The sequence below is a fragment of the Zemynaea arenosa genome, from assembly GCF_004614185.1.
Taxonomy (GTDB): domain Bacteria; phylum Pseudomonadota; class Gammaproteobacteria; order Burkholderiales; family Burkholderiaceae_D; genus Telluria; species Telluria arenosa.
In genome coordinates, this window is sequence record NZ_SPVF01000122.1 from 1 (window position 1) to 55,644 (window position 55,644).

Below are 55,644 nucleotides of genomic sequence, written 5' to 3' on the forward strand. Positions count from 1 at the left end.
GGGCCGACGCGGCAGCCCTGCCGGCGCGGGCCCTGGCCACCGGGCTATATGAACTGGCAGTGCTCGATACGCCGCGCGCCGTGCGCACCTTGAGCGCGCGCGACCTGTCGGCCCTGGGCCTGTCGGAAGAAGAAGCCTTCGCGCTCGGCCGCGCCAACACGGCGGCCGCGCTGCCGCCGCTGTCGCAGGTGGCGCAGCCCGCAGGACAGGGGGAGGTCGGCAGTGTCGGCGGCTCGCTGTTCGAAGTGGGGCGCGTGGCCCTGCACGGGCAGTGGTCCGCGCTGGCGGCGGCCCAGCATGGGGAACTGGTGATCGCGATGCCGACCACCGATCTGGTGCTGTACGTGTCCGACACCTCGCCCGATACCATCGAATCGCTGCGCGACCTGGCCGGCACCGTGGCCGCGCAGTCGCCCAACCCGCTGGCCCCGCGCGAGCTGTTGCGCTGGAGCGCCTCCGGCTGGCAAACCGTCGGCCCGTCCCACAACCGCTGATTTCTTCGAGCCGCCCCTGTCACCGCGCATGGGCGTGCACCGCGGCGGCCCGGTCGCCCGTGGGACACGGGACGGCCGCGGCGCCTATTCCGCGCCCGGCCGCGGCGGCAAGGTGCGAATCGCCTCCGCCAGCCGCTCGACCGACACCGGTTTGCCCAGGAAAGCGGCGAACCCTGCCGCGCGCGCATGCTCCACGTCCTGCGGCCGCACCATGCCCGACACGGCGATGGCCGGCAATTGTCCATGCTGGGCCACTGCGTGCACCTGTTCGATGAACGCATAGCCATCCATCCCGGGCATCGCGAGGTCGGAGATCAGCAGATCCATGGGTTCGCGTGCCAGCAGTTCCAGCGCCTGCTGCGGGCCGTCGGCCGTGAACACCGTGGCGCCCTCCATCTCCAGCAGCGAGCGGAACACCCACAGGACGTCATCGGTGTCGTCCACCAGCAGAATGCGCTTGCCCGCGACGGCGGCCCTCAGGTCTTCCCCGACCGCCTCGGCCGGGAGCGGGTCCTGGCCCTCCGTCAGCGGGAGCCACAGCGAGATGCGAGTCCCGTAGCCCGTCCCCGCCGAGTGCGCCTCCACGCGGCCGCCGAGCAGCACCACGATCTGCTTGACCAGGGCCAGGCCGATGCCCAGGCCCGGTTTCAGCTGCGCCAGAGAGGTGGGACCCTGGCCGAACATGTCGAACACGCGGGGGAGATAGTCGGGCGCGATGCCGGTGCCGGTGTCGCAGACATCCAGGCGGGCCATCTCGTTCTCCTGCGCCAGCCGCAGCGTGACGGTGCCGCCGGCGGGCGTGAACTTGATGGCATTGCCGAGCAGGTTCATGAGAATCTGTTCCAGCCGCACCGGATCGGCCCGCACCATCATGCCAGCGCCGGCCGGCAGCACGAGGTCGATCGTCAGGCTGCTGCTGCCCGGGTCCGCGCGCAAGCCGTCGATGATGCTCTCGGCCAGCGGAATCAGCGGGACGGGGGCGATTTCGAGATGCAGCTTGCCCGTGGCAATGCGCGACAGGTCCAGCAGGTCTTCGATCAGGCGGTGCTGCGTGCGCAGCGCGTTGCGGATCGCGTCCAGCGCCTTGGCGGCCAGCGGCGACTGGCGTACGCCTGGTGCACGGTGGAGCAGCTCCAGGTTGATCTGCGCCAGGTTGAGCGGGTGCCGCAATTCGTGCGACACCGTGGCCAGCAATTCCTCCTGGGCCGCGGTGCCCTCCGGGTTCGCCTGGTGCCGGCTGTCCACCGTCGGCCCGTCGCCTGCCGCGCGGTCGCGCGCGATCTTGGCGTAGCCGCTCAGCTCGCCGTTCCGGATCAGGGGATTCGTTACGCCGCTGCAGAACACCCGCGCGCCGTCGCGGCGCAGGTGCCAGCGTTCGTCCTCCGAACGCCCGTCGGCGCGCGCGCGGCGCAGCTCGTCTTCGGGCGCGCCGCTGGCCAGGTCCTCCGGCGTGAAGATGGCGCCGATCGGCCGGCCCACGATGTCCTGTTCGACATAGCCGAAGATGCGCTCGGCGCCCTTGTTCCAGCTGGTCACCTGGCCTTGCAGGTCGAGCGTGATGATGGCGAAGTCGCGCGTGCTGTCGGCCACCAGCCGCATGCGCTCTTCGCTGGCGCGCACGCGCTCTTCGGCTTCGCGGCGGCGCGTGATGTCGAAGAAGGTCATCACCGCGCCTTCGATCTTGTCCTCCGTGGTGCGGTAGGGCAGCAGGCGCACGATGTAGTGGCCGCCGTCGTTGTGGCGGACCTCGCGCTCGACCGGACGCAGGGTGTCGAAGGCGGTCTCCACATCCTCGGCCAGCTGGTCGTAGTCCAGGCGGTGGGTGATGTCCAGCAGCGACCGTCCGATGTCGCCCGGGATCATGCTGAAAATGTCGGTGGCGCGCGGGGTGAAGCGCTTGATGCGCATGGCACTGTCGACGAACACGGTGGCGATGTCGGTCGAGGCGATCAGGTTGTTCAGGTCGTCGTTGGCCTTGCCCGTCTCCTCGACCTTGACCTTCAGTTCGTAGTTGACCGTGACCAGTTCCTCGTTCACCGACTGCAGCTCTTCCTTGCTGGTTTCCAGCTCTTCGGTGGCCGAGCGCAGCTCCTCGTTGATCGCCTGCAGCTCCTCGTTGGACGCGCGCAGTTCCTCGGTCGAGACCTCGGCCTGTTCGATGGTTTCCTGCAACTGGTCCTTGGTGCGCAGCAGTTCGGCTTCCAGCAGAGTGACCGCCGAATCCTGCCCATCGACGTAGGACCGGGTCGAGTCGGGCGGCGTGCGGTTGGGCTGCTCTTCGAAGCTGATCAGGTAGTAATCCTGCTCAGTCTTGTCCTCGCGGAAGCGGCGGACCCGCACCTGGACCAGCACATCGACGTCGGCGCGGGTCAGGTGCACGCTGCGCGAATCGACGTTATTGCCACTTTGCTGGCACTGGTAGAGCGCGGCGCGCAGTTCGATCCGCAGTTCGGGGATCACCAGCGTCAGCACGTTGCGCGAGGGTTCGCCGCCGGGCATGCGCAGGAAGCGCGCCGCCTGTTCCGACATGTACACGACGCTGGAGTCGCGGTCGACCACCACGCTGGGGGCTGCGGTCATGACCAGGCCCCGTTCGTGCAGCTCGGCGTAGCTGGCCGGCCGCGGTGTGGCGACGGGCAGGGGAGGCTGGTCGGCCACGCGCGGCATGCGGACCGGCGCGACAGGCGGGCTGAAGCGCATCAGGCGGCTCAGCGGGCGAGCCCGGTAAATTCGGTGCTTCTTGTCCAGCGGCGTGAAGAAACTGCCGGCCGCTTCCGCGGATTCCGAGCCGCCCAGGAACAGGATGCCGCCCGGACGCAGGGCGAAGTGGAACATCTCCAGGACGCGCAGTTGGACATCCCGGTTCAGGTAGATCAGCAGATTGCGGCAGCTGATCAGGTCCAGCTTGGAAAAAGGCGGATCGCGCAGGATGTTGTGCGTCGCGAACAGGATGCGGTCGCGCACTGCCTTGCGGATGCGGTAGCGCTGGTCCTCGCGGGTGAAGAACTGGCGCAGGCGGGAAGGCGGCACGTCGGCCACGATCGAGGCCGGGTAGAGCCCGGCGCGCGCAGTGGCGATTGCCTGCTCGTCGATGTCCGAGGCGAACACCTGGACCGAGGGGGGATCGGACAGTGTTCCGGCAAAATCGGCCAGCAGCATCGCGACCGAATACGCTTCCTCCCCGGTGGCGCAGGCCGCCGACCAGGCGCGCACTTCGTCGCCGCGGGCCTTGTCGCGAAACAGCTCGGGGATGTAGTCGCGCTCCAGGGCGTCGAAACTCTCGCGGTCGCGGAAGAAGTTGGTCACGCCGATCAGCATGTCGTTCAGCAGCGCCTGGTGCTCGCCCGGGTCCTGCAGCAGCAGATCCCGGTATTGCGGCAGGCTGGACAGGCCGCGCACCTGCAGGCGCCGTTCGATCCGGCGCAGCACCGTGGCGCGCTTGTAATGCCGGAAGTCGTGGCCGGTGGAGGCGGCCAGCATGCCCAGGATGTTCTGAAGCGCGTCCTCGGCTTCCAGCGCCGCACTGGCCGGGGGATGGGCCAGCGGCAGGACCTCGCCGTCGCCCAGCGCGGGCAGTTCGATGCGGCGGGCGTTCTCCGCCAGCTCCAGCAGCTTTTGCGGAATGTCCATGGCGGGCAGGACGAAGTCGACCATGCCGGTGCCGATCGCGGCGCTCGGCATGCCGTCGTATTCGGCGTCGCTGGGGGCCTGGACCACGGTCACGCCGCCTTGCTCCTTGATGCGGGCCAGCCCCACCGCACCATCGGCGCCGGTCCCGGACAGGACCACGGCGATCGCCCGTTCGCGGTGCACGTCCGCCAGCGTCCGGAAGAACACATCGATGGCCACGTGCTGCCCGCGTGGGCGGTCCATCGGCGCGATGTGCAGGTAGTTGTCATTCATCGACAGCTGCACGTTGGGCGCAATGATGTACACATGGCCGCGCTCGATCGGCGTGCTGGCGCTGACCTGCTCGACCGGCATGCGCGTATAGCGCTGCAGGACCGCGTCCGCCGTACTCTGGTGCTTGGGCGACAGATGCAGGATGATGACGATGGCGAGGTCGTCGCGGGCGGGCATGTTCTCGAACAGCCGTATGAGGGCCGGTAGTCCGCCAGCCGAGGCGCCGATGCCGACCACCGGAAAATCCAGGCTGCTGCGGATCAGTGCGGGTTCATTCAGCGGGAGCGACGGCGTGGGAGGGAGGGTCATGGCGACTCTTGTCTGGACTGAAAGATCATTTTAGTGCATAGACCATGGACGAGAACGGACAAATTCTCGGGGGGATAAGCGAAATCGATTGCGTGCACAAGCCTGCAGCCTGTCCAGCGACACGCCCGTTTGCAGGCCGATTCGTGCAGTTCATCGCAATCCGCTCGGCGGGAGGGCGGCGCGCCGGTACAGTGCTGACATCGGCCGCCATGGTGCGGTGGTCCCCAACTCTGGTACTGTATCGCCAGTTTCGTTTCAGGAGTGTGCATGAACAAGTTCTTCCAGTATGGCTTCGGCCTGATGGCCTTCGTGGCGGTGCAGGGCGGCGCGGTCGCGGCCGACCCGGTGGTGACGGAATCCCGCCCGGTCGATGCCCGGGTGCAGCGGGTGCACCTGGACGGCGTGGTGAGCCTGCAGCTGCGCCAAGGCGCCACCCCCAGCCTGACGCTGAACGGGGAGCGGCGCTACCTCGATAAAACCTCCGTCAGCCAGAGTGGCGACACGCTGACGATCGAAACCAATTTCAGCGAGCACGGGCATATCAATGCCAAGACCATCCGCGCCGAGCTGGTCCTGCCGCAGTTGCGCGAAGTGGTGTCCGACACGGTCGGATCGACCGAAGTGCGCGGATTCTCCGGGGACGAGTTGGTGGTCGGCCTGGAAGGCGCGGGTTCGGTCAAGGTCAACTGCAATTACAAGGTGGTCAACGCCAACCTCGGCGGGGTGGGCAGCATGAACATCGCTGGCGGTGACGGCACCGGGATCAACCTGGACCTGCACGGGGCCGGCTCCGTCAACCTGGCCGGGCGCGGCAAGTGGCTGAAAGCGAACCTGAACGGCCTGGGCAGCATCGATGCCCAGCAGTTCGAGGTGGACAGCGTCGATGTCGACCTGTCCGGCCTGGGCAACGCCACGGTGCACGCCAGGCAAAGCGCCAGCCTGAGCCTGTCCGGCCTGGGTTCGGTGACTGTGTACGGCAAGCCGCTGAACCGCAAGGTCAGCGTGGACGGATTGGGCAAGGTCAGCTGGAAGTAACCCCCCCCACACGCACGCGGCAGGACCGCGGGAACGAAGAAGAAAACGTAGAACGACGTTCACAACGAGACATGAGAAAACTATTGATTGCGATTGCGGTCGCATTCAGCTTGCAGTCGGGCGCGCACGCCGGGCTGGCCGAGGGGGCCAGTGCCTACAACGCGAAGAACTACGCGCTCGCGCTGAAGGAGATCGCGCCGCTGGCCCAGGCCGGCAATGCTGACGCCCAGCACTTGCTGGGCTTGATGTATTACATGGGGCGCGGCGTCAAGCGCGACTACAAGCAGGCCTTTGAATGGCACCGCAAGGCGGCGCTGCAGGGCAAGGCCGATGCCGAGTACGTCATCGCGGCCATGTACTACCAGGGCAACGCGGTGCCGCAGGATCACCGGCAGGCGGTGTACTGGTTCCGCAAGGCGGCCGAGCAGGGCCATGCGCAGGCCCAGCACGCGCTGGGGCTGATGTACAAGTACCACCAGGCTGGCGTGCCGCAGGACTATGTGCTGGCCTACATGCTGTGGAACCTGTCGGCGGCGGGCGGCAACATGAACGCCGTCGAGCAGCGCGCCGCGCTCAGCAAGCAGATGACACAGGAGCAGATCGAGGAAGGGCAGGCCCTGTCCTCGGCCTGGAAGCCGGGCACGCCGCTGCCGACGGCGTCCCGCACGGGCGCCAGCGGCTGACGCGCGCCGGCGCCCCCCAGAACATTGGCCGGGGCAGCGGCTGGCTCAGCGCAGCTGGGAGCGCGCCGTCGGGGTCAGCATCAGCACCTCCGGCGGGCGCTGCAGCTGCTTGCGCAGGCGGGCGAACAGCTCGCCGCGCCAGCGGGTATCTTCGCCCAGCTGCGCGCGGTAGCTGTCATACGCGGCCCGGTTCGCAAAGCGCGCGAACCACACATACACATTCACATCCTCCCGCACCGGCAGGCGCTCGAAGGTGTTGCGGCTCTTGTCGGTCACCAGCCGGGCCAGCACCTGTGCGCCATGGCGCTCGAACAGCGGCATCAGCTCGCGGTCGAAGAATTCGGTGAACTCCGCCGCCACGGGCTGGGCGAAGGAATACACCTGCGCCACCACGAAGCTGTCCGGCGCTGCCGTCGCGCCTGGCGGTGCGCGGCGCGCCGGATCGTAGGCGAATCCCGATCCCGGCGCGGCCGGGTGCAGCAGCAGCACGTCGTCGTTGTCGTACAGCGTGGCATTGGCCGCATTGCGGTTGGCCTGCCAGACCGGGCTGCCCAGGTAGAAGTCCGTCAGCGCCTTCCTGCGCGCTTCCATGTCGCTGAAGCCGCGCACCCAGGTGAAGTGGTCCGGCTCGTTCAGGTCGCGGAACTGGGCGATCACGCGGATGCCCAGCGCCTCCTGCGATTCAATAAAGCGGTCCTCGAACAGCCGCACCAGCGTGTCGCGCGTGCCGGGATAGGTCACGTACCGGCGCAGTTCCACGATGGCGCAACAGTTGGCGGAGGCAGGCGGTGCCGCGGAGGTGGACGCGGAGGCCGATGCGGCCAGCGCTTGCGGGGCGGCGCCAAGGCCTGCCGCAAGAGCGAGGGCAGGGAAGGCGAAACGGATGATGCTCATATGGTCTCCTGGGTGACGGTGCAAGTGGTGTGCCCGGAGACTATAAGCGGGGGTTTGGCCCACGCAGTAGAGCCACCGCACAGTGTTTGCTGGGGCCACTGGCGGCTGCGGTACGCGCTGCCGCGCGCCTCCGTCAGCGCGCTGGTGGCCGCCGGCTCGCCGGTGGCGCCGGCGTGGCGGACAACGCGATTCGAGCCGTTCGGTACAATCCCCGCCAGGCCAACCAACATCAAGAACACCATGCGCGCCATTGAAATCACCGCCCCAGGCGGGCCGGAGGTCCTGCAGCCTTGCGCCCGGACGATCCCGATCATCAAGGAGGGCGAAGTCCTCATCAAGGTGCAGGCCGCCGGGATCAACCGGCCGGACGTCTTGCAGCGCAAGGGCCTGTACCCGGTCCCGCCGGGTGCGTCGGATCTGCCGGGGCTGGAGGTGGCGGGCGAGATCGTCGACGGCGACCTCGATGGCAGCGAGTTCCAGAAAGGCGACCTGGTCTGCGCGCTGGTGCAGGGTGGCGGCTATGCGGAGTACTGCGCGGCGCCGCTGGCGCAGTGCCTGCCGGTGCCGGTCGGAATGCCGGTGCTGGAAGCCGCGGCGCTGCCGGAAACCTTCTTCACCGTCTGGACCAATGTGTTCGACCGCGCCCGCCTGGCCCCGGGCGAGACCCTGCTGGTGCAGGGCGGCACCTCCGGCATCGGCGTTACCGCGATCCAGATCGCGGCCGCCCTGGGCCACCGCGTGTTCGCCACCGCGGGCAGCGACGACAAGGCCCGCGCCTGCGAGCAGCTGGGCGCCGAGCGCGGCATCAACTACCGGACCGAGGACTTCACCTCGGTGGTCAAGCAGCTGACCGAAGGGAAGGGCGTGGACGTGGTGCTGGACATGGTCTCCGGCGACTACCTGCAGCGCGAGCTCGACTGCCTGGCCGACGACGGCCGCATCGCCACCATCGCCACCCTTGGCGGCAGCAAAGCCACCATCGACATGGGCCAGGTGCTGCGCCGCCGACTGGCCATCAGCGGCTCGACCCTGCGCCCGCGTCCGGTCGCGTTCAAGGCGGCCATCGCCGCCAGCCTGCGGGCGCAGGTGTGGCCGCTGATCGAAGCCGGCCGCATCCGCCCTGTGATCCACCAGGTGTTCCCGCTGGAGGAGGCCGCCGCCGCGCACGCGCTGATGGAATCGAGCACCCACATCGGGAAAATTGTGTTGCAGATTTAGTCGGCCAAGCCAATTTCTTGCACGAATCGCAACGCCTTGTTTGACCCTCGCGATGCGGCGCGGGTACAATGCCGGGTTATTTGCTCTCGCAAAGCCTGCTCATGCGCCGAAAACTCGTCGTTGGTAACTGGAAGATGAATGGCAGCCTGGCCTCGAACGCCTCGCTGCTGTCTGGCATCGTGGCCGGTTACGATGGCAGCGGCGCCGAGGCGGCGGTGTGTCCGCCGGCTCCTTACCTGGCCCAGTGCCAGCAGGCGCTGCAAGGCAGTGCGGTCAGCTGGGGCGCGCAGGATGTGTCGCGCCACCTGTCCGGCGCCTTCACCGGCGAGATCTCGGCGACGATGCTGAAGGACTTCGGCTGCCGCTGGGTCATCCTCGGCCACTGCGAGCGCCGCGGCAACCACGGCGAATCGAACCAGCTCGTGGCGGACAAGACCGTCGCCGCCCTGAACGCCGGCCTGACCCCGATCGTGTGCGTCGGCGAATCGCTGGCCCAGCGCGAAGCAGGCCAGACCGACGCCCATTGCAGCGCCCAGCTCGGCGCCGTGCTCGATGCCCTGGAGCCGGAGCAGCTGGAACACATCGTGGTCGCCTACGAGCCGATCTGGGCGATCGGTACCGGCGTCACCGCGACCCCGGAGATGGCCCAGGCCGTGCACGCCCGCCTGCGCATGCAGCTGAAGGAAAAGCATGCCCAGCACGGCGCCCAGGTGCGCATCCTGTACGGCGGCAGCATGAAGCCGGACAATGCCGCCGAGCTGATGGCCCAGCCGGACATCGACGGCGGCCTGATCGGTGGCGCATCGCTGAAGGCGCCCGACTTCCTGGCGATTATCGCCGCCGGCGCATAAAGACGGCCGCGCGCGCTTGAGATTCTGATTTTCGACTTTATTTTCACCCTCACTTTCGAACTGGAATTGCAATGAACATGGTGTTCAATCTGATCGTCCTGCTGCAGGTTATTTCGGCGCTGGCCATTATCGGCCTGGTGCTGCTGCAGCACGGCAAAGGCGCTGACATGGGCGCGGCCTTCGGCTCGGGCGCATCGGGCAGCCTGTTCGGCGCCTCCGGCTCGTCCAACTTCCTGTCCAAGTCGACGGCGGTGGCGGCGGTGGTGTTCTTTGCCTGCACCCTGGCCCTGTCGTACATGGGCACCCAGCAGCGCACCGTGGCCCCGACCGGCGGCGGTCTGATGGAGCAGCAGAAGAGCCAGCAGATCCCGGCGGCCCCGGCCGCACCGGCTCCGGCTCAGGGCCAGATCCCGGCCGCCCCGGCGGGCACCCCGAACGGCCCGGTGGTCGGCACCGTGGTCCCGGCGCAGACCGCGGCCACCCCGCCGGCCGGCGTGACCACCGCCCCTGCCCCGGCGCAGCAGGGCAATACGATCCCGAAATAAGCGGGGCACGGCAGCGGCCGATTCGGTCCCGAATCCGGCCGTTGTTGGGAATGTCAATGTTTCATCGAATATTGACGCAAGCGCAGCAAAAAAAGCCGTAAAAAGACTGCGATAACCTTGAGCGGGCACAAATTCTGCATTGGCAAAGTATGCTCCTCAGGTTAAAATAGCGGTCTCTTAGCCGACGTGGTGAAATTGGTAGACACGCTATCTTGAGGGGGTAGTGGCGCAAGCTGTGCGAGTTCGAGTCTCGCCGTCGGCACCAGAAATTCAAGGGCCAGCAAGGGCAGTGCCTGAGCTGGCTTTTTTACGAGGATCAGCCGTTCGATCCTGGTGGTAGGCCACAAGCCAGGTTTGCGCGGTTGGCGCTGCTCCATGCGGCGCATGTTTTAACCGACCAACCTGGGCTCATCACCGTGAACCTCGAGAATTACTTCCCCGTTCTGCTTTTCATCCTCGTCGGCCTCGGCGTCGGCGTCCTGCCCCAGGTCCTGGGTTTCATCCTGGCCCCGCACAAGCCGGACTCCCAAAAGCTGTCCCCGTACGAGTGCGGCTTCGAAGCGTTCGAAGACGCGCGCATGAAGTTCGACGTGCGCTACTACCTCGTCGCCATCCTGTTTATTTTGTTTGACCTCGAAACGGCATTCTTCTTCCCATGGGGCGTCTCCATGCGTGAGCTGGGCTGGTCCGCTTACGTGACCATGATGGTGTTCATCGCCGAATTCGTGGTCGGTTTTTGGTACATCTGGAAGAAAGGTGCCCTTGATTGGGAATGAGCCATGTCTATTGAAGGCGTTTTGAACGAAGGTTTCATCACCACCACAGCCGACAAGCTGATCAACTGGGCCCGCACCGGATCGCTGCATCCGATGACCTTTGGCCTGGCCTGCTGCGCGGTCGAGATGATGCACGCGGGCGCGGCCCGCTACGACCTGGAGCGCTTTGGCTTCATGTTCCGTCCGTCCCCGCGCCAGTCCGACGTGATGATCGTGGCCGGCACCCTCTGCAACAAGATGGCGCCCGCACTGCGCAAGGTCTACGACCAGATGCCGGAACCGCGCTGGGTGATCTCGATGGGCTCCTGCGCCAACGGCGGCGGCTACTACCACTACTCGTACTCGGTGGTGCGCGGCTGCGACCGCATCGTGCCGGTCGACGTCTACGTGCCGGGCTGCCCGCCGACCGCGGAAGCGCTCCTGTACGGCATCCTGCAGCTGCAAAGCAAGATCAAGCGCACCTCCACCATCGCCCGCTAAGCACCATGACGACCGCGAAAATTCAACAACTGCAAAGCTCGCTCGCATCCGTGCTGGGCGAGCGCGCCGCCGTCACCGTGGCGCTGGGCGAAGTCACCATCGTGGTGAAGGCCGCCGACTACCTGGCCGTGATGCAAACCCTGCGCGACGACCCGGCCCTCAAGTTCGAGGAACTGATCGACCTGTGCGGCGTGGACTACCAGAGCTACGGCGAAGGCACCTATGACGGCCCGCGTTTCGCCGCCGTCTCGCACCTGCTGTCCGTGACCCACAACTGGCGCCTGCGCGTGCGCGTGTTCGCGCCGGACGACGACATGCCGGTGATCGCCTCGGTGGTGCCCATCTGGCGCGCCGCCAACTGGTACGAGCGCGAAGCGTTCGACCTGTACGGCATCCTGTTCGAAGGCCACAACGACCTGCGCCGCATCTTGACCGACTACGGCTTCATCGGCCACCCGTTCCGCAAGGACTTCCCGATCTCCGGCTACGTCGAAATGCGCTACGACCCCGAGCAGAAGCGCGTGATCTACCAACCCGTGACGATCGAACCGCGCGAGATCATCCCGCGCGTGATCCGCGAAGAAAACTACGGGACGAAATAATGGCTGAGATTAAGAACTACACCCTGAACTTTGGCCCGCAGCACCCGGCCGCGCACGGCGTGCTGCGCCTGGTGCTGGAGCTGGACGGCGAAGTCGTGCAGCGGGCCGACCCGCACATCGGCCTGCTGCACCGCGCGACCGAGAAGCTGGCCGAGACCCGCACCTACCTGCAGTCCGTCCCGTACATGGACCGTCTCGACTACGTGTCGATGATGGCCAACGAGCACGCCTACGTGATGGCGATCGAGAAGCTGCTGGACATCCAGGTGCCCGAGCGCGCGCTGTGGATCCGCACCATGTTCGACGAGATCACGCGCCTGCTGAACCACCTGATGTGGATGGGCGCGCACGCGCTGGACATCGGCGCCATGGGCCCGTTCCTGTACGCCTTCCGCGACCGCGAGGATCTGTTCGACGTGTACGAGGCGGTGTCGGGCGCGCGCATGCACGCGGCCTACTACCGCCCGGGCGGCGTCTACCGCGACCTGCCGGACGCGATGCCGCAGTACAAGGCCTCGCTGATCCGCAACGAGAAGGAACTGGCCAAGCGCAACGAAGACCGCCAGGGCTCGGTGCTGGACTTCATCGGCGACTTCACCAAGCGCTTCGACGGCTACGTGGACGAGTACGAGACCCTGCTGACCGACAACCGCATCTGGAAGCAGCGCACCGTCGGCATCGGCGTGGTGTCGCCGGAAGATGCGCTGGCGATGGGCTTCACCGGCGCCATGCTGCGCGGCTCGGGCATCGCCTGGGACCTGCGCAAGAAGCAGCCGTACGCGGCCTACGACAAGGTGGAGTTCGACATCCCGGTCGGCGTCAACGGCGACTCGTATGACCGCTACCTGGTCCGCATCGAAGAGATGCGCCAGTCCAACCGCATCATCAAGCAGTGCGTGGCCTGGCTGCAGGCAAACCCGGGCCCGGTGATGACCAGCAACCGCAAGGTCGCCCCGCCGTCGCGCGTGGACATGAAGACCAACATGGAATCGCTGATCCACCACTTCAAGCTGTTCACCGAAGGCTTCCACGTCCCGCCGGGCGAGGCGTACAGCGCGGTCGAGCACCCGAAGGGCGAGTTCGGCATCTACATCGTGTCCGATGGCGCCAACAAGCCCTACCGCCTGAAGATCCGCGCCCCCGGCTTCGCGCACCTGCAGAGCCTGGACGAGATGGCCCGCGGCCACATGATCGCCGACGTGGTCACCATCATCGGCACCCAGGACATCGTGTTCGGCGAGATCGACCGTTAAAAGGTTTAGTACAAGGCACATCATGCTGTTATCTGAAGACGCATACAAGAAAATCGACCGCGAGCTGGCCAAGTACCCGGCCGACCAGCGCCAGTCGGCCGTGATGGCCGCGCTGGCCATCGCCCAGGACGAGAAGGGCTGGCTGGCGCCGGAAACGATGGAAGACATCGCCAACTACATCGGCATGCCGCCGATCGCCGTCCAGGAAGTGGCCACGTTCTACAACATGTACAACGTCAAGCCGGTCGGCAAGCACAAGATCTCGGTCTGCACCAACCTGCCGTGCGCCCTGTCCGGCGGCGAGCGCGTGGGCGACTACCTCAAGCGCAAGCTGAACGTGGACTACCGCGGCACCACCGAAGACGGCCAGTTCACCCTGGTCGAAGGCGAATGCATGGGTGCGTGCGGCGACGCGCCGGTCCTGCTCGTCAATAACAAGCGCATGTGCTCGTTCATGACCGAACAGAAGCTGGACGCGCTGGTGGAGGAACTCAAGAAATGACCAGTCTGCACGACCGTCACATCAAACCCCTGATCCTGGCTGGCCTGACCGGCGACAACTGGCACCTCCAGGATTACATCAACCGCGGCGGCTATTCGGCCCTGCGCCGCATCCTGGAAGAGAAGATTCCGCCCGAGCAGATCATCGCCGAGCTGAAGACCTCGTCCCTGCGCGGCCGCGGCGGCGCCGGCTTCCCGACCGGTCTCAAATGGTCGTTCATGCCGCGCCAGTACCCGGGCCAGAAATACCTCGTCTGCAACACCGACGAAGGCGAGCCGGGCACCTTCAAGGACCGCGACATCATCCGCTACAACCCGCACGCGCTGATCGAAGGCATGGCCATCGGCGCCTACGCGATGGGCATCACCGTCGGCTACAACTACATCCACGGCGAGATCTTCGCGGACTACCTGCGCTTTGAAGAGGCGCTGGAAGAGGCGCGCGCCGGCGGCTGGCTGGGCGACAACATCCTCGGTTCGGGCTTCTCGTTCCAGCTGCACGCCCACCACGGCTACGGCGCCTACATCTGCGGCGAAGAAACCGCGCTGCTGGAATCGCTGGAAGGCAAGAAGGGCCAGCCGCGCTTCAAGCCGCCGTTCCCGGCCTCGTTCGGCCTGTACGGCAAGCCGACCACCATCAACAACACCGAGACCTTCGCGGCGGTGCCGTTCGTCCTCAACATGGGCGGCGAAGCCTACGCGGCGCTCGGCAAGCCGAACAACGGCGGCACCAAGATCTTCTCGATCTCGGGCGACGTCGAGCGTCCGGGCAACTACGAAGTCCCGCTGGGCACCCCGTTCGCCAAGCTGATGGAGCTAGCCGGCGGCATGCGCGGCGGTAAGAAGATCAAGGCCGTGATCCCGGGCGGCTCGTCGGCACCGGTGGTGCGCGGCGAAGTCATGATGGACACCGACCTGGATTACGACTCGATCGCCAAGGCCGGCTCCATGCTCGGTTCCGGCGCCGTGATCGTCATGGACGAGACCCGCTGCATGGTCAAGTCGCTGCTGCGCCTCTCGTACTTCTACTACGAAGAGTCGTGCGGCCAGTGCACCCCGTGCCGCGAAGGCACCGGCTGGCTGTACCGCATGGTCCACCGCATCGAGCACGGCCAGGGCCGTCCGGAAGACCTCGACGTCCTGAACTCGGTCGCCGGCAACATCAAGGGCCGCACCATCTGCGCACTGGGCGACGCTGCCGCCATGCCGGTGGAAGCCATGATCAAGAACTTCCGCGACGAATTCGCCTATCACATCGAGCACAAGCACTGCCTCGTGCCCGCATACATTTAAGAAGCCAGAGAACTCTCATGGTTGAAATTGAAATTGACGGTAAGAAGGTTGAGGTCGCGCCTGGTTCCATGGTGATGGACGCGGCCAACAAGCTTGGTACCTACATCCCGCACTTCTGCTATCACAAGAAGCTGTCGATCGCGGCCAACTGCCGCATGTGCCTGGTGGAAGTCGAGAAGGCACCGAAGCCGCTGCCCGCCTGCGCGACCCCGGTCTCGGCCGGCATGATCGTGAAGACCGCCTCGGACCGCGCGGTCCAGGCGCAGCGCTCGGTGATGGAATTCCTGCTGATTAACCACCCGCTGGATTGCCCGATCTGCGACCAGGCCGGCGAATGCCAGCTGCAGGATCTGGCGGTCGGCTACGGCAACGGCCAGTCGCGCTACGAAGAAGAAAAGCGCGTGGTGGCCCCGAAGGACGCCGGCCCGCTGATCTCGATGGAAGAGATGACCCGCTGCATCCAGTGCACCCGCTGCGTGCGCTTCGGCCAGGAAGTGGCCGGCGTGATGGAGTTTGGCATGCTGGGCCGCGGCGAGCATTCGGAGATCACCACCTTCGTCGGCAAGACTGTCGATTCCGAAGTGTCGGGCAATATGATCGACCTGTGCCCGGTTGGCGCGCTGACCTCGAAGCCGTTCCGCTACACCGCACGCGCCTGGGAACTGGGCCGCCGCAAGTCGGTGTCGCCGCACGATTCGCTCGGCTCGAACCTGATCGTCCAGGTCAAGGGTGGCCACGTGATGCGCGTGCTGCCGCTGGAGAACGAAGACATCAACGAATGCTGGATCTCGGACAAGGACCGCTTCTCGTACGAAGCCCTGTCCACCGACCAGCGCCTGACCCACCCGATGATCAAGCAGGGCGGGGCATGGCAGCAGACCGACTGGCAGACCGCCCTCGAATACGTGGCCCACGGCCTGCGTAACATCCGCCACGAGCATGGCGCGGATTCGATCGCGATCGCCGCCACCGGCCACTCGACCACCGAAGAACTGTACCTCCTGAAGAAGATCGCTTCGGGCGTCGGTTCGGAGAACATCGACTTCCGCCTGCGCCAGACCGACTTTGCGCTGGATGGCACGGTGGTGCCGTCGCTGGGCATGAACATCGCCGAAGTCCCGGGCCTCAAGCGCCTGCTGGTGATCGGCTCCAACCTGCGCAAGGACCATCCGCTGCTGTCGACCCGCGTGCGCGCCGCCGTCAAGGCAGGCTGCAAGCTGACCACCATCGGCTCGACCGCGGACAACCTGCTGATGTCGACCGCTGCCCGTATCGTGGCTGCGCCGTCGGACTGGCTGGCTGCTTTGAGCGAAGTGGTGGCAGGCGTGGCCGCCGCCAAGGGCGTGGCCGCACCGGCTGGTTTTGAAAGCGTGCAGGCATCGGACAAGGCGAAAGCGCTGGCCGCGGCCCTGAACGGCGAGGGTGGGGCGGTCTGGCTGGGTAACGCCGTGACGCACCATCCGCAGTTCGCGCAGATCGCTGCGGCCGCGCAGTGGATCGCCGAGCAGACCGGCGCCAAGTTCGGCTACACCGTGGAAGCCGCGAACACCGTCGGCGGCTACATCGTCGGCGCGACCTCGAACAAGGGCAACCTGTTCGCGCAGCGCGCCGGCGAGCAGAAAAAAGCCTACGTCCTGTTCAACGCCGAGCCGGAACTGGATGCGGCCAATCCGCAGCAGGCCCGCGCCGCGCTGGACGCCGCCGAAATGGTGGTGGTGCTGTCCGCATTCGCGCACGGCGCCGACTACGCCGACGTGATGCTGCCGATCGCTCCGTTCTCGGAGACCTCCGGCACCTTCATCAACTGCGAAGGCCGCGTGCAGTCCTTCAACGGCACCTGCAAGCCGCTGGGCGATGCGCGTCCGGGCTGGAAAGTCCTGCGCGTGCTGGGCAACCTGCTCACGCTCGATGGCTTCAACTACGAGACCTCCGAGCAGATTCGCGATGAAGCCCTCGGCGCCGGCACGGCGTCGGTTCAATCGAAGCTGAACAACATCGGCCGCACCGCGCCACAAGCCGCGTCGTACGCCAATGCGGGTTCGCTGCAGCGCTACGCCGAAGTCCCGATCTACTTCGCGGACGCCATCGCCCGCCGCTCCGAGCCGCTGCTGCGCACCGCCGACGGCCAGCCGCCGGTGGCCGCCATGGCTCCGGCCCTGGCCGAGCACCTGGGCGTGCGGGCCGGCGACGACGTCAAGGTCACGCAGGGCACCGGCTTTGCGATCCTCCCGGCGGCGATCGACGCGGCCCTCCCGGCCAACGTCGTGCGCGTGCCGGCCGCCCACCCGAACGTCTCGACTCTGGGCGACATGTTCGGCGAAGTCCAAGTTGAAAAAGCAGGGGAGAGCAAGTAAATGGCTGCGCCAGAATTCATCAACACCCTGACGACCAACGGGTCGGCGCTGCTGGGGCCCACGCTGTGGGCCTTCGTGTGGACGCTCCTGAAGATCGTGATCGTCGTGCTGCCGCTGATGGGCTGCGTGGCGTACCTGACGCTGTGGGAGCGCCGCCTGCTGGGCTGGATCCAGATCCGCGTGGGCCCGAACCGCGTGGGTCCGAACGGCTTGCTGCAGCCGATCGCCGACGCGCTCAAGTTCATGTTCAAGGAGATCATTCTCCCGGCGCGCTCGGACAAGTTCCTGTTCTTCCTCGGTCCGATCATGACCATCATGCCGGCGCTGGCCGCATGGTGCGTGGTGCCCTTCGGCCCGCAGGCAGCCCTGGCCAACGTCAACGCCGGCCTGCTGCTGCTGATGGCGATCACCTCGATCGAGGTGTATGGCCTGATCATCGCCGGCTGGTCGTCGAACTCCAAGTACTCGCTGATGGGCGCCATGCGCGCGTCCGCGCAAATGGTGTCGTACGAGATCGCGATGGGCTTCTGCCTGGTGATCGTGCTGATGGTCTCGTCCTCGCTGAACTTCAGCGACATCGTCCTCGGCCAGCAGGTCGGCTGGGCCGCGTCGCACGGCCTGAACATCTTCTCGTGGAACTGGCTGCCGCTGCTGCCGGTGTTCGTGGTCTACCTGGTGTCCGGCCTCGCCGAGTGCAACCGCCACCCGTTCGACGTGGTGGAAGGCGAGTCCGAGATCGTCGGTGGTCACATGGTGGAATACTCCGGCATGTCGTACGCGATGTTCTTCCTGGCCGAATACGCCAACATGATCCTGATCGGCGTGCTCGGTTCCGTCATGTTCCTGGGCGGCTGGAGCGCCCCGCTGGCGATCCTCGAATTCGGTGGCGCGTTCGGTGGCTTCTTCTGGCTGTTCCTGAAGGCCTTCCTGATCGTGACCCTGTTCATCTGGACCCGTACCACCTTCCCGCGCTACCGCTATGACCAGATCATGCGCCTGGGCTGGAAAGTGTTCATTCCGCTGACGCTGGTCTACCTGGTGTTTGTCGCCACCTGGATGCAGACCCCGTGGAATATTTGGAAGTAAGAGAGCGCACACAGAATGACTAAGGTAAAAGACTTTTTCCAGAGCTTCATGCTCACGGAGCTGTTCAAGGGCATGGCCCTGACCGGCCGCTACATGTTCGCTCGCAAGATCACGGTGCAGTTCCCGGAAGAGAAAACGCCGCTGTCGCCGCGCTTCCGCGGCCTGCACGCGCTGCGCCGCTACCCCAACGGGGAAGAGCGCTGCATCGCCTGTAAGCTGTGCGAAGCGGTGTGCCCGGCGATGGCGATCACCATCGAGTCCGAGCAGCGTGAAGACGGTTCGCGCCGCACCACGCGCTACGACATCGACCTGACCAAGTGCATCTTCTGCGGCTTCTGCGAAGAGAGCTGCCCGGTCGATTCGATCGTCGAGACCAACACGCTGGAATACCACGGCGAGAAGCGCGGTGACCTGTACTACACCAAGGAGATGCTCCTGGCCGTGGGTGACCGCTACGAACAACAGATCGCCGCCGACCGCGCGGCCGACGCCAAGTACCGCTGACCGAGGCGCCCATGGATTTTCAAACCGTTCTTTTCTACGTGTTCGCCGCAGTGATGGTCCTGGCCTCGCTGCGCGTGGTCACGGCCCGTAACCCGGTGCACGCTGCGCTGTTCCTGGTGCTGGCGTTCTTCAACGCCGCCGGCATCTGGATGCTGCTCAAGGCCGAGTTCCTGGCCATCGTGCTGGTGCTCGTGTATGTGGGCGCCGTGATGGTGCTGTTCCTGTTCGTCGTGATGATGTTGGACATCAACCTCGACAAGCTGCGCGAAGGCTTCTGGAGCTACCTGCCGGTGGCCTCCGTGGTCGGCGCGGTGATCGTCCTGGAAATGGCTGCCGTGCTGTGGAAGTCGTTCCTGTCGTTCGACGGTGCGGCGGCCAATGCGGCCAACGCCGTGAACATCGGCGGCACCAAGGAGCTCGGGCGCCTGATCTACACCCAGTACATCTATGGCTTCGAAGTCGCGGCCGTGATCCTGCTGGTGGCGATCATCGCCGCCGTCGCGCTGACCATGCGCAAGCGCAAGGACACCAAGTTCATCGACCCGGCCGACGCCGTCAAGGTCAAGGCGCGCGACCGCGTGCGCATCGTGAAGATGGACGCCGTCAAGGAAGCCCCTGCAATCGTTGAAGCGGTGACGACCGCCGCACCTAAGGAGGCGCAATGACTCTCTCCCTGGCCCACTACCTGGTTCTGGGCGCCATCCTGTTCGCGATTTCGATCGTCGGCATTTTCCTGAACCGCAAGAACGTCATCATCCTGCTGATGGCCATCGAATTGATGCTGCTGGCAGTGAACCTGAACTTCATCGCCTTCTCGCACTACCTGGGCGACGCGGCGGGGCAGATCTTCGTCTTCTTCATCCTCACCGTGGCCGCCGCTGAATCGGCGATCGGCCTGGCGATCCTGGTGGTCCTGTTCCGCAATCTGGACACGATCAACGTTGAAGACCTGGACAGCCTCAAAGGCTAATCACATCCGACAATAAAACGACTAAGGTTCAACAATGGCGGGATCTCTTAACCCTCATCTTTTGCTCGCGGTACCGCTGGCTCCCCTCGCGGGCTCCGCGATCGCGGGCCTGTTCGGCACCCGGTTCTTCGGTAATGTGATTGGCCGCGGCGTCTCCACCGCAGCCACCATCCTGGGCGTGCTGGTCGCCTTCCTCATCTCGGCCAGCGTCCTGATGGACGTGATGCACGGCGCCACCTTCAACGGCACCATCTACAACTGGATGACCGTGAATGGCCTGAAGCTGGAAGTCGGCTTCCAGGTCGATTCGCTCACGGCGATGATGATGTGCGTGGTGACCTTCGTGTCCCTGATGGTTCACATCTACACCATCGGCTACATGGCGGAGGACGAAGGCTACAACCGCTTCTTCTCCTACATTTCGCTGTTCACGTTCTCGATGCTGATGCTGGTCATGGCCAATAACTTCCTGCAGCTGTTCTTCGGCTGGGAAGCGGTGGGCCTGGTCTCCTACCTGCTGATCGGCTTCTGGTACACCCGCCCGACCGCGATCTTCGCGAACATGAAGGCGTTCCTGGTGAACCGCGTCGGCGACTTCGGCTTTATCCTCGGTATCGGCCTGCTGCTGGCCTACTCGGGTTCGATGAACTACCAGGAGGTGTTCGCCCAGCGCGAGCACCTGGCCACCTTGACCGTGCCGGGCACCGACTGGATGCTGCTGACCGCGGCCTGCATCTGCCTGTTCATCGGCGCGATGGGTAAATCGGCCCAGTTCCCGCTGCACGTCTGGCTGCCGGATTCGATGGAAGGCCCGACCCCGATCTCCGCACTGATCCACGCAGCGACCATGGTCACCGCCGGTATCTTCATGGTGTCGCGCATGTCGCCCCTGTTCGAGCTGTCGGACGTGGCGCTGTCCTTCGTCATGATCATCGGCGCGATCACCGCGCTGTTCATGGGCTTCCTGGGCATCATCCAGAACGACATCAAGCGCGTGGTCGCGTATTCGACCCTGTCGCAGCTGGGCTACATGACCGTGGCGCTGGGCGCCTCGGCCTACTCGGTGGCCGTGTTCCACCTGATGACCCACGCGTTCTTCAAGGCGCTGCTGTTCCTTGGCGCCGGCTCGGTCATCATCGGCATGCACCACGACCAGGACATCCGCAACATGGGCGGCCTGTGGAAGTACATGAAGATCACCTGGATCACCTCCCTGATCGGTTCCCTGGCGCTGATCGGTACCCCGTTCTTCTCGGGCTTCTACTCCAAGGATTCGATCATCGAGGCGGTCTCGCTGTCGCACCTGCCGGGTGCCGGCTTCGCCCACTTCGCGGTGCTGGCGGGCGTGTTCGTGACCGCGTTCTACTCCTTCCGCATGTATTTCCTGGTGTTCCATGGCGAAGAGCGTTTCGGCCAGCCGCACCACCACAGCGAGGGGCATGATTCGGACGCGCACAACGAAGAAGACGTCCATGACGACCACGGCCACGATGAGCACCACCACGGCCTGGCCCCGGGCCAGAAGCCGCACGAGTCGCCGTTCGTGGTCTGGTTCCCGCTGGTGATGCTGGCGATTCCGTCGATCTTCATCGGCTACTTCGGCATCCAGTACATGCTGTACGGTGACTTCTTCAAGGGCGTGATCTTCTTCAGCGAACACCACCCGGCGATGGAAGAACTGGCACACGAGTTCCACAGCGCCGGCGCGATGGGCATGCACGCCTTCACCAGCGCGCCGTTCTGGCTCGCGCTGGCCGGTGTCGCCGCAGCCTACTACTGCTACATGGTCAACCGCGCGGTGCCGCAGTGGTTCTACGACAAGCTGCGTCCGATCCACACCCTGCTGGACAACAAGTACTACATGGACAAGTTCAACCAGACCGTGTTCGCGGGCGGTGCGCGCCTGCTGGGCGGCGGCCTGTGGACGGTCGGCGACCGTGGCCTGATCGACGGGCTGGTGGTCAATGGTTCGGCCAAGCTGGTGGGCTGGTTCTCCTCGCTCACCCGCCTGCTGCAGTCCGGCTATATCTACCACTACGCATTCGTGATGATCCTGGGCGTGCTGTACTTCCTGGTGAAGTACTTCCCGTTCTGGCAATAACCCGACCACGCAAAAAGATTGACAACCATGATGCAGTCAACACTCAATCAAACTCACTACCTCAGCCTCGCGATCTGGCTGCCGATCCTGTTCGGCGCCATCGTGCTGGCCGTAGGCCGCGATTCCAACCGTGGCCTGGTGCGCGTGCTGTCGCTGGTCGGCTCCATCGTCAGCCTGCTGCCGACGATCCCGCTCATCACCCAGTTCGACAAGGCCGCCCACGGCATGCAGTTCGCCGAGAAGGCACCGTGGATCGAGCGCTTCAACATCTTCTACTCGCTCGGCATCGACGGCCTGTCGCTGTGGTTCGTGCCGCTGACGGCCTTCATCACCATCATCGTGGTGATCGCGGCGTGGGAAGTGATCCAGGAACGCGTGGCGCAGTACATGGGCGCCTTCCTGATCCTGTCCGGTCTCATGATCGGGGTGTTCACCGCGATGGACGGCCTGCTGTTCTACTTCTTCTTTGAAGCGACCCTGATCCCGATGTACCTGATCATCGGTATCTGGGGCGGCGACAACCGCATCTACGCCTCCTTCAAGTTCTTCCTCTACACGTTCCTGGGTTCGCTGCTGACGCTGGTCGCCATCATCTACCTGTACAACGTGTCGGGCACCTTCGACATCCTGTCGTGGCACCAGCTGCCGCTGACGATGAAGGAACAGACGCTGATCTTCATCGCCTTCTTCGCCGCCTTCGCGGTCAAGGTGCCGATGTTCCCGGTCCACACCTGGCTGCCGGACGTGCACGTGGAAGCGCCGACCGGTGGTTCCGCCGTGCTGGCCGCGATCATGCTGAAGCTGGGCGCGTATGGCTTCCTGCGATTCTCGCTGCCGATCACCCCGGACGCGTCGCACTCGCTGGCCGGCTTCGTGATTGTGCTGTCGCTGATCGCCGTGATCTACATCGGCCTGGTGGCCCTGGTCCAGAAAGACATGAAAAAGCTGGTCGCCTATTCGTCGATCGCGCACATGGGCTTCGTCACGCTGGGCTTCTTCATGTTCAACACGATCGGTACCCAGGGCGGTATCGTGCAGATGATCTCCCACGGCTTCGTGTCGGGCGCGATGTTCCTCTGCATCGGCGTGCTGTACGACCGCATGCACTCGCGCCAGATCGCCGACTACGGTGGCGTGATCAACGTGATGCCGCGCTTTGCCGCCTTCGTGGTGTTCTTCTCGATGGCCAACTGCGGCCTGCCGGCGACCTCCGGCTTCGTCGGTGAGTTCATGGTGATCCTGGGCGCGGTGCAGTTCAACTTCGTCACCGGCATCCTGGCTGCGACCGCGCTGATCCTCGGCGCCGCCTATTCGCTGTGGATGGTCAAGCGCGTCGTCTTCGGCGCCATCACCAACCCGCACGTGAAGGAACTGACCGACCTGAATGGCCGCGAGTTCTTCATCCTGGGCGTGCTGGCCCTGGCCTCGCTGTACATGGGCCTCTACCCGGCGCCGTTCACCGATACGATGCAAACCTCCGTGGCGGACCTGCTGCAGCATGTCTCCGTCAGCAAGCTGCCACAATAAGAGCTAGATAACGATGAATACCACCAACCTCGTCCCGCTGTACGCCGAGATCTTCCTGACGGTCGCGGCCTCCGCGATCCTGCTGATCGACATGTTCCTGGCGGACGCGAAGCGCAACGTGACCTACGTGCTCTCGCTGCTGACGCTCGTCGGCTGCGCGCTGTTCACCTGGGCCGACTTCAACACCGGTGCCACCACCTACACGTTCTCGAACATGTTCGTGTCGGACCCGATGTCGAACCTGCTCAAGCTGTTCACCTACCTGGCCGTCGGCTTCACCCTGGTGTACTCGCGCCAGTACGTGGGCGACCGCCAGATGACCAACACCCACCTCGGTGGCGAGTTCTACGTGCTCGCGCTGTTCTCGATGCTCGGCCAGATGGTCATGATCTCGGGGAACAGCATGCTGTCCGTCTACCTCGGCCTGGAGCTGATGTCGCTGTCGCTGTACGCGCTGGTGGCCCTGCGCCGCGATCACGCCGTGTCCACCGAAGCGTCGATGAAGTACTTCGTCCTCGGCGCCCTGGCCTCCGGCATGCTCCTGTATGGCATCTCGATGCTGTACGGCGCCACCGGCACCCTGGAGATCACCCAGATCGCCAAGGTGGCCGCATCGGGCACCATCAAGCCGACCATCCTGGTGTTCGGCATCGTGTTCATCGTCGCCGGCCTGGCGTTCAAGCTGGGCGCCGTGCCGTTCCACATGTGGGTGCCGGACGTGTACCAAGGCTCGCCGACCGCGGTGACCCTGCTGCTGGGCGGTGCGCCCAAGCTGGCGACCTTCGCCATCTGCGTGCGCCTGCTGGTGGAAGGCCTGCTCCCGCTGGCCATCGAATGGCAGCAGATGCTGATGGTGCTGGCCGTGCTGTCGCTGGCCATCGGTAACCTGACCGCGATCGCGCAGACCAACATCAAGCGCATGCTGGCTTACTCCACCATCGCGCAGATGGGCTTCATCATCATCGGCCTGCTGGCCGGTGTGTCGGGCACCGCCACCGGTGTCGACACCAGCAACACCGCCTCGGCCTACAGCTCGGCGATGTACTACTCCATCACCTACGTGCTGACCACCCTCGGCACCTTCGGCCTGGTGATGCTGCTGGCGCGTTCGGGCTTCGAAGCGGAGCAGATCTCCGACTTCCGCGGCCTGGCCAAGCGTTCGCCGTGGTACGCGACCGTGATGACGGTGCTGATGTTCTCCCTGGCCGGCGTGCCGCCGATGGTCGGCTTCGCGGCCAAGTTCGCGGTGCTGCAGGCCGTCGTGGCACAGGGCCAAATCTGGCTGTCCGTGGTCGCGGTGATGTTCTCGCTGATCGGCGCCTACTACTACCTGCGCATCGTGAAGACCATGTGGTTCGACGAGCCGGCGGATACCGCCGTCATCGCCGCACCGTTCGACATGCGCCTGGCGCTGACCCTGAACGGCATCTTCGTGGTGGCTGCGGGCATGTTCCCGGCGGCGATGCTGGACGCGTGCCTGCACGCGATGAAACTGACGCTGGCATCCTGATTTGGACACCAATGTCGCGGCCTGGTTGGTGATCGCGGTGGCCATCGCGGCTGCCAACCTGCCGTTCTTCACCGAGGGCGTATTCGGCTTCATTCCCCTGAAGCCCGCGCCCGGCTCCGCTGAGCCGCGCCCCAAGCCGTTCTGGGCGCGCCTGGCCGAGCTGGTTGTTCTATACTTCGTCGTCGGCGGGCTCGCCCGTGTGCTCGAAGGCCAGCTGGGGGACGTGTTCCCGCAGACGTCGGCCAATATGTTCTACCCGATCACGGCCTGCCTGTTCCTCGTACTCGCGTTTCCCGGCTTTGTGCTGCGCTACCTGCGCAAGCACCGCCACTGACACGCACCACGCTGTCGTCGCCGTTGCCTGCGTGGTGCCCTGACCGGAGCCACCATGCAGCAAAAAGCAACCCGTCTGACAGAGACCCGTATCAGCGGTGAAGTCGCCTACGACGGCAAATTCCTCAAGGTCGAACGCGACCTGATTCAACTCCCCGACGGCAAGCAGACCCACCGCGAATTCATTCGCCATCCGGGTGCTGTCGTCATCATTCCCCTCCTTGACGATGGCCGCGTGCTGATGGAGCGCCAGTTCCGCTATCCGAACGCGCAGGAGTTCATTGAATTCCCGGCCGGGAAAATCGATCCGGGCGAGGACTGGCTCGAATGCGCCAAGCGGGAGCTGAAGGAGGAGACCGGGTACACGGCCACCGACTGGCAATTCGTCTGCACCATCCACAATGCGATTGCGTATTCGGACGAGCACCTGGAGCTGTACCTGGCGCGCGGGCTGACCGCAGGCGAGGCCAAGCTCGATGAGGGCGAGTTCCTCGAATGCTTCACCGTGACGGTGCCGGAGCTGCTGGACCTGGTCCGCACCGGCCAGATCACGGACGTCAAGACCATCATCGGCAGCTTCTGGCTGGAGAAGATCGTGGCGGGGCAGTGGGAGCCGCCGCGCTGACCATGCGCGTGGCGCTGCTGCTGTCCGGTGTCTTGCTGGGCGCTCCGGCGCTCGCCCAGGCGCAGCGCACGCCCTTCCAGGCCCGCTGCGAAGACACGTTGCGCAAGACCTCCGTGCAACTGACCTCCAGCACGCCCGGCTACAGCATCGACAACAGCGTGTCCTACCGCGCGCTGACGCAGATGAAAGGCCGCACCGCACGCCGCGCCTGGGTGCTGGGCCTGACGCGGGCCGAGTCGCACGCTGCCATCCGTACCAGCGGCAGCATCCTGGAAGACCGCGCCGCAGCCTACGAGTGCATGACGCCGCAAATCAACGTCGAGCTGTCCTACGTGCCCATCACGGTCTATGTCGGCCGGGAATTCGGCCCCGGCACCTGCGCCTACAACCAGATCCTGCAGCACGAGCTGCGCCATGTGCGTTCCTACCTCGATCACATGGCGGTGGTGGAGCGCACCGTTCGCTCAGCGCTGGAGCAGCGCTTCCGCAGTCAGCCTTTGTACGCGCCACGTGGACAATCGAACGCACTGCTGGGACGCGAAATCGACGCGCGCTGGATCCCTTATATAAAATCCGAACTGGGGAAGGTCGAAGCGCGGCAGGCTGCGATCGATAGCCCTGCGGAATATGCTCGCCTGAGCAGGATTTGCAAAGGTGAGGTACAGTCGATTCTCAAAGCTCACCGAAGTACGCCATGACCCGAAGCACGCCTCGCTATGTTGCACTGATCCCCGCCGCCGGCGTGGGCGCGCGGATGCGTGCGGACGGGCCCAAGCAATACCTGCCGATCGCCGGCAAGCCGATGCTGCGGCACACCGTGGAGGCCTTCCTGTCGAGCGACCGGATTGCGCACACTTATGTGGTGGTCAGTGCGGACGATCCCCTGATCGACTCAGTGGTCCCAAGCGGCGGCGTCACCGTGCTGCGCTGCGGTGGCGCGACGCGCATGGAATCCATCCTCAATGGCCTGCAGGCGCTGCGCGACACGCTGCGCGATGATGACCACGTGCTGGTGCACGATGCCGCGCGGCCTGGGCTGACCGCTGGATTGATCGAGCGGCTGATCGATGCCGTGGGCGACGATCCGGCCGGCGGCCTGCTCGCGCTGAAGGTAGTCGACACCGTCAAGCTGCGCGGTGCCGAGGGTAGCGTGAGCACCGTCCCGCGCGACGGTCTGTGGCTGGCCCAGACCCCGCAAATGTTTCGCTACCGGCTGCTGCGCGACGCGCTGGCCGGCGCACGCGACCCCGCTGCCGTCACCGACGATGCCAGCGCGGTCGAGGCCATGGGCTTTGCGCCCAAGCTGGTGGAAGGACACCCCCGTAACCTGAAGGTGACGCTGCCCGACGACATCCGGATCGCCGAGATGTACCTGGCCGCCACCGACCCGACATCGAACTGAGACACTATGGCACTGGCTTCCTACAATCCCACTCCACCATTCCGCATCGGGATGGGTTATGACTGCCACGCGCTGGTCGAGGGGCGCAAGCTGATCCTCGGCGGCGTGACCATTCCGCACAAGACCGGGCTGCAAGGGCACTCGGACGCGGACGCGCTGCTGCATGCGATCATCGATGCGCTCCTGGGCGCGGCGGCGCTGGGCGACATCGGCAAGCACTTCCCGGATACGGACCCGATGTTTGCGGGCGCCGATTCGCGGACCTTGCTGCGCGAGGTGGCATCGCGCGTGGTGGCCACCGGCTATACCATCGGGAATGTAGACGCGACCATCATCGCCCAGCAGCCCAAGATGGCCCCGCACATCCCGCAGATGGTGTCGCGCATCGCAGAGGACATTGGCGTCTCGCCGCAGCAGGTCAACATCAAGGCCAAGACCAACGAAAAGCTCGGCTGGCTGGGCCGTGAAGAAGGCATCGCCGCCGAAGCCGTCGCTCTCCTGATCCGCGCGGCATAGCGCTGCTCCGCGTCTGCGCGCTGCGCGGGCTAAGATTGCCGGTCGTCTTCAAACGGTCGTACGTTAATGACATGAACCGTCGAGACGATGTGAAGCTCGTACGGCACCCGCACGTGAGGGCCTTAGAAATCCTTCGTATTCCGAGTAATGATGGTGGCGCCTCATTGCGCGGCCGTCGCCTTGATGATCGCGTCGGGCAAATGTATTTCGGGACCTCGCCGATGCCCTACCGCACAGAGGCGCGCGGCGTTGTTCATGATGGATTCAGTGATGGGTACGACCGCGATATCGACTGCCTTCAAAATTTCGCTAAAGCGATCTTCCTGCGCTGAATCGGTCCCCGCGAGCACCTCCATCCACGTCATGGCGCTCATGTATCGCTCATCCCAGTGCGCGAGTTCGGCTAGCGCCTGTTCGTAGCCCTTCAAGACGTCGATCAGGATATTGGTGTCGAAAACTACCGGCGCCATCTGTCTCTCAGCTCGCGCTGGTACTCGACGCCATCCGCAGGGATATCTGTGCGGTGAGCCCAGATCCCGGCAATCTGCCGTAGTGCCGCGACTCGACGGGCCCTTCGTTTTTCAATGGTATCGACATCTGCTGCGGGCTGAGACGAGGGCGTTGTCGTTTCCTCCTCGCTCTTCTTTCTGGCAGCCATGGTGTTCTTCTTCGTGCGGATAGCTGAATCCAGTGTACGCCTTCGGCAGCGCGCTGGGCTTCACTGGACAAAGCGGGTTCGACCGGCAGGCGCTGCAGAAGTTCCCGCTCGGGAAGGTAACAGGAATGATGCAAATCAGATCGACGTGCCGAAGTAGTCCAACCCGTCGCGTGGCCTCGTGCGGCGTGGCGATAGGCTGCAGCATCGCCGCGCTGACCGAGGGGCCCGCCCCGGCGGCGCTGGCTGCGAGGGGAGGGGCTGGGCCTGCAGGCGGGTGCATGTTAATCTTGGCAGCTCGACCGTTCTGGAAGGAGCTCCATGCGTTCCCTGCGCCTTGCATTCCATGCCGCCGCCGCTGCCGCGGCGCTGATGGTGTCCACAGCCAGCGCTTCACCTGCCGACCCTAAGCTCGGCACCGACTACATCGCGCTCGCGCAGCCGCAGCCCGTGCAGGCCAGCGGCAAGCAGGTCGAGGTGCTGGAGTTCTTCATGTACCGCTGCCCGCACTGCGCCAATTTAGAGCCGGAGCTGGAAGCGTGGGCCAAAAAGCAGGGTGACAATATCGTGCTGCGCCGCTTGCACTTCCCGTTCTCGGGGCCGACGGACCCCGGGGCCCATTTGTTCGTGACGCTGGAAGCGATGGGCAAGTCCGAGGCGATGGCGCAGAAGGTCTTCGACGCTATCCACAAGCAGCACATCCGCCTGGACCGGGATGAAGACGTGATCTTCGACTGGGTCGGCAAGAACGGCATCGATGCCGCCGCGTTCAGGGACACCTGGAATTCGTTCGCCGTGGTCACCCGCCTGCGTACCCTGAACCGCCTGATCGATCGCTACAAGGTCGGCTCCGCGCCCACCATCGTCGTCGATGGCAAATACGTGACCGAACCGGCGCGGGTCGGCGACGTGAACCGCATCGCCGACGAGCAGGCAGTCATGAAAGTGATGCCTGCGGTTCTCGACGGGATGGTCGCCCGCGCCAAGGCCGAAAAGAACTGAGCCGACGGCCGAACGGTACGCCGTCCGCCGATGGACACGGGCGGCCGCCCGTAGGAACAGGACGCGCCAGGCGCCGCTTTAAGCGCGGCTGCAGGGCGTCAAAGCGCGGTGCCGAAGCGGTCCAGCACGTGCCGCGCCATGCCGCGGGCGAGTTCTTCTTCACCGTAGAACACCGCGGCGCCCGCGTCATCGGCCAGCAGCTGCGCTTCGTCTTCGCTGTGGGTGCGCAGGACCGTCTCGATCCCGGGATTGAGCAGGCGGGCGGTGTCGATCATCTGCCGCACGTTGAACGCATCCGGCGTCGCGATCACCAGCATCGCCGCGCGCGCCACGTGGGCCTGGATCAGCACCGCCGGATCGGCCGCATCGCCCGCCACCGCCGCAATGCCGCGCGCCCGCAAGCGCTCCACCATCTCGCGCCGCTGTTCCGCCACCACGAATGGAATCTTGCGCTTTTCCAGCGCATCGGCAATGCGCTGCCCCACGCGCCCATACCCGACCAGCACCACCTGTCCTGAGAGATAGTGCGACTCGGTCGTCATCGGCAACGTGGCCAGCGGATCGTCGGTCTGCTCGAACACCGCCCGCAAGGCGCGCTTGGACTGCAGCCAGTCCCGCAGCGGCAGCATGGCGCGGAACATGAAGGAGTTCAGCGCGATCGAAATCATCGAGCCCGCGAGAATCAGGTTACGCGACTCCGGCGTGAGCAGACCCAGGTCGATCCCGAGGCCCACGAGAATGAACGAGAATTCGCCGATCTGCGCCAGCCCCGCCATCACCATCAGCGCCGTATTGAGCGGATAGCGGAACAGCAGAACGATCAACGCCGCCGCCAGCGGGTTCACGAGCACAATCACCACGGTCACCGCCAGCACCTTGAGCGGCTCCTGGATCAGCACATGCGGATCGAACAGCATGCCGACCGAGACGAAGAACAGCACCGCGAATGCTTCCCGCAGCGGCAGCGATTCCTCGGCCGCGCGGTGGCTGAACTCCGACTCGCGCATCACGATCCCCGCGAAGAACGCGCCCAGCGCGAACGACACGCCGAACAGCGCCGAGGACATGTAAGCGATCGACACCGCCGCCGCAATCACGCACAGGGTAAACAGCTCGCGCGTGCCGCTGCGTGCCATATACCAGAGCATTTTGGGGAACAGCCGCCGCCCGACGATGAGCATGAACGCCACGAACGCCGCCACCTTGGCCAGCGTGATCAGGATCGGCACCCACAGGCTGCCGTCGCCGCCCGCCGCTTCCTTGCCGCCGAGTGCTCCGGACAGCGGCGGCAGCAGCACCAGCACGAGGACCGTCACCAGATCCTGCACCACCAGCCAGCCGACCGAGATCTTCCCGTTCATCGACTCCAGCGCATCGCGCGACTCCAGCGCCTTGAGCAGCACCACCGTCGAGGCGATCGACATCGAGAGCCCGAACACGATCGCGCTGCCCGTTGGCCAGCCCCACCACAGCGCCAGGCAAGCGCCCGAGGTGGCCGAGGCCAGCATCTGTAATAAGGCACCGGGCAGGGCGACCTTGCGCACCTCCATCAGGTCATCCAGCGAGAAATGCAGGCCCACGCCGAACATCAGCAGCATCACGCCGATCTCCGCCAGCTCCCCAGCCAGCTTCGCGTCCGCGTGCAGCCCGGGCGTGAAGGGACCGATCAGGATACCAGCGAGCAGATACCCAACGAGGGCCGGGAGTTTGAGGCGCGTGGCGATAAAGCCCAGCACCAGCGCGAGGCCGAGCGAGGTGGCGAGGGTGGTGACGAGAGGAAGGTCGTGGGGCATTGGCGCGGGGTCTCCTTGGCGGACGTGGATAGCCATACTGTACATGCTCAGCACCCTCAGGGCCAGTGCCGCGGCCAGCGGATTTTTGTAAACATGGCTATAATCGCCGTTCATTCACGTGTATATGCACCTATTCCAGCGATGAGCACCGATCAGCCACCCAGCCCGTGCACCTGCTTCCGCCTGCGCAAGCTGGCGCGCACTACTTCGCGCTTCTACGACCAGCACATGGCGCGTGTGGGCCTGAAGACCACGCAGTATTCGCTGCTCAAGAATATCGCCGCCGGGCCGCGCCCCGTGGCCGAGCTGGCGGCGGTGCTGGCCACCGAGCGCACCACGCTCACGCGCAACCTCAAGCCGCTGATCGACGCCGGCTGGGTCACGCTGGAGCCGGGCCGTGATGCGCGCCAGCGCCTGGTCACGATCACCGACTCCGGGCGCGACAAGGTCCGCGAGGCCAGGCGCGCCTGGCGCGGCGCGCAGGATGCCATCGAACAGATTCTCGGCTTTGAGAACGTGCAGGCCCTGCACGCCCAGCTCGACGCCGTCTTTCAACTTTTGAACTCCCACGTCACCGAGGACATGAGCCATGCAAGCAACGACTGACACCTCACCGCGCACCGTATGGCTGCTGATGCTGTGCGCGGCCGCGATCCTGATGATCACCATGGGGGCGCGCCAGACACTGGGCCTGTTTGTGTCGCCGCTGAACACCAGCACGGGTCTTGGCATCGCCTCGATCAGCTTTGCGATGGCGATCGGCCAGTTCATGTGGGGCGCCACGCAGCCGGTGTTCGGCGCCATTGCGGACAAATACGGCTCGGCGCGCGTGCTGGTGTTCGGCGGCGTGCTGCTGTTCCTCGGCATGGTGCTCACGCCTTTCATGAAGTCCGAGTTCGGGCTGGCGATGACGCTCGGCGTGCTGGCGGCTGGCGGCGCGGGTGCCGGGAGCTTTTCGATCCTGATCGGCGGCACCGCTCAGCGCCTGCCGCCGGAGAAGCGCGCCTTTGCGGCGGGCTTCATCAACGCGGGCGGCTCGGCGGGCCAGTTCGTGTTTGCAAATTTGCTGCAGGCGCTGATCAGCAGATGGGGCTGGGTGGTTGCGATGCTCACGATGGCGGTGACCACGCTGCTCACGCTTCCGCTGGCCGCGCCGCTGCGCCGGCGGGTCGCTGCTACCGCGCCGTCGCCGGTTGCGGTTGCCGGGTCGGCCTCTTCCCCCGTTGCAGCACCGGGCGCGTCGTCCTCCACCGGTGCCGCTTCGGCAGTGCGTCCTTCCGCCGCTGCAGTTGCGGCACCTGCGGCAGCCGTGCCGTCGCCAGGACTTGGTGAGCAAGTCCGGCAGGCGCTGCGCGACCCGAGCTATCTTTGCCTGCACGCGGGCTTCTTCACCTGCGGCTTCCACATCGCCTTCCTCGTCACGCACTTGCCGGGCGAGGTGGGGCTGTGCGGTCTGCCCGCCAGCGTCTCCGCGATGGCACTCAGCATCGTGGGCCTCTTCAACATCGCCGGCTCGCTGATCACCGGCTGGCTGTGCAACCGCTACCGCATGAAGTCCGTGCTGGCCGTGATGTACGCCAGCCGCGCGCTGCTCATCGTGCTGTACCTGATGGCGCCCAAGACCGCCATGACCTTCTACATTTTCGCCGCAGGCCTTGGCTTCACCTGGCTGGCGACCGTGCCGCCGACGGCGGGCCTGGTCGGCAAGCTGTTTGGTACGCGCTACTTGGCAACGCTGTTCGGCCTCACGCTGCTGTCGCACCAAATCGGCGGCTTCCTCGGCGCGTGGCTGGGCGGGCTGGCGTTCGAGCGGTTCGGGAACTATCAGAGCATGTGGTACATCGATATCGCCCTCGCCCTGGCGGCGGCGCTGGTCAATCTGCCGATCCGCGAGGCGCACGTGCGCCGCGTCCCGGCCGTGGGAGCACCCGCCTGATGGCGCGCGATATGAGCGTCTACCGCGAGGTCGCCGTGCAGTCGCTGCGCGACCCGCGCAGCGGCCTGCTGGTCCTCCGCCCGATGTCGGGGCAGGGCTTCCCTCCGACGATGAAGGTGTCCTGCGGGCGCCAGCTGGTGCTCGACTACCCCGAGGGCACCTGTTTCCTCGTGCAGGCCAAAATGACGGACCGCCTCGGCGGCGAGCCCTATCTCTACGTCTGGCACGGCGACCCGGTTACCGTGCTGACGAAGACGCAGGCGGAGGCGTTCCTCCAGCAGTACCGCCGCCTGCGGCTCTAGGCGACTTCCCGCTCCAGCCGGTCCAGGAAGTGCAGGACCAACTGCGCGATGCGCGGCGCGTCTTCTTCCAGTGCGAAGTGGCCGGTGTCGAGCAGGTGCAGCTCGGCGCGCGGCAGGTCGCGCTGCCATGCGCGGGCGCCGGCTTCCACGAACAGCGGGTCGCCCCGGCCCCACGCGACCAGCGCGGGCACCTGCGCAGCGCGCAGCCACGCCTGCCACGCCGGGTAGAGCGCCACGTTGCTGTGGTAGTCCCGCAGCAGGCCTTCCTGGATGCGGCGGTTGTCGCCGACGTCCAGGCGGGCCAGATCGTGGGCCCATGCGTCCGGGTTCAGGTGCTGCGGGTCGCGCGCGCCGGTTTCGTACATGAAGCGCACTCCGTCCGGGTTCAGAATCATGTCCAGCAACGGTTGCGCGTCGGCGTCCGTGCGCGCACCGGGTTTTAGCTGCGCGATGTTGTGGCGCAGGATGTCCGAGAGTCCTTCTTCATAAGCATTTGCGTTCTGCACCACCAGGCCGCTCACCCGTTCCGGGTGGCGCAGCGCGAGCCGCATGCCGACCGGTCCACCGAAGTCTTGCAGGTAGAGCGCATACCGCCGCAGGCCGATGGCCTCGACGAAGCCCGCGACGACGTCGGCCAGCGCATCGAAGGTGGCAGGCATTCCGGCAGCGGCCTCGCTGTAGCCGCTGCCCGGATAGTCCGGCGCCACCGCGTGGTAGCGCTCCGCCAGCAGCGGAATCAGGTCGCGGTACATATGCGAGGAAGACGGGAATCCGTGCAGCAGCAGGATCGTCGGAAGGGCCGCATCGCCCGCCTCGCGGTAGAAGATGCTGGCTCCGTTGACGTCCACAGTGCGGTAGCTGGTCGGCATGGCGGTCTCCTCGATCAATAGCCGGCGGTGAAGCGGCGGCGGATGTGCGTGGGTAGGGCGATTTCGTCCAGTGCGGCGACGGCCAGGTCGGCCACGCTGATGTGGCTTTTGCCCTCAGCGTCGATCAGTACATCGTCCGCGCCGAGGCGGAATTGGCCGGTGCGCGGGCCGGGCAGCAGGGCGGCGGACGGCGACAGATAGCTCCAGTCCAGCGTTGTTTCGCCGCGCAGGCGCTGCAGGAAGGCGCGGGCCGCCGTGGCCTCGGCTTTGTACAGCGCCGGGAAGTCCGGCGTATCGACCAGGTCCACGCCTGCCGGGTTACGCAGACTGCCCGCGCCACCGATGAAGAGGGTGCGCGGCACCCGTGCTTCGCGCACCGCACTCAGCACGCGCTCCATGTCGGTACCGTCGTAGCGCACGGCCACCAGGGCCACATCCACGCCGCGCAGCGCGGAGGTGAGGGCGGCGACGTTGGTCAGGTCCACCGGTCTGGCCGCCAGCCGCGGGTCCGCAGGCAAGCCGTCGAGGCGGCGGGCGATGGCGACGAGCTCGTGGCCACGGCCCAGCGCTTCCTCGCGCAGTGCCGAGCCGACAAAGCCGGTTGCGCCGATCAGTGCTATTTTCATGATGTCTTCCTTTCGTTGTGGGGATGCGATGGAAGAACGATATCGCGTGCATGCGGTGCTGATAAGACGGATAATCGTGCAATCACTGTCAGCCTGGATAGGACAATGCCGGATGTCTCGACCCTGAACCTCAACCGCCTGGTCATCTTCGTCCACGTGGTGGAAGCCGGTACGCTCACCGCCGCCGCCAATCGCTTGGGGATCGCCAAGACCGTGGTCAGCGCCCACATGCAGAAGCTGGAAGCGGAAGTCGGCGCCGCCCTGCTGGTGCGCACCACGCGGCGCCTCGCGCTGACGGAGGCAGGGGAGACGTTCTACGAAGCGTGCCGCCGCATCGTTTCCGACACCCAGGCCGCACTGGAAGCCGCAGCCCTCAACACTGCCGAGCCGCGCGGCACCCTGCGCGTGACCGCGCCGATCGATTACGGCGCCTCCATCGTGGCACCGGTGGCAGTGGAGCTGCGCAAGCGTTATCCCGCTCTGCGCATCGAGCTGTTGACGGCGGATCATGTGCAGGACCTGATCGCCGAGAACATCGACGTCGCGATCCGCGTAGGGCGGCTGGCCGATTCAGGTCACCGCGCGGTGAAGATCGGCAGCTTTAGCGAATGGCTGGTGGCCGCGCCGGAGTTCCTGCGCCGCCACCGCCCGGCCGAACCTGAGGACCTGCGCGCGCTCCCGCTGGTGGCGCTGGCCGTGCTGCCGCAGCCGGACACCTGGACCTTCCGCCGGGACGCTACCCAGCGCACCATCCACTTCGAAACGCCTTTGAGCGCCACGACCGCGCACGCGGTACGGCTGGCCGCGCTGGCCGGCGGCGGCCTCGCGGTGTTGCCGGACTTTGCGTGCGTGGCGGACGTGAAGGCGAAACGCCTGGTGCGCGTGCTGCCGGAATGGAAGCTGCCGGGCGGCGGCATCCACGCGGTCTTCCCCGACTTGCGCTACCGCCCGCAGAAGACGCGCGTGTTCATCGAAGCTCTGCGCGCTCGGGTGGGAGCGTGAGATCGGGCTCGCTGTCCGGCGTACCTTCGGGATGCGGGAAGGGTGCGAACCAGCAGACGATGAAGGAGGGGATGGTCGCGACCATCACGAAGCCGAAGTAGTGGATATAGCCCATCCACTGCTCCAGGTGCCCGCTCACCACGCCCGTGAGCATGCCGCACAGGCCCATGAGGCCCGTGCCGAAGGCGTAGTGCGTGGTGGCGTACTTGCCCGGTGCGAGCTGCTGCATCAGATAGATCATGAAGCCCACCGCGCCGTACCCGAAGAAGAACTTCTCGACCACCACGCCCGCGCCGATCCAGAAGAGGCTCGTGGGCTGGAAGATGCTCATGACGAGGAAGGTCACGTTGGGGATATTCACCGCGCAGCACAGGATAAACAGCGTCGGCTTGAGGCCCCGCTTGGCCACGAACAGGCCACCGAGCAGGGACCCGAGCAGCACGGCGGCAAGCCCGTAGGTGCCGTAGATGATCCCCAGCAGCTCGTTGGAGAGTCCCAGGCCGCCGCGCTCGCGCGGATCGACCATGAAGAAGGGACCGATCTTTTCCAGGAAGCCGATGCTGAGGCGGAACAGGAAGGCGAAGGCCACCATTTTCCACACATGCTTTTTCTGGAAGAAGGTGACGAAGGCATCGCCGAGGATGCGCGCGGCGCCGCCGAGTGAGGTCGGCGTGTTCTCGGCTTTGGCGCCATCCGGCATCACGCGCAGGTGCCACACCGCCATCGCCAGCGTGACCGCGGCGACGATGAAGAACACGATGCGCCAGGCGTCGATCCATTCGGGGCCGAAGCGCGCGGGGTCGTGGTGGAACACCTGCGTGTGCAGCTTGCCGCTCAGGTAGACCAGGCCACCCGAGGCCACGATCGGCCCGATATTCCACGACAGGCTCTGGATGCCGCAGTAGACTGACTGCGCGCGCCGGTCCAGCGAGGTCACATACACACCATCGCAGGCGATGTCCTGCGTGGCGCCGACGAAGGACAGGGCCCAGAACAGCACCATCAGCACCGCCATGTAGCCCGGCATGGACATTGCCAGTGCGATGGCGGCAAAGCCCGCGCCGATCAGTACCTGCGCGCAGAGGACGAAGAACTTCTTGGTGCGGTACATCTCCACAATGGGTGCGAACAGCGGCTTGATCGTGTACGCCAGGATCAGCATGCTCGAATACTGCGCCGCCTGGCCGTTGTCCATGCCGAGATTCTTGAACATGATGGCAGTGACGCTGGTGAGCATCACATACGCCAGCGCCATGGTGAAGTACCCGGTCGGGACCCAAAGGAGCGGTGAAACGTTATGGCCTGGTGCGCGCATGGCTATACGAGTAAGGGAGTTTGATCCAGGGTGATCCTATCAGGAGATGCGTGGGCTGCCGCGGCGTTCTAGCGGCGTTGCCTGGCAACGAAGTCGCGGTACCACAGCGCGCTGTCCTTCAGGGTGCGCTTCTGGGTCGCGTAATCCACATGGACGATGCCGAACCGCTTGGCGTAGCCCGAGTTCCATTCGAAGTTGTCGAGCAGGCTCCAAAGGAAGTACCCGCGTACGTCCACGCCGGCGCGCATCGCATCGGACAGCGCCTCCAGGTGCCAGCGCACGAAGTCGATGCGCTGGGTGTCGTGGACTTCACCGTCGACCACCACATCCGGACTGGCCATGCCGTTCTCGGTGATGTAGATGGGCGGAAGCGGGTAGGCCGCCTTCAGCTTGAGCAGCAGCTCAGTCAGGCCCTTGGGGTAGATCTCCCAGCCCATGTCCGTAAAACCGAGTTCGCCCGGCGGGACCGGATTCGGCGTGGTGGCGCTGACGTAGCCGCGGAAGTAGTAGTTGAGGCCCATGAAGTCGATCGGCTGGCGGATGTCCGCCATGTCGCCCTCGTGCACCACGGGCGCGTTCTCGCCATGCACGCGCAGGGCCAGCTCGGGGTAGTGGCCCTTGAAGATCGGGTCCATGAACCACTCGACGGAGCGCGAGTACTCGAAGTCCGCGGCAGCGTGGTCCTCCGGCGAGTCGGTGGCAGGATCGGCGGTCCACTGATTGAGAACGATCCCCAGCTTGGCCGAGCAGCCGGTGGCGCGCATCGCCTGGATGGCCAGGCCGTGCGACAGCAGCAGGTGGTGCGAGACCTGGATCGACTGCTTCAGGTCCGCCACGCCCGGCGCGAACTGCGCGTTGCCGTAGCCGAGGTTCGCCGTGCACCACGGCTCATTGTGGGTCGCGATGCAGTCGATGCGGTTGCCGAAGCGGCGCGCGACTTCGGCCGCGTAGGCCGCAAAGTGGCGCGGCGTGTCGCGCGAGAGCCAGCCGCCTTCGTCCTGCAAGGCTTGCGGCAGGTCCCAGTGGTACAGGGTGACGTGGGCGCGCAGGCCGCTCTCGGCCAGCGCGTCCAGCAGACGTTCGTAAAAAGCGAAACCGGCTTCGTTCCAGGCGCCTTTGCCATCCGGCTGCACGCGCGGCCAGGAGATCGAGAAGCGGTAGGCGTCCACGCCCAATGCCTTGATGATGGCGACGTCCTCGCGGTAGCGGTGGTAATGGTCGCAGGCGACGTCGCCTTTGCTGCCGTCCTTGATGGTGCCAGGCTGGCGGCAGAAGGTGTCCCAGATCGACGGGCCCTTGCCGTCGGCCGTGGAAGCACCTTCGATCTGGAAGGCGCTGGTCGCCACGCCCCAGAGGAAGCGGGGCGGGAAAGTCGGTTGATTCATGTGGCTATCGCTTGCAGCTTGAGGAAAAAGACCGGTCCGCCCGCGAAGGCGGACCGAAAGGGACACTACACAGAAAACTTCATGTGAAGAATATGCAACCGTTTTGTTGCATATTCTTCGCGCATCAGAACTCGATGCCGGCGTTAATGCCGACGGTGCGCGGCGGCAGATACTGCGCCATCCACGGCCCGAAGGAATTCATTGCGGACGTCTTCACGTTGGTATTGCTAACGTTGCGGACGAAGACATCGGCCCACCATGCCTTGCTGGCCTGGTAGCGCAGACCGAGGTCGGTGCGCGTGTAGGCCTTCTGGCGGTCGCCGTCGCCGAGGTTGAACACGGACAGCCAGGACGCGGTCTCGTAGTGCGTCGAGATGCGCGGCGTGAGCTGGGCACCGTCCGCCAGGTTGAACACGTGCTGATACATCACTTGCGCCGAGAAGCGCGGCGCATGCGGCATCTCGTGGCCGGTCACGTCCAGGCAGGTGGTCACGCCGGGGATCGAGCAAGCGGGCAGGGTGTAGTCGTTGGAGCCGCCGAACAGCGTCCCAAGCTTGGTGTGGGTCCACGCGAACGACAGCTGCAGGCGGTCCTCCGGCGTCAGGCGCGCCGCCAGCTCGGACTCCAGGCCATAGACCTTGGCACCATCGGCATTGTTGGTCGCCAGCGTGTGCGAGCCATCCGGATTGGTGACCGGGGCGCTGAACTGGAAGTCCTTGAAGTCCTCGTAGTACAGCGCGTTATTCCAGCGCAGCGCACCGCCGAGGAAAGTGCTCTTGCTGCCGATCTCGTAGTTCCTCAGCGTCTCGTCGCCGTACGGACGGCCGCCGTCCTGCAAGCCGCCGGACTTGTAGCCGGTCGAGATGCTGGCGTAGACCATGTTGTTGAGGTCGATGTCGTAGGACGCCCGCAGGAGGCCCGTCCACTTGCTGCCGGTGTAGCGGCCATCGTTGGACGGCACGCTCGGGTTGTAGCCCTGGCCCGGAATGCGCGGGTCGATGTGGGAGCTGAGCGGAACCTGCGGCACGGTGGCGTCGTAGTTCCAGGTGTAGCCGTTGCCGCCGATGTTCTTGCGCTCATCGCGGGTGTAGCGTGCGCCGGCCGTCAGGTGGGCGGCGCCCATGTTCCAGGTGGCCTGGCCGAAGGCAGCGCGCGAATCCACCGTCTCTTTCGGCTGGATGAAGGAACCCTGCCAGCCCACGGTGCCCTGCTGGGTGCCATTGAAGATCGGGATGTCGAAGCGCATCGCGTTGTTCTCGGCCGCGTAGTACACGCCCAGCTGCCAGTCCAGCTCACGCTCGCCCAGCGACTGCAGCTGCACCTCGTGGCTGTAATTGGTGTAGTGCGCGTTGACCGTATTGTCGGCCTGGTAGGTGGCGCCGGTGGCAAAGCTGGTCGGGATGGTGGCGCCGCCGTCCTGGTCGAAGGTGCCTTCGCCATCGAAGCGCGACCAGCCGGCCACGTAGGTCAGCTGCATGGACGGATCGATGTTGTATTCGAGGCGGCTGCGCACCGAGTCCACGTCGCGGCGCACGGACGGCGCCACGTCGGACAGCGTGGACCAGAGGTCGGTCCCGGCGCGCGGCGTCTGCAGCAGGTTCATGCTCGGCGTGCCGCGGTCCGCATAGCGCTCGTACGAGATGTTCCAGCGCAGGGCGGGGGTGGGCTGGTACAGGAAGGACAGGCGCACCGCGGTCTGGTCCTGCGCGTTGTATTTCGGCCCGCTGTTGACGAACAGGTTGGGGTTCAAGGGCTGGAACGCAGCCGGGTTGCCGCCGCTCGCGGCCCAGGCAGCGCGCTGGCTCGCCAGCGAGGGCGCGGTGAAGGTCTGGTAGTCCGTGTAGCCGTCGTGCTGCTCGTGGACGAAGGCCACGCGCATGGCGCTATTGTCGGACAGCGGCACGTTGAAGGCGCCGCGCGCGCCGAAACGGCGGTAGTCGCCCAGGCCCATCTCCGCGCTGCCGCTGGTCTTGCCCAGCACCGGTTTCACGGTCTGCATATTGACCGCGCCGACGGTGGAGTTACGTCCCCACAGCGTGCCTTGCGGGCCGCGCAGGACTTCGATGGCGTCCAGGTCGAACAGCAGGGCGGTGGCGCCTTCGGGGCGCGGTGTGTAGATGCCGTCCACGAACATCGCCACTTCCGGGTCCGCGTATTCGGTCTTGGCGCTGTCGTTGCCGATGCCGCGCAGGGTCATGGTGATGACGCCGTGGTCACCCTGGCCGGTGGCCTGGAAGCTGGGCACCAGGTTGACGGCATCCAGGATGGTCTGGACGTGGGCATCTTCCAGCGCGGCGGCGTTCAGCGCGGTGATGGCGACCGGAGTGCGCTGCAGGGAGGTGGAGCGCTTGGTCGCCGTGACCACCACTTCGGGAATGACGGTGGAATTGGCGGACTGCTGCTGTGCCGGGGCGTTCTGGTTTTGCGTGGCGGTGTCGGTCTGGGCGTGGGCGCTGCCCATGCCGGCGACCAGGGCCACGACGGCCAGACGGATAGGCGTGGCCGAAAGGGATCGGCCCTTAGGGAAGGACGATTTCATGCTGTCTCCTGATTGTGCTTGTTTTTTGGGTGGGTGTTGCGTCGTTCTAAAAACCGAATCCACGAGAAATCGATTTCATATCACGTGAAATCGATTTCATGATAAAGTCGGTTTTGTCGGGATGTCAAACAAAATTTTCAAACAAACACCAACAACCACAACATCCTGGGAGGGACACCACATGACAGCTGTTCGATCCGTTTTGATCGTGGGCGGCGGCACGGCGGGCTGGCTGACTGCCTGTTTCCTGGCCAAGCGCCTGGGCGCGCACGCAGCGGACGGCGTGCGCATCACACTGGTGGAGTCGCCGGAGGTGGGCCCCATCGGCGTAGGGGAGGGCACCTTCCCGTCCATCAAAGGTACGCTCGCCGCCATCGGCATCGACGAGGCGCACTTCATCCGTGAGTGCAGCGCCACCTTCAAGCAGGGTGTCTCGTTCCGGCACTGGGTGCGTGAACCCGGGCAGCCGGGCGCGGACCACTACTTCCATCCCTTCAGCCACCCGAGCCAGCGCGATGGGCTGCCGGAGCTGCTGCCGTACTGGCTGCGTGGCGCGGCGGGCGAGGGCGTGGCGTTCGCGCAGGCGGTCACGCTGCAGAAGGCGATCGCGGATGCGAGCCGCGGACCGAAGCGCCTCGGCGACCGCGATTTCGTGGGGCCGATGAACTATGCCTACCACTTCGACGCGGGGCAATTCGCGCAGCTGCTGGCCACGCACGGCAAGTCGCTCGGCGTGGAGCATGTGCTGGGCCACGTGGAGCGGGTGGACACCGATGGACAGGACATGATCGCCGCGGTGCACACGCGCGAGCATGGGGTGCTGAAGGCGGACCTGTACGTGGACTGCACCGGCTTTCGTTCCAGGCTGATCGGCGAGGCGCTCGGTTCGCCGTGGCGCTCCCTCAGCGATGTGCTTTTTGTGGACCGCGCGCTGGCGGTGCAGGTGCCGTATGCGGCGGCCGACACTCCGATCCCGTCGTACACCATCTCGACGGCGCACGAAGCCGGGTGGACCTGGGATATCGGCCTGCAGCAGCGGCGCGGCATCGGCTACGTGTATTCGAGCCGGCATACCAGCGATGCGCGGGCGGAGGAGGTGCTGCGGCGATATGTGGGCTCGGCGATGGACGGCAAGGAGCCGCGCCAGCTGGTGCTCAATGTGGGCTACCGGGATACGCAGTGGGTTGGCAATTGCGTGGCGGTGGGCTTGTCGAGCGGATTCCTGGAGCCGCTGGAATCGTCCGGCATCGGCCTGATCGAGACAGCGGCCTACCTGCTCGGCTACCTGTTCCCGTTTGGCGGTGAGTTCGCGCCCGCCGCGCGGCTCTTCAATGACCTGATGCGGCAGCGCTACGAGAGGATCGTCAACTTCATCAAGCTGCACTACTGCCTCACACAGCGCGGCAGCGCTTTCTGGCGCGATAACGCGGATCCGGGCTCGATCCCGCTGCCGCTGCAGGACCAGCTGGCGATGTGGCGCAGCCGTCCGCCCACGCGGCTGGACTTCGTCACGGACCTGGAGATGTATCCGCCTTCGAGCTGGCAGTATGTGCTGTACGGGATGGAATTTGCGACGCGGCTGCATCCGTCCGCAGCGCCGCTGGACCAATGGGACGACGTCCGGCGCGAGTTCGCGACCCTGGCCCAAGTGGCGCGGCGCGCGGTGGCCGATCTGCCAGACCATCGGCGGCTGGTGGAGCACTACCTGAGCCGCAGTTCATGAAACGTTTCAGAAAACGATTTCATAGGCTGGTGAGCAGTGCTATACTCGGCCGCGATAACACACACACATGCCAGGGGTTTCATGAAAAAGTCGAAGGGCGCGACAGTCCATGAGGTGGCGCGGGAGGCAGGAGTGTCGGCGGCCACTGTGTCGCGCTTCCTGAACGGCACGGCCAAGGTAGCGGAAGACAAGCGGCAGGTCATCGAAAGCGTGATCGAGCGGCTCAACTTCAAGCCCAACGTGCTGGCCCAGAACCTCAAGTCGGGCAGCACGCGGACCATCGGGGTGCTGACGCAGTCGCTGGTGTCCGGCTTCTTCAACGAGACCATGACGGGGATCGAGGATGCATTGAAGGCGGCGGGGTATGCGCCGCTGATCGTCACCGGCCACTGGCACGCGGACGAGGAGGCGGAGCGCATCGAACTGCTGATCGCGCGGCGGGTGGATGGGCTGGTGATCCTGACTGGGAATCTGACCGACGCGCAGATCCTCAAGTTCTCGCAGCGGGTGCCCATCGTGGCGTTCGGGCGCAAGCTGCAGGGGAAGCAGGCGTTCGGCTTCTCGCTCGATAATTACACGGCGGCGTGCGAGGCGATGGACTATCTGGTCGAGCAGGGGCACCGGAACATCGCTTTTATTGCTGGGCCGGAGGAGCACGAGGATGCGCGGGCGCGCCTGGCGGGCTATCGCGATACGCTGGCCAAGCACAAGATCCGCTTCAACACCAAGCTGGTGGTGCAGGGGGACTTCCAGGAATCCGGCGGTTTGCTGGCCGTGAACCAGCTGATGGAATCGCGCCAGCGTTTCACCGCCATCTTCGCGGCCAACGACTTGACGGCCTACGGCGCACGGCTGGCGCTGTACCGCCGCAGCATCCGCGTCCCGGAGGACATCTCCATCGTCGGCTTCGACGATTTGCACACCTCCATGTGCGTCACCCCGCCCCTGACGACGGTGCGCCAGCCCCTGTTCGAAGTCGGCCAATGCCTCGGCCACGCGATGCTCAAGATGATCGCCCACGAAAAGTTCGAGATCAACGTCCCGCCTCTCTCCCTCATGGTCCGCGAATCCGTCCGCCGGGTCAGCTGAAGCATGCCGCAGGCGTGCCCGCCGACGCGCGTTGGCGAAAGCCGATACCATAGGCTTCTTATTGTACGGCTCACAAGAAGCAGAGAAAGGAAGTGACATGGCACGGAAAATCGCGGTCCTCGTGGGCAGCCTGCGCAAGGACTCTTTCACCCGCAAGGTGGCCAAGGCGCTGGTGCAGCTGGCGCCGCCCACCCTCGAACTGGAATTCGTCGAGATCGGCGAACTCCCTCTCTACAACCAGGACCTCGAAACCGACAACCCGCCCCCCACCTGGACCGAATTCCGCCAGACTATGGCCAAGTTCGACGGCGTGCTGTTCGCCACCCCCGAGTACAACCGCTCCGTCCCCGCGTGCCTGAAAAACGCGATCGACGTCGGCTCGCGCCCCTATGGTCACAGCATCTGGAACGGCAAACCGGCCGCGGTGGTGAGCGTCTCGCCGGGAAACTTGGGCGGCTTCGGCGCCAATCACCACCTGCGCCAGTCGCTGGTCTTCCTCAACATGCCGGCCATGCAGATGCCGGAAGCCTATGTCGGTGGCGCGGCCAAGTTGTTCGACGGCGATAACCTCGTCAACGACGACACCCGCAAATTCCTGCAGACCTTCATCGACACGTTTGCCGCCTGGGCCGAGCGCCACGCGGACTAAGAGAGGAGCCTCATGATCCGTATCCGGGAAATCGACCACGTGGTCCTGCGCGTGACGGACCTCGACAGGATGATCCGCTTCTATTGCGAGGTCCTGGGCTGCACCATCGAGCGCCGCCAGGACGAAATCGGCCTGGTGCAGCTGCGCGCCGGCCGTTCGCTGGTGGACCTGGTCCCCATCGACGGCAAGCTGGGTCGCGCCGGTGGCGCCGCCCCCGGCAAGGATGGCCGCAACGTGGACCACATCTGCTTCCGCGTCGAGCCTTTCGACGAGGCGGCGATCCGCGCCTCGCTGCAAGCGGCGGGCATCGATGGTGGCAAGGCCGAATCGCGCTATGGAGCGGAAGGCGAGGGCCCGTCCATCTACCTCGCGGACCCGGAAGGAAACATGCTGGAGCTGAAGGGCGCCCCCTGGCCCACCGAGCTCGAATCGCTCGGCTGACCGGGAGCGCGGGCCCGCATTACCGGGCCACTTGCGCAGTCCGCGCGGACAGCGTGGCCTGCAGCATCAGGGCTGCCACCACCATCAATGCGCCCACGATTTCGGTCGGGCCGGGCGTCACGCCGCGGGCCGCGCTCATGATCAGCGCGGACACCGGCACCAGGTTGATAAACACGATCCCCTGCGCGGCCCCGAGCTGGCGCACGCCCTTGTTGAAGGCCAGGGACGCAAACACGGTCGCAAACAGCACGGTGTAGGCCATCGCGGGTGCCGCGTGCGCCAGTCCCGCCAGCGTCGGCACATGGGACCAGCCGAGCGCCGTCGCCACCAGCGCGAACAGCACCATCGCCGGTACTGCCATCAGCGCCGTGAACGCGGTGTACTCCAGCACCGACAGCTGCGGCAGGGTGGCCTGGCCCCGCGTGTAGAACACCCAGCCCACCGTGCCTGCAAATGCCGTGAGGTCGCCCGCGATGGTCGACGCGCCCCCGGCCGGATGCAGCAGCACGCCCGACACCAGCGTCACCCCGCCCAGCGTGAGCGCCAGCACCGCCGCCGCCCACCACTGGAGCTGCTGCCTGTCCAGCGCCCAGCGCAGCACCATCGCCGTCACCGGCATGGTCGCCATGATGACCGCGCCATGCGAGGGCACGGAATGCTGTAGCCCCGTGAACACCAGCACCCCGAACAGCGCATAGCCCAGCAGTCCAAGCCAAGTGATGCGTCCCAGGTGCGCCTTCAGCTCATGCCAACGTACCGGTCCCGCGAGCCGCACCAGCCCAAGCAGGATCAGGGACGCGACCCCGTAGCGGACCAGCGTAAACCAGACCGGGTCGAGGGTCGACAGCGTGGCCTTCCCGACAAAAAAGAGGCCGGCCCACGCCACCGTGGAGAGGACCAGCGCGCCCGCCGCGAGTGTGTTCTTGTTCATGACAATGCTCCTTCCGTGATCGAGCGAGCAGTATTACCTTGCCATGCTGGTTGATAAACAGTCGTACAATGCAAGCAGTTTCAACCCTGAGTGCGGAATATGGACCAGCTGGCGAGCATGCGCATCTTCGTGAAGGTGGTGGACCTGGGCGGCCTGACCCCGGTGGCGGAGGCCGAGCGCATGTCCGCCACCATGGTGGGCAAACATCTGCGCCAATTGGAGGAGCGCCTTGGCGTGCGCCTGCTGAACCGCACCACGCGCCGCCAGAGCCTCACCGAGGCCGGGCAGCTCTACTACGAACGCTGCAAGCATGCGCTGGCCGAAGTCGCCGCCGCCGATGCGAGCGTAAGCAGCATGGCCAGCGCGCCGCGCGGGCTGCTGCGTGTGTCGGCGGCGATGCTCTTCGGGATCCATGCGCTTACGCCGGTGGTCAACGACTACCTCGCGCGCTACCCGCAGATGCGCGTGGAGCTGCACCTGAACGACCGCATCGTGGACCTCATCGACGAGAACATGGATGCCGCCATCCGCGTCGGCAAGCTGCCCGATTCCTCGCTGGCCGCGCGGCCGCTGCGGCCCTACCGCTTGATCGTGTGCGCGGCGCCGGCCTACCTGCAGGCCCACGGCGCGCCAACGGCGCCGGACGAGCTGCGCGCGCACAATTGCATCTCCTTCCTCGGCGTGTGGTCGCAGGATGCCTGGAGCTTCACGCTCGATGGCGCCGAGCGCCACGTGGGCGTGGATGGCAACTTCAAGGTGAACAGCGTGCATGCCCTGCGTTCGGCGGCCTTGCAGGGACTGGGCATCGCCTTCATCCCCGAGACCATGATCGGGGACGACCTGGCTTCGGGCGCGCTGGTGGAGCTGCTTGCGGATTACGCGGCTCCGGTGCGGCCGCTGAACATCGTGTACCCGTCCACGCGGCTGGTGACGCCCAAGCTGCGCACCTTTATCGATTGCGTGGTCGAGCACCTGGGCTAGGCGGGAAAGCCCTCCAGTACCAGCTTGCCGATCGCGCGCCCGCTGGCCATGTGCTTGTGGGCCGCGCGCAGGTTGGTGGCATTGATCGGCGCGAGGTAACTGGTGACCGGGGACGCCAGCACTCCGTGATCGAATAGCGCGGCGATCTGGTTGAGGATCGCGTGCTGGCGGTCCAGGTCGGACGTACGGTAGTCGATGCGGGTGTAGACCATTTCCCACACCAGCGTCACGCTCTTGTCCCACAGGAGGCCTATGTTGGCGGGCTGCGTGGCCTCGACAGCCAGGCCGATGGCACCCTGTGGCGCCACCGCGGCGGCTGCAGTCTCGAAGTAGCGGTCCGTGTCCGCGAGCAGCACCACATAGTCGACCTGCGGGTGGCCGGCGGCCGCCAGCTGCGCGGCGATGTCGCCGGTGTGGTCGACAATGTGGTGGGCGCCCATGCTGCGCACCCATGCTGCGGACTCGGGGCGGGACGCGGTCGCGATCACCTCCAGCTGCGCCACGCGGGCCGCGAACTGCACCGCCATCGAGCCCACGCCGCCGGCCGCGCCGACGATGAGGATCGATCTCCCGGGCTGCACGCGCAGGCGGTCGAACAGCAGCTCCCATGCAGTGAGGCTGGCCAGCGGCAGGGCCGCGGCTTCCGCCATCGACAAAGTCGCAGGTGCGCGGCCCACGATGCGTTCGTCCACCAGCTGCAGCTCGGCGTGCGAGCCAGGGCGCGACGGGTCGCCCGAGTAGTAGACGGCGTCACCGGGCTGGAACAGCGTGACGTCTGGCCCGACGGCTTGCACGATGCCGGCGGCGTCGTAGCCGATCACGCGCGGGGCTGGCTCCACTTTGTCCTTGGGACGGCGCACGCGGTTGTCCAGCTGGTTCACGGAGACGGCGTGCACGCGCACCAGCAGGTCGTGGCCCGTAGGCGCGGGCGGGTTGGGGAGGGTGGTGTCGAACACCGCGTCCGGGTGGTCGATATCGGTGTAGCGGAGAAGGGCAGTGGCTTTCATGGGAGGCATTCTGCGTCTGTTGCCTGAAGCGATAAATGGCGCAACAATGGCAGGACTATCAAATCCAGTTTGATAATCCGATGAGCTATTCCACTGCCGATCTCCAGTTGTTCGCCCTCGTTGCGGACACGGGCAACCTGTCGCAGGCCGCGCGGGAGCTGGACCTGATCCCTGCCACCGCCAGCGCGGCCCTCAAGCGCCTGGAAGGCCAGCTGGGTGCGCGCCTGTTCGAACGTTCGACGCGCCATATGCGGCTGACGCCACAAGGCGAAGTCTTTCTCGACTACTGCCGCGACGCGCTCACGCTACTGGAGCAGGGTGCGGCGCTGCTGGGGCAATCCGCGGGCAAGGTGCAGGGCAAGCTGCGGGTCTCGGCGCCCGCCGACTGGGGGCGCAACGTGCTGGCGCCGATGTCAGATGCCTTCCTCAAGCAGTACCCGGGCGTGACGCTGATCCTGTCGTGTTCCGACCGCAGCGCGGACCTGTTCCGCGATCCGGTGGACCTGGCATTCCGATACGGTGAGCTGGAGGATGCGTCGCACGTGTCCCAGCGGGTGGCGCGCAATCGGCGTGCGGTGGTGGCGTCTCCTGCCTATTTGCGCAAGCACGGCACGCCCGCCGCGCCGCAGGACCTGGCCCGCCACAACTGTCTGGTGCATAGCCTGAGCCAGGGCACCAGCAACACCTGGCGCTTCACGCACGGCCGCAAGGCCATTGAGGTCAAGGTGCATGGCAACCGCGTCTCGGATGACGGCGGTGTGGTGCGCGAATGGGCAGTCGCTGGAGAGGGCATCGCCTACAAGTCCCTGCTCGATGTGGCGGCGGACCTGAAGGCCAAGCGGCTGGTGGTGCTATTCCCCGAGCTGCAGGGTCAGGACTGGCCGCTGCATGCGCTATACCCGCACCGCAGCAGTCTCTCGCCTGCGGCGCGGGCCTTGCTGGCTTACGTCATGGACAAGGTCTCCGCGGGCTGAGTTGCACGGCCATTCCCTGCCTTGGCCGGGGCGGAAAGGCCGAAGAGAGGCATCAGCAGCGGCACCCGGCGAATGATGGCGAAGCTGCCGAAGCACAGGCCAAAGGTCACCCCGATCAGCACGAAGTATTCGACACCCGGCGTCAGCGCGGCTGGTTTGATCAGATGTGCGAAGCCGACGATGATGGTCTGGTGCAGGATGTAGACCGGGAACACGGCCTGCGTCAGGTACTGGCGGCGCGGGCTCTCGAAGTTCAGGTGGCGGTGGGCGAAGCCGCAGGCGGCGATCACCGGGCACCATTCGCAGAACGACCATGCGGTGCGGCCGATGAACTTGAAGAGCATCCCATTCGGGCCTTCGTAGAACGGGTCCGGCAGCGAGAACACGGCCATCATGATGCCCCAGGACGCAAAGGCGAAGGCGAGGGCGGGCCAGCGAATGTCGTCCATGCGCTGCCAGAAAAGGCGCTCCTTTGCGATCAGCGCACCGACCATGAAGGCCGGGAAGTACACCGCGTGGTTGTACCAGTCGTTGACCAGCGCGTGGGTCTCGGGGAACCACGGCTTGAGGCCCATGCGCATGACAGCGAACCAGATCACGGGCAGGGCCAGAAGGCGCCAGCCGGACAGCGCTTGCACCAGTACCTTGGTGATGCGCGGCAGGCGGTGAGCTGCCAGCGCCACCAGCGCGCTGTAGGCCAGCGTGTACACGAACAGGTAGGCGACGAACCAGAGATGGTTCCAGGTCGGCAGGTCAAGGCACTTTCCGTTCTCGCAGAAGCCGTGGTAGCCGGTGTAGTACAGCTTGAGGAAGTCGATGAAGCTGCCCTGGTAGTGCAGCTTTTCGATCACCTCGCAGTAGGGCTGGAGCGGGACGATCACGGCCATCCCGAACAGCAGGGGAATCAGCAGGCGCTTGCTACGCTGCTTCACGAAGGACCAGATGGTGGTTTTCGAAAGGAGGAAGCTGGAGGCGACGCCGGAGATGAAGAAGAGCAGGCCGAGGCGCCATGGGGCGGACATCAGCATCATCGCCTCGATGGCGTCGCTGGCGTAAGGGCTCTTCACGTGCCAGCCCCAGGTCACGTAGTACATGCCCGTGTGGTAGAAGATCAGGATGATGAACGCGATGATGCGCACCCAGTCGAGAAAGTAGAGCCGGTTGGTGAGGTTGTTGTTCATGGCTGTGCCGTCGTGTGAGTTGACCAGAGTTGATCGGTGACGGCAGCTTATGGCGGTACCCTCGCGCGGGCGAGGGGAATGGGGCGAAACGGGAGTGGGCTGGGGCGAGCCGGATTGTCGGACCGGTCAGCCGAGACGTGCCATGACGTCGTCGCGGTATTGACGGCTACAGGGCACCCGGGTGCCGCTGTGAAGGACCAGTTCGCAGTCGCCCTTGTCGAGGGCGTGGACGGCGGCGATCAGGCGGGCTTGCACTGCGGCGCGCCGGTGGCAGCGCACGAAGGCGGGGCCCAGTTTGTCCAGCAGACCGGTCAGGGTCTGGCGCAGCAGGGGCGCACCGGTCGGCGTGTGCAGGGCAACGTAGTTATCGGCGGTTTCGATCCACTCGATGTCCTCCGTCCGGACGATGCGGGTCACGCCGCGGTCGGGGACCAGCAGCTGCTGGACGGCCAGGCCGTGGCCCGGTTGTGCGGCGCGGTTGCCGAGGCGGTCCTGCACTCGCTGGAGGGCGCGCTGGAGACGGGCGGCGTCGTAGGGCTTGAGCAGGTAGTCGACGGCGTTGGCGTCGAAGGCGCGGATGGCGTATTCGTCGAAGGCGGTGGCAAAGACCACCAGCGGCGCCGGGTCAGGCAGGGAGGCAGCGACGTCCAGGCCTGTCACTTCGGGCATCTGGATGTCGAGGAAGATGACGTCGGGCCGGTCGGCGGCCACACGCTCCAACGCTTCGATGCCGTCGCGGGCTTCGGACACGCGTTCGATACCGGGTTCTTGCGCGAGCAGGCGGCGCAGGCGGTCGCGCGCGGGGCGCTCGTCGTCGACGATCAGCACGTGCATGGGAGCCTCATCTCGGCGCGCACGCCGGCCGGGTGCAGCTGGACCAGCTCCAGCGCCGCGCGCTCGCCATACAGGACCTGCAGGCGCTGGCGCAGGTTGGCGATGCCGATGCCGGGGCGCGGCGCGTCCTGGTCACCAGCGCCGAGGCGCGCTGTGCCCTGGTCTGCCGCGCCGAGGCGCGGCCCTGCTGCGACTCCCCAGGCGTGCGTGCCGGCGTTCCCGCCCGCACCGCCGGCGCCTCCGATCGGTGCGGCATGCTCTTGTTCCGTGCAGGCGCTATCCGCCAACTGGCCGCTGTCATCTTCGACTGCAAGCCGCAGCTCGTCCGCGCTTCCGCTGGCGCTGATGACGATCGCCGTCGTGCCGCGCCGCCGCTCCACGGTGTGCTTGAACACATTCTCGAGCAGGGGCTGCAGTGACATCACCGGCACCTCGCAGCCCAGCTGCGCCTCGTCGATCTGCCAGTCGATTCTCACCCGGTCTGCATAGCGCTCCTCCATCACGCGTGCGTAGCCGCGCACCAGCCGCAGCTCGGTCGCCAGCGGCGCCACCTGCAAATCGCTGACTTCCAGCGTGGCCCGCAAGGTATCGGCCAGCTGGATCAGGGTGGCATCCGCCCGCTCGACGTCCGAGTGCATCAGCGAAGACACGGTGTTGAGCGCATTGAAGAGAAAATGCGGCTGCATCTGCTGGGTGAGCCTTTGGAGCTGCGCCTGGCGCAGCAGGGCGGAGGCCTGCTCCGCGCGCAGCTTCTCTTCCAGCAGCTGGAAGTACGAGAGCGCGCCGAACAGGATGGTCACGAACATCGTGTAGAAGATGGCGATCTTGATCGACTCATAGAAGAACAGCTCCAGCGGCGCGCGGTGCTCGTAGATCTGCCCAACCATCGCATACACCGCGTGGCGGATGCCAAATGTGATCGGCACAAAGAGCAGGCAGAAGATCGGCAGGCAGGCCAGTTGCAGCGCAAACCAGCGCCACGGCGTGGCCGTGAGATAGTCCCAGCGCTTGAGGATCCGGCGCATGCCGATCATCAGCACCAGACCGACCACATTGGATGAGGTCTCCCACAACACCGGCTGCCAGTACTGGCGGCCACCACTGCGCACGTAGTCCTGGACGGAGACGGATACCATCAGGGCCCAGAACATGAGCCAGGAGACGGTGGCGACGAAGCGCGTGCGGGAAGTCATCCGCGCATGATTGCGCATCCGGGCGGCTGTGTCAAAATCGCGGCATGGACGAACCGACCCTGACTTTCGAACACCAGGCTGCCTGGGCTCAGTGGCTGGACTCTCATCACGCCTCATGCAAAGGGGTGTGGCTGCGGCACGCGCGCAAGGGCAGCGCAGTGCAGACGGTGAGCTACCAGGAGGCGTTGGAAGTGGCGCTGTGCTTTGGCTGGATCGATGGCGTGAAAAAGTCGCTGGACGCCGACTATTTCGTGCAGCGCTGGACACCGCGCGGCAAGCGCAGTATCTGGTCCAAGGTCAATCGCGAAAAGGCGGAGCGCTACATCGCGGAGGGGAAGATGCAGCCCGCTGGGCTGGCGGAGGTGGAGCGGGCGCGCGCGGACGGCCGCTGGGACAACGCCTACTCCACCGGTAGCAAGGCGGAAGTGCCCGACGATCTGCTGGCAGCCTTCACACGCCACCCCGGCGCCGCCGAGTTCTTCGCCACCCTCAACTCGCGCAACCGCACGGCAGTCCTCTTCCGCATCCACCACGCCAAGAAGCCCGAGACCCGTGCTCGCAAAATCGAAGCCTACGCCGCCATGCTCGCCCGCCACGAGACTATCTACCCCTGATCTGGGCGCGCGGGGACGTCGCCAGTGCTTAGTCCTTCGGCTGCGCGCCGAAGCCGACGGAGAGGCGGTTCCAGCCGTTGATGGTGGAGATGGCGACCGTCAGGTCCACCATCTCCTTCTCGGTGAAGTGGGCCTTCAGGTCCTCGTAGACCGCGTCGAGCTCCGGCTGTTGGGAGAGCTGGGTGAGCGCCTCCGTCCAGGCCAGCGCCGCCCGCTCGCGCGGCGAGAAGAAGGACGTGTCGCGCCAGGCGCTGACGGCAAACAGGCGGCGCACCGAGTCACCGTCCTTCAGTCCCTCCTGCGAGTGCATGTCCACGCAAAACGCGCAGCCATTGATCTGCGAGGCGCGCAGTTTGATCAGGTGGAGCAGCCCATGTTCCAGGCCGCACCCGCGGATGTACTGCTCGACGGCGAACCAGGCTTTGTAGGCGGCAGGGGAGGCGTTGTAATACTCGAGGCGCATGATAATTCTCCTTTCAGGTTGGTTACAATCCTTAGTCGAAGCACGGTGACCGCTTGTGACACCTCGCCCGCAATAAATTTTGCGCGCTGGACCTGTCACAACGGCCACCTCATGTCCGTCTTAGGGATATGACCACACCCACCGACACCTTTAACGCTCTGCGCCCGCGCCTCTTCGGCATTGCCTACCGCATGCTGGGGATCCGCGCGGATGCGGAGGACATCGTGCAGGAAGCCTGGTTGCGCTGGCACGCCACCGGCCATGAAGAAGCGCGCATTCCGGAAGCCTGGCTGACCACCGTGGTCACGCGCCTGGCCATCGACCGCCTGCGCAGCGCACGCACGGAGCGCGAACACTACTTCGGCCCCTGGCTCCCCGAGCCGCTGCTGGAAGACGAGTCCACGCCCTCGCCGGAACAGGCGCTGGAAGAAGCGGGCGACATCTCGACCGCCTTCCTGCTGATGCTGGAGCGCCTGGGCCCGGAGGAGCGCGCGGTGTTCCTGCTGCACCAGGTCTTCGACTTCGACTACCCCGAGGTGGCCGCAATGGTCGGCAAGACCGAAGCCGCGTGCCGCAAGATCATGCAGCGCGCCCGCGAACGCGTGCGCGAAGGCCGTCCGCGCTTTTCGGTCAACCGCGAGCTGCATATCGAATTACTGGGACGCTTCATCCAGGCCTCCCGCAGCGGCGACCGCGCCGCCGTACGCAGCCTGCTGACGGAAGACGCGACCTACACGGGCGACGGCGGCGGCAAGGCCAAGACGACCGTGAAAGTGGTGTATGGCGCCGAGCGGATCGGCCGCCTGATCGCGGGCCTGCAGCGCAAGTATGGCGACGCCATGCAGCATGAAATCGTGCGCGTGAACGGCGGCTACGGCTTGCTGACCTGGCGCCTGGGCGTGCAGGACTCGATCACCACCATCGACATCGAGGACGGCAAGATCTCCGCCATGTACGTGGTCCGCAACCCGGACAAGCTCACGACGTTGCGCCAGCCCGTCTGACGCGGCGGCTCACTCCTCGTCATCCTCGTCACTGCCGCGGACCTTCTTGGTGCGGTCCTGGTCCAGCCGCGGCTTGAGCTGCTGCACCTGGCCCATGAACTCGTCCACGCTGTGGTCCGGGCTGATGCGCACGGACGGCGGCAGCACCAGCGACATGTACAGGTCATCCGCCAGGCGCCCGGTGCGCTGCACGTTGGACAGCAGCGTGAGGCCCGACACCAGCACGAACAGCGCCGTGCACCCGATCGCGAAACGGCGCACCAGCTGCGGCTTCACCGTCGCCAGGTGGTAGAACAGCATCACGCAGGCGATGGCGATGGCCACGTGGCTGCTGTAGCGCGTGAGCGCATCGAGCGAGAACGCGTAGGCCACGATGCTGGACCCCAGCTGGAACAGCGTGAGCACCGCCAGCGCGCTGCCGAGAATGAACAGATGCCGCCCCAGCCGCGCGTGGCGCCCGAACAGGCGGTTGACCACCGCCCAGATTCCGGCCCAGGCCAGCCCCGCGCCGATGCCGAAGGCCGCCGCCTGAAGATAGCGGATCGGCTGGAAGGCCAGCGTATCGTTGATCCACAGCGCGAACAGAGCAAACGCCAAGATCAGCCCCATGCCCACGAAGCCCGGCGCCGCGCCTTCCCACCCGTGCCGGGTGCGGTCCACCATTTCCGGCGCCACCTTGAAGTCAGACGGCCGCACGCGCAGCATGGTGTGCCCCATGCGCACTACGGTATCCCCGGTCACCACCACCTGCTGCTGGCGCTTGCCCCGGTGGACGATGCCATTGCGCGAGCCCAGGTCGCGCAGCACCAGCTGCTGCCCGTCCTCGGCCAGGTCCACCACCGCGTGGTTGGCGGCCACGTAGTCGTCATCGATGATGTAGTCGTTGTCGTAGCCGCGGCCGATGCGGATCGGGAGCGCGGGCACCACGTGCCGGTGCAGCACTTCGCCATTGCGGGCGATGGTCTCGACGTAGAAAGGAGCTTTCATCGGCGCGGCCCCCGTCCCAGCAGCTCCAGGAAGGCGCGCGTGGTGCGCATGCCGTTCTCGTAAGAGACCCCGGCCACATCGATGCGGCTTTGCAGGCTTTCGCGCGCCGCGTCCGTGCTGGCGGTGAGCAGGGTAAAGTTGTAGAGGCCCGCGAACTTGCGGTAGGCGCGCACGCACATCACCGCGCGCATCGGCAGCGTCTTGGTGCGGATGAACTGCTCGGTGCAATTGGGCGCGGTCAGGCGCAGGTCCTTGTTGGTGCCCAGGTTTTCCACCTTGAACAGGTTCGAGGCCAGGGCCGCGAAGCGCGCCGAGTCCAGCGTGGAGGAATGCACGTACTGGTGGCTCATGGAGACGCGGCCGGTCTGCTGCGATTCCGAGATG

55 protein-coding genes and 1 tRNA gene (1 of these 56 only partly in view) are annotated in these 55,644 nt (G+C 65.7%); 39 read left to right on the forward strand and 17 right to left on the reverse strand.

The window, feature by feature from the left end; all coding sequences use genetic code 11:
- A partial coding sequence (locus tag E4L96_RS23630) for a DUF1444 domain-containing protein (RefSeq protein ID WP_502654450.1) occupies nt 1-494 on the forward strand: 494 nt, incomplete at its 5' end.
- Nucleotides 495-578: 84 nt separating this feature from the next.
- Here E4L96_RS23630 and E4L96_RS09025 read toward each other — a convergent pair.
- A complete protein-coding gene (locus E4L96_RS09025; protein WP_135206885.1) occupies nt 579-4,706 on the reverse strand; it encodes a CheR family methyltransferase in 4,128 nt (1,375 codons plus the stop codon).
- Nucleotides 4,707-4,973: 267 nt separating this feature from the next.
- On the opposite strand from E4L96_RS09025, the gene E4L96_RS09030 reads away from it, so the two are divergent.
- Both E4L96_RS09030 and E4L96_RS09035 read left to right on the forward strand, forming a co-directional pair.
- Nucleotides 4,974-5,741, forward strand: a complete 768-nt coding sequence (locus E4L96_RS09030) for a GIN domain-containing protein (protein WP_135206886.1) — start codon at nt 4,974-4,976, stop codon at nt 5,739-5,741.
- A 71-nt stretch (nt 5,742-5,812) separates the two neighbouring features.
- A complete protein-coding gene (locus E4L96_RS09035; RefSeq protein ID WP_135206887.1) occupies nt 5,813-6,424 on the forward strand; it encodes a tetratricopeptide repeat protein in 612 nt (203 codons plus the stop codon).
- 45 nt (nt 6,425-6,469) lie between these two features.
- Here E4L96_RS09035 and E4L96_RS09040 read toward each other — a convergent pair whose 3' ends face one another.
- Nucleotides 6,470-7,318, reverse strand: a complete 849-nt coding sequence (locus E4L96_RS09040; RefSeq protein WP_135206888.1) for an NIPSNAP family protein — start codon at nt 7,316-7,318, stop codon at nt 6,470-6,472.
- A 240-nt stretch (nt 7,319-7,558) separates the two neighbouring features.
- Between E4L96_RS09040 and E4L96_RS09045 the strand changes: the two genes are divergently transcribed.
- From E4L96_RS09045 to ispF, 23 genes are all read left to right on the forward strand, one after another.
- On the forward strand, nt 7,559-8,536 hold the full coding sequence (locus tag E4L96_RS09045; RefSeq protein ID WP_135206889.1) for an NAD(P)H-quinone oxidoreductase: 978 nt from the start codon (nt 7,559-7,561) through the stop codon (nt 8,534-8,536).
- A 101-nt stretch (nt 8,537-8,637) separates the two neighbouring features.
- Nucleotides 8,638-9,387 (forward strand): triose-phosphate isomerase, encoded by a 750-nt coding sequence (tpiA, locus tag E4L96_RS09050; protein ID WP_135206890.1) that lies wholly within the window; start codon nt 8,638-8,640, stop codon nt 9,385-9,387.
- Nucleotides 9,388-9,458: 71 nt separating this feature from the next.
- Complete coding sequence (gene secG / locus E4L96_RS09055) at nt 9,459-9,932, forward strand: preprotein translocase subunit SecG (RefSeq protein WP_135206891.1); 474 nt, start codon at nt 9,459-9,461, stop codon at nt 9,930-9,932.
- Between the two features lie 180 nt (nt 9,933-10,112).
- Nucleotides 10,113-10,197: transfer RNA gene (locus E4L96_RS09060), tRNA-Leu, on the forward strand.
- Between the two features lie 151 nt (nt 10,198-10,348).
- Nucleotides 10,349-10,708, forward strand: coding sequence for an NADH-quinone oxidoreductase subunit A (locus tag E4L96_RS09065; RefSeq protein ID WP_135206892.1), 360 nt, complete (start codon nt 10,349-10,351; stop codon nt 10,706-10,708).
- 3 nt (nt 10,709-10,711) lie between these two features.
- Nucleotides 10,712-11,188 (forward strand): NuoB/complex I 20 kDa subunit family protein, encoded by a 477-nt coding sequence (locus tag E4L96_RS09070; protein WP_135206893.1) that lies wholly within the window; start codon nt 10,712-10,714, stop codon nt 11,186-11,188.
- A gap of 5 nt (nt 11,189-11,193) precedes the next feature.
- Nucleotides 11,194-11,790 (forward strand): NADH-quinone oxidoreductase subunit C, encoded by a 597-nt coding sequence (locus E4L96_RS09075; RefSeq protein WP_135206894.1) that lies wholly within the window; start codon nt 11,194-11,196, stop codon nt 11,788-11,790.
- On the forward strand, nt 11,790-13,043 hold the full coding sequence (locus E4L96_RS09080) for an NADH-quinone oxidoreductase subunit D (RefSeq protein ID WP_135206895.1): 1,254 nt from the start codon (nt 11,790-11,792) through the stop codon (nt 13,041-13,043). The genes E4L96_RS09075 and E4L96_RS09080 overlap by 1 nt, the downstream gene beginning before the upstream one ends.
- 22 nt (nt 13,044-13,065) lie before the next feature.
- Nucleotides 13,066-13,545, forward strand: coding sequence for an NADH-quinone oxidoreductase subunit NuoE (nuoE, locus tag E4L96_RS09085; protein ID WP_135206896.1), 480 nt, complete (start codon nt 13,066-13,068; stop codon nt 13,543-13,545).
- A complete protein-coding gene (nuoF, locus tag E4L96_RS09090) occupies nt 13,542-14,837 on the forward strand; it encodes an NADH-quinone oxidoreductase subunit NuoF (RefSeq protein WP_135206897.1) in 1,296 nt (431 codons plus the stop codon). The genes nuoE and nuoF overlap by 4 nt, the downstream gene beginning before the upstream one ends.
- Before the next feature lie 17 nt (nt 14,838-14,854).
- Nucleotides 14,855-17,191 (forward strand): NADH-quinone oxidoreductase subunit NuoG, encoded by a 2,337-nt coding sequence (gene nuoG, locus E4L96_RS09095; RefSeq protein WP_135206898.1) that lies wholly within the window; start codon nt 14,855-14,857, stop codon nt 17,189-17,191.
- Nucleotides 17,192-18,277, forward strand: coding sequence for an NADH-quinone oxidoreductase subunit NuoH (nuoH, locus tag E4L96_RS09100; RefSeq protein ID WP_135206899.1), 1,086 nt, complete (start codon nt 17,192-17,194; stop codon nt 18,275-18,277).
- A gap of 15 nt (nt 18,278-18,292) precedes the next feature.
- Entirely contained in the window at nt 18,293-18,781 is a 489-nt protein-coding gene (nuoI, locus tag E4L96_RS09105; RefSeq protein WP_135206900.1) for an NADH-quinone oxidoreductase subunit NuoI, read from the forward strand.
- A gap of 11 nt (nt 18,782-18,792) precedes the next feature.
- A complete protein-coding gene (locus tag E4L96_RS09110) occupies nt 18,793-19,446 on the forward strand; it encodes an NADH-quinone oxidoreductase subunit J (protein ID WP_135206901.1) in 654 nt (217 codons plus the stop codon).
- On the forward strand, nt 19,443-19,751 hold the full coding sequence (nuoK, locus tag E4L96_RS09115) for an NADH-quinone oxidoreductase subunit NuoK (protein ID WP_135206902.1): 309 nt from the start codon (nt 19,443-19,445) through the stop codon (nt 19,749-19,751). Before E4L96_RS09110 ends, nuoK begins: the two co-directional genes overlap by 4 nt.
- Nucleotides 19,752-19,785: 34 nt before the next feature.
- Nucleotides 19,786-21,852, forward strand: coding sequence for an NADH-quinone oxidoreductase subunit L (gene nuoL, locus E4L96_RS09120; protein WP_135206903.1), 2,067 nt, complete (start codon nt 19,786-19,788; stop codon nt 21,850-21,852).
- A gap of 27 nt (nt 21,853-21,879) precedes the next feature.
- Nucleotides 21,880-23,379, forward strand: coding sequence for an NADH-quinone oxidoreductase subunit M (locus tag E4L96_RS09125; RefSeq protein ID WP_135206904.1), 1,500 nt, complete (start codon nt 21,880-21,882; stop codon nt 23,377-23,379).
- 13 nt (nt 23,380-23,392) lie between these two features.
- Entirely contained in the window at nt 23,393-24,889 is a 1,497-nt protein-coding gene (gene nuoN, locus E4L96_RS09130; RefSeq protein ID WP_135206905.1) for an NADH-quinone oxidoreductase subunit NuoN, read from the forward strand.
- A gap of 1 nt (nt 24,890) precedes the next feature.
- Nucleotides 24,891-25,223 carry a DUF2818 family protein gene (locus E4L96_RS09135; protein WP_135206906.1) on the forward strand — a complete coding sequence of 111 codons (333 nt, stop codon included), beginning with the start codon at nt 24,891-24,893 and terminating at the stop codon, nt 25,221-25,223.
- A 54-nt stretch (nt 25,224-25,277) separates the two neighbouring features.
- Complete coding sequence (locus tag E4L96_RS09140) at nt 25,278-25,847, forward strand: NUDIX domain-containing protein (protein WP_135206907.1); 570 nt, start codon at nt 25,278-25,280, stop codon at nt 25,845-25,847.
- The gene (locus tag E4L96_RS09145) at nt 25,829-26,545 is read left to right on the forward strand and encodes a hypothetical protein (protein ID WP_229414335.1); all 717 of its coding nucleotides are present in this window, start codon (nt 25,829-25,831) and stop codon (nt 26,543-26,545) included. The genes E4L96_RS09140 and E4L96_RS09145 overlap by 19 nt, the downstream gene beginning before the upstream one ends.
- On the forward strand, nt 26,542-27,249 hold the full coding sequence (ispD, locus tag E4L96_RS09150; protein WP_135206908.1) for a 2-C-methyl-D-erythritol 4-phosphate cytidylyltransferase: 708 nt from the start codon (nt 26,542-26,544) through the stop codon (nt 27,247-27,249). The genes E4L96_RS09145 and ispD overlap by 4 nt, the downstream gene beginning before the upstream one ends.
- Before the next feature lie 6 nt (nt 27,250-27,255).
- The gene (gene ispF, locus E4L96_RS09155; protein WP_135206909.1) at nt 27,256-27,765 is read left to right on the forward strand and encodes a 2-C-methyl-D-erythritol 2,4-cyclodiphosphate synthase; all 510 of its coding nucleotides are present in this window, start codon (nt 27,256-27,258) and stop codon (nt 27,763-27,765) included.
- A gap of 161 nt (nt 27,766-27,926) precedes the next feature.
- Here the strand turns inward: ispF and E4L96_RS09160 are convergent, their stop codons facing one another.
- Nucleotides 27,927-28,235: a PIN domain-containing protein gene (locus E4L96_RS09160; protein WP_135206910.1), complete on the reverse strand. Its 309-nt coding sequence runs from the start codon at nt 28,233-28,235 to the stop codon at nt 27,927-27,929.
- Between the two features lie 506 nt (nt 28,236-28,741).
- Between E4L96_RS09160 and E4L96_RS09165 the strand changes: the two genes are divergently transcribed.
- Nucleotides 28,742-29,422 carry a thiol:disulfide interchange protein DsbA/DsbL gene (locus tag E4L96_RS09165; protein ID WP_135206911.1) on the forward strand — a complete coding sequence of 227 codons (681 nt, stop codon included), beginning with the start codon at nt 28,742-28,744 and terminating at the stop codon, nt 29,420-29,422.
- Nucleotides 29,423-29,520: 98 nt separating this feature from the next.
- On the opposite strand, the gene E4L96_RS09170 is transcribed toward E4L96_RS09165, so the two are convergent.
- The gene (locus E4L96_RS09170) at nt 29,521-31,215 is read right to left on the reverse strand and encodes a cation:proton antiporter (RefSeq protein ID WP_135206912.1); all 1,695 of its coding nucleotides are present in this window, start codon (nt 31,213-31,215) and stop codon (nt 29,521-29,523) included.
- A gap of 141 nt (nt 31,216-31,356) precedes the next feature.
- Between E4L96_RS09170 and E4L96_RS09175 the strand changes: the two genes are divergently transcribed.
- From E4L96_RS09175 to E4L96_RS09185, 3 genes are read left to right on the forward strand one after another with little or no spacing between them, the layout of a single operon-like run.
- Nucleotides 31,357-31,821, forward strand: coding sequence for a MarR family winged helix-turn-helix transcriptional regulator (locus tag E4L96_RS09175; protein WP_229414336.1), 465 nt, complete (start codon nt 31,357-31,359; stop codon nt 31,819-31,821).
- Nucleotides 31,805-33,151, forward strand: a complete 1,347-nt coding sequence (locus E4L96_RS09180; protein WP_229414338.1) for an MFS transporter — start codon at nt 31,805-31,807, stop codon at nt 33,149-33,151. Before E4L96_RS09175 ends, E4L96_RS09180 begins: the two co-directional genes overlap by 17 nt.
- An 11-nt stretch (nt 33,152-33,162) precedes the next feature.
- Nucleotides 33,163-33,453, forward strand: a complete 291-nt coding sequence (locus tag E4L96_RS09185; protein ID WP_229414340.1) for a hypothetical protein — start codon at nt 33,163-33,165, stop codon at nt 33,451-33,453.
- Here the strand turns inward: E4L96_RS09185 and E4L96_RS09190 are convergent.
- Nucleotides 33,450-34,322, reverse strand: a complete 873-nt coding sequence (locus E4L96_RS09190; RefSeq protein WP_135206914.1) for an alpha/beta fold hydrolase — start codon at nt 34,320-34,322, stop codon at nt 33,450-33,452. The two genes, E4L96_RS09185 and E4L96_RS09190, sit on opposite strands and share 4 nt — an antisense overlap.
- A gap of 14 nt (nt 34,323-34,336) precedes the next feature.
- On the reverse strand, nt 34,337-34,948 hold the full coding sequence (locus E4L96_RS09195) for an NAD(P)-dependent oxidoreductase (protein ID WP_135206915.1): 612 nt from the start codon (nt 34,946-34,948) through the stop codon (nt 34,337-34,339).
- Nucleotides 34,949-35,053: 105 nt separating this feature from the next.
- Between E4L96_RS09195 and E4L96_RS09200 the strand changes: the two genes are divergently transcribed.
- Complete coding sequence (locus E4L96_RS09200; RefSeq protein ID WP_135206916.1) at nt 35,054-35,950, forward strand: LysR family transcriptional regulator; 897 nt, start codon at nt 35,054-35,056, stop codon at nt 35,948-35,950.
- Here the strand turns inward: E4L96_RS09200 and E4L96_RS09205 are convergent.
- From E4L96_RS09205 to E4L96_RS09215, 3 genes are all read right to left on the reverse strand, one after another.
- The gene (locus E4L96_RS09205; RefSeq protein ID WP_135206917.1) at nt 35,916-37,265 is read right to left on the reverse strand and encodes an MFS transporter; all 1,350 of its coding nucleotides are present in this window, start codon (nt 37,263-37,265) and stop codon (nt 35,916-35,918) included. The two genes, E4L96_RS09200 and E4L96_RS09205, sit on opposite strands and share 35 nt — an antisense overlap.
- Before the next feature lie 68 nt (nt 37,266-37,333).
- Nucleotides 37,334-38,650 (reverse strand): GH1 family beta-glucosidase, encoded by a 1,317-nt coding sequence (locus tag E4L96_RS09210; RefSeq protein ID WP_135206918.1) that lies wholly within the window; start codon nt 38,648-38,650, stop codon nt 37,334-37,336.
- Between the two features lie 124 nt (nt 38,651-38,774).
- Entirely contained in the window at nt 38,775-41,189 is a 2,415-nt protein-coding gene (locus E4L96_RS09215) for a TonB-dependent receptor (protein WP_135206919.1), read from the reverse strand.
- A gap of 181 nt (nt 41,190-41,370) precedes the next feature.
- Here E4L96_RS09215 and E4L96_RS09220 point away from each other — a divergent pair, with 181 nt between their 5' ends.
- From E4L96_RS09220 to E4L96_RS09235, 4 genes are all read left to right on the forward strand, one after another.
- Complete coding sequence (locus E4L96_RS09220; RefSeq protein WP_135206920.1) at nt 41,371-42,912, forward strand: tryptophan halogenase family protein; 1,542 nt, start codon at nt 41,371-41,373, stop codon at nt 42,910-42,912.
- An 81-nt stretch (nt 42,913-42,993) separates the two neighbouring features.
- Nucleotides 42,994-44,001, forward strand: coding sequence for a LacI family DNA-binding transcriptional regulator (locus E4L96_RS09225; protein WP_135206921.1), 1,008 nt, complete (start codon nt 42,994-42,996; stop codon nt 43,999-44,001).
- A 97-nt stretch (nt 44,002-44,098) separates the two neighbouring features.
- On the forward strand, nt 44,099-44,650 hold the full coding sequence (locus E4L96_RS09230) for an NADPH-dependent FMN reductase (RefSeq protein ID WP_135206922.1): 552 nt from the start codon (nt 44,099-44,101) through the stop codon (nt 44,648-44,650).
- 12 nt (nt 44,651-44,662) lie between these two features.
- Entirely contained in the window at nt 44,663-45,091 is a 429-nt protein-coding gene (locus E4L96_RS09235) for a VOC family protein (RefSeq protein ID WP_135206923.1), read from the forward strand.
- Between the two features lie 19 nt (nt 45,092-45,110).
- On the opposite strand, the gene E4L96_RS09240 is transcribed toward E4L96_RS09235, so the two are convergent.
- Nucleotides 45,111-46,022 (reverse strand): DMT family transporter, encoded by a 912-nt coding sequence (locus tag E4L96_RS09240; RefSeq protein ID WP_135206924.1) that lies wholly within the window; start codon nt 46,020-46,022, stop codon nt 45,111-45,113.
- 99 nt (nt 46,023-46,121) lie between these two features.
- On the opposite strand from E4L96_RS09240, the gene E4L96_RS09245 reads away from it, so the two are divergent.
- Nucleotides 46,122-47,003: a LysR family transcriptional regulator gene (locus E4L96_RS09245; protein WP_135206925.1), complete on the forward strand. Its 882-nt coding sequence runs from the start codon at nt 46,122-46,124 to the stop codon at nt 47,001-47,003.
- Here E4L96_RS09245 and E4L96_RS09250 read toward each other — a convergent pair.
- The gene (locus E4L96_RS09250) at nt 47,000-48,010 is read right to left on the reverse strand and encodes a zinc-binding alcohol dehydrogenase family protein (protein WP_135206926.1); all 1,011 of its coding nucleotides are present in this window, start codon (nt 48,008-48,010) and stop codon (nt 47,000-47,002) included. The genes E4L96_RS09245 and E4L96_RS09250 overlap by 4 nt on opposite strands.
- An 80-nt stretch (nt 48,011-48,090) precedes the next feature.
- Here E4L96_RS09250 and E4L96_RS09255 point away from each other — a divergent pair, with 80 nt between their 5' ends.
- The gene (locus tag E4L96_RS09255; RefSeq protein WP_135206927.1) at nt 48,091-48,984 is read left to right on the forward strand and encodes a LysR family transcriptional regulator; all 894 of its coding nucleotides are present in this window, start codon (nt 48,091-48,093) and stop codon (nt 48,982-48,984) included.
- Here the strand turns inward: E4L96_RS09255 and E4L96_RS09260 are convergent.
- The 3 genes from E4L96_RS09260 to E4L96_RS09270 all read right to left on the reverse strand — a co-directional run bounded on the left by E4L96_RS09260 (nt 48,954) and on the right by E4L96_RS09270 (nt 52,192).
- Entirely contained in the window at nt 48,954-50,165 is a 1,212-nt protein-coding gene (locus tag E4L96_RS09260) for an acyltransferase family protein (RefSeq protein WP_135206928.1), read from the reverse strand. The two genes, E4L96_RS09255 and E4L96_RS09260, sit on opposite strands and share 31 nt — an antisense overlap.
- A 126-nt stretch (nt 50,166-50,291) precedes the next feature.
- The gene (locus tag E4L96_RS09265; protein ID WP_135206929.1) at nt 50,292-50,999 is read right to left on the reverse strand and encodes a LytR/AlgR family response regulator transcription factor; all 708 of its coding nucleotides are present in this window, start codon (nt 50,997-50,999) and stop codon (nt 50,292-50,294) included.
- Nucleotides 50,987-52,192, reverse strand: a complete 1,206-nt coding sequence (locus E4L96_RS09270; protein ID WP_229414344.1) for a sensor histidine kinase — start codon at nt 52,190-52,192, stop codon at nt 50,987-50,989. Before E4L96_RS09270 ends, E4L96_RS09265 begins: the two co-directional genes overlap by 13 nt.
- A 44-nt stretch (nt 52,193-52,236) precedes the next feature.
- Here E4L96_RS09270 and E4L96_RS09275 point away from each other — a divergent pair, with 44 nt between their 5' ends.
- On the forward strand, nt 52,237-52,806 hold the full coding sequence (locus E4L96_RS09275) for a YdeI/OmpD-associated family protein (RefSeq protein ID WP_135206930.1): 570 nt from the start codon (nt 52,237-52,239) through the stop codon (nt 52,804-52,806).
- A gap of 28 nt (nt 52,807-52,834) precedes the next feature.
- On the opposite strand, the gene E4L96_RS09280 is transcribed toward E4L96_RS09275, so the two are convergent.
- Nucleotides 52,835-53,269, reverse strand: a complete 435-nt coding sequence (locus E4L96_RS09280) for a carboxymuconolactone decarboxylase family protein (RefSeq protein ID WP_370660735.1) — start codon at nt 53,267-53,269, stop codon at nt 52,835-52,837.
- 128 nt (nt 53,270-53,397) lie between these two features.
- Here E4L96_RS09280 and E4L96_RS09285 point away from each other — a divergent pair, with 128 nt between their 5' ends.
- Nucleotides 53,398-54,273, forward strand: coding sequence for a sigma-70 family RNA polymerase sigma factor (locus E4L96_RS09285; RefSeq protein ID WP_135206931.1), 876 nt, complete (start codon nt 53,398-53,400; stop codon nt 54,271-54,273).
- 9 nt (nt 54,274-54,282) lie between these two features.
- Here the strand turns inward: E4L96_RS09285 and E4L96_RS09290 are convergent, their stop codons facing one another.
- Complete coding sequence (locus E4L96_RS09290; RefSeq protein WP_135206932.1) at nt 54,283-55,260, reverse strand: FHA domain-containing protein; 978 nt, start codon at nt 55,258-55,260, stop codon at nt 54,283-54,285.
- Nucleotides 55,257-55,644: part of a S1 family peptidase coding region (locus E4L96_RS09295; RefSeq protein WP_370660736.1), annotated on the reverse strand (this coding region is incomplete at its 5' end). 941 nt of the annotated region lie beyond the right edge of the window; the window shows 388 of its 1,329 annotated nt. The genes E4L96_RS09290 and E4L96_RS09295, both read right to left, overlap by 4 nt.

Coding starts and splice junctions, on each gene's coding strand:
- E4L96_RS09190 (WP_135206914.1), bottom strand. CDS start 34,322: ATGCCGACCAGCTACCGCACTGTGGACGTCAACGGAGCCAGCATCTTC.
- E4L96_RS09160 (WP_135206910.1), bottom strand. CDS start 28,235: ATGGCGCCGGTAGTTTTCGACACCAATATCCTGATCGACGTCTTGAAG.
- ispD (WP_135206908.1), top strand. CDS start 26,542: ATGACCCGAAGCACGCCTCGCTATGTTGCACTGATCCCCGCCGCCGGC.
- E4L96_RS09225 (WP_135206921.1), top strand. CDS start 42,994: ATGAAAAAGTCGAAGGGCGCGACAGTCCATGAGGTGGCGCGGGAGGCA.
- E4L96_RS09240 (WP_135206924.1), bottom strand. CDS start 46,022: ATGAACAAGAACACACTCGCGGCGGGCGCGCTGGTCCTCTCCACGGTG.
- nuoG (WP_135206898.1), top strand. CDS start 14,855: ATGGTTGAAATTGAAATTGACGGTAAGAAGGTTGAGGTCGCGCCTGGT.
- E4L96_RS09265 (WP_135206929.1), bottom strand. CDS start 50,999: ATGCACGTGCTGATCGTCGACGACGAGCGCCCCGCGCGCGACCGCCTG.
- nuoE (WP_135206896.1), top strand. CDS start 13,066: ATGCTGTTATCTGAAGACGCATACAAGAAAATCGACCGCGAGCTGGCC.
- tpiA (WP_135206890.1), top strand. CDS start 8,638: ATGCGCCGAAAACTCGTCGTTGGTAACTGGAAGATGAATGGCAGCCTG.
- E4L96_RS09140 (WP_135206907.1), top strand. CDS start 25,278: ATGCAGCAAAAAGCAACCCGTCTGACAGAGACCCGTATCAGCGGTGAA.
- E4L96_RS09180 (WP_229414338.1), top strand. CDS start 31,805: ATGCAAGCAACGACTGACACCTCACCGCGCACCGTATGGCTGCTGATG.
- E4L96_RS09030 (WP_135206886.1), top strand. CDS start 4,974: ATGAACAAGTTCTTCCAGTATGGCTTCGGCCTGATGGCCTTCGTGGCG.
- E4L96_RS09200 (WP_135206916.1), top strand. CDS start 35,054: ATGCCGGATGTCTCGACCCTGAACCTCAACCGCCTGGTCATCTTCGTC.
- E4L96_RS09250 (WP_135206926.1), bottom strand. CDS start 48,010: ATGAAAGCCACTGCCCTTCTCCGCTACACCGATATCGACCACCCGGAC.
- E4L96_RS09110 (WP_135206901.1), top strand. CDS start 18,793: ATGGATTTTCAAACCGTTCTTTTCTACGTGTTCGCCGCAGTGATGGTC.
- E4L96_RS09125 (WP_135206904.1), top strand. CDS start 21,880: ATGATGCAGTCAACACTCAATCAAACTCACTACCTCAGCCTCGCGATC.
- E4L96_RS09205 (WP_135206917.1), bottom strand. CDS start 37,265: ATGCGCGCACCAGGCCATAACGTTTCACCGCTCCTTTGGGTCCCGACC.
- E4L96_RS09080 (WP_135206895.1), top strand. CDS start 11,790: ATGGCTGAGATTAAGAACTACACCCTGAACTTTGGCCCGCAGCACCCG.
- ispF (WP_135206909.1), top strand. CDS start 27,256: ATGGCACTGGCTTCCTACAATCCCACTCCACCATTCCGCATCGGGATG.
- E4L96_RS09275 (WP_135206930.1), top strand. CDS start 52,237: ATGGACGAACCGACCCTGACTTTCGAACACCAGGCTGCCTGGGCTCAG.
- E4L96_RS09045 (WP_135206889.1), top strand. CDS start 7,559: ATGCGCGCCATTGAAATCACCGCCCCAGGCGGGCCGGAGGTCCTGCAG.
- E4L96_RS09235 (WP_135206923.1), top strand. CDS start 44,663: ATGATCCGTATCCGGGAAATCGACCACGTGGTCCTGCGCGTGACGGAC.
- E4L96_RS09040 (WP_135206888.1), bottom strand. CDS start 7,318: ATGAGCATCATCCGTTTCGCCTTCCCTGCCCTCGCTCTTGCGGCAGGC.
- E4L96_RS09245 (WP_135206925.1), top strand. CDS start 46,122: ATGGACCAGCTGGCGAGCATGCGCATCTTCGTGAAGGTGGTGGACCTG.
- E4L96_RS09025 (WP_135206885.1), bottom strand. CDS start 4,706: ATGACCCTCCCTCCCACGCCGTCGCTCCCGCTGAATGAACCCGCACTG.
- nuoK (WP_135206902.1), top strand. CDS start 19,443: ATGACTCTCTCCCTGGCCCACTACCTGGTTCTGGGCGCCATCCTGTTC.
- secG (WP_135206891.1), top strand. CDS start 9,459: ATGAACATGGTGTTCAATCTGATCGTCCTGCTGCAGGTTATTTCGGCG.
- nuoL (WP_135206903.1), top strand. CDS start 19,786: ATGGCGGGATCTCTTAACCCTCATCTTTTGCTCGCGGTACCGCTGGCT.
- E4L96_RS09035 (WP_135206887.1), top strand. CDS start 5,813: ATGAGAAAACTATTGATTGCGATTGCGGTCGCATTCAGCTTGCAGTCG.
- E4L96_RS09195 (WP_135206915.1), bottom strand. CDS start 34,948: ATGAAAATAGCACTGATCGGCGCAACCGGCTTTGTCGGCTCGGCACTG.
- E4L96_RS09170 (WP_135206912.1), bottom strand. CDS start 31,215: ATGCCCCACGACCTTCCTCTCGTCACCACCCTCGCCACCTCGCTCGGC.
- E4L96_RS09220 (WP_135206920.1), top strand. CDS start 41,371: ATGACAGCTGTTCGATCCGTTTTGATCGTGGGCGGCGGCACGGCGGGC.
- E4L96_RS09270 (WP_229414344.1), bottom strand. CDS start 52,192: ATGACTTCCCGCACGCGCTTCGTCGCCACCGTCTCCTGGCTCATGTTC.
- E4L96_RS09290 (WP_135206932.1), bottom strand. CDS start 55,260: ATGAAAGCTCCTTTCTACGTCGAGACCATCGCCCGCAATGGCGAAGTG.
- E4L96_RS09255 (WP_135206927.1), top strand. CDS start 48,091: ATGAGCTATTCCACTGCCGATCTCCAGTTGTTCGCCCTCGTTGCGGAC.
- nuoH (WP_135206899.1), top strand. CDS start 17,192: ATGGCTGCGCCAGAATTCATCAACACCCTGACGACCAACGGGTCGGCG.
- E4L96_RS09210 (WP_135206918.1), bottom strand. CDS start 38,650: ATGAATCAACCGACTTTCCCGCCCCGCTTCCTCTGGGGCGTGGCGACC.
- E4L96_RS09070 (WP_135206893.1), top strand. CDS start 10,712: ATGTCTATTGAAGGCGTTTTGAACGAAGGTTTCATCACCACCACAGCC.
- E4L96_RS09175 (WP_229414336.1), top strand. CDS start 31,357: ATGAGCACCGATCAGCCACCCAGCCCGTGCACCTGCTTCCGCCTGCGC.
- E4L96_RS09285 (WP_135206931.1), top strand. CDS start 53,398: ATGACCACACCCACCGACACCTTTAACGCTCTGCGCCCGCGCCTCTTC.
- nuoF (WP_135206897.1), top strand. CDS start 13,542: ATGACCAGTCTGCACGACCGTCACATCAAACCCCTGATCCTGGCTGGC.
- E4L96_RS09215 (WP_135206919.1), bottom strand. CDS start 41,189: ATGAAATCGTCCTTCCCTAAGGGCCGATCCCTTTCGGCCACGCCTATC.
- E4L96_RS09185 (WP_229414340.1), top strand. CDS start 33,163: ATGAGCGTCTACCGCGAGGTCGCCGTGCAGTCGCTGCGCGACCCGCGC.
- E4L96_RS09075 (WP_135206894.1), top strand. CDS start 11,194: ATGACGACCGCGAAAATTCAACAACTGCAAAGCTCGCTCGCATCCGTG.
- nuoN (WP_135206905.1), top strand. CDS start 23,393: ATGAATACCACCAACCTCGTCCCGCTGTACGCCGAGATCTTCCTGACG.
- E4L96_RS09165 (WP_135206911.1), top strand. CDS start 28,742: ATGCGTTCCCTGCGCCTTGCATTCCATGCCGCCGCCGCTGCCGCGGCG.
- E4L96_RS09230 (WP_135206922.1), top strand. CDS start 44,099: ATGGCACGGAAAATCGCGGTCCTCGTGGGCAGCCTGCGCAAGGACTCT.
- nuoI (WP_135206900.1), top strand. CDS start 18,293: ATGACTAAGGTAAAAGACTTTTTCCAGAGCTTCATGCTCACGGAGCTG.
- E4L96_RS09280 (WP_370660735.1), bottom strand. CDS start 53,269: ATGCGCCTCGAGTATTACAACGCCTCCCCTGCCGCCTACAAAGCCTGG.
- E4L96_RS09260 (WP_135206928.1), bottom strand. CDS start 50,165: ATGAACAACAACCTCACCAACCGGCTCTACTTTCTCGACTGGGTGCGC.